The following is a 55,626-nucleotide window of genomic DNA, read 5'->3' as shown; positions in this document are numbered from 1 at the left end:
CCTGGAGCGAGGCGAAGGCGAGCTTGCCGGTGTTGCGGACGAACATCACGCGCCCGACGACGGTGACGACGTCCTGGGTCTCCTCGCCGGTCTCGAGGTGAGCGTAGCCCTCGACGACCTCGCGCAGGGAGTGGGTCCGGCCCACGCTCACGGGGTAGGGGGCGACACCCTGGGAGAGCAGCCGGTCGCGCTTGTCCCGGCGGACCCGCATCTGCTCGGGGAGGTCGACGTCGGGAGCGGGTGCAGCGGGGGTGTCGGTCACCCCCCGAGGATATCGAAGGGAGAACCGCCTCCCGTCGCCCGCCCGGTCGGGCTAGGCGCCGGCCCCGGGGCCGTGCGGGTGCGGGCGCGCAGTGACGGCGGAGGTCGACAGCCCGAAGCCGTCGGGCACGTCACCCGGGTCGTGCTCGACCTCGACGACCCGGTTGTCGGCGTCGACGAAGACGACCTGCGGCTCGAAGGTGCGCGCCTCCTCGTCGTCCATCGCCGCGTACGCGATGACGATGACGACGTCGCCGGGCGCGACGAGACGGGCGGCGGCGCCGTTGATGCACAGGATGCCGCTGCCGCGCTCGCCCTCGATGGCGTAGGTCGTCAGGCGGTTGCCGTTGTCGACGTCGACGACGTCGACCTGCTGGCCCGGCAGCAGGTCGGCCGCGTCCATGAGGTCGCGGTCGATCGTCAGGGAGCCGACGTAGTGCAGGTCGGCCTGGGTGACGGTGGCGCGGTGGATCTTGCTGTGGAGCATGAAGCGCTGCACGGGAGGTCCTTCGTCGTCGGGCGGGGGTCGTGGCGGTGGTGCGGGTCGGTCAGACGGCGGCGGCGGCGCTCGCGGTGTCGCTGAAGACCTGCCGCGCTCCCCCACCGGGACCGACGAGCACGGGGGTGTTGTCGATGAGCCGGGTCGTGCCGACGCGGGCAGCCACCGCCAGCAGCGCCTCGCCGTGGTACCACTCGGGCACGTCCTGCAGGGTCGTCGGGTGGACGAGCACGAGGTAGTCGACGAGCGCGAGCGGCTCGGCGACGAGGACCTCGCGCGCGGCGCGGCGTATGGCGGACGGGCCCTCCTCGGCGCGCTGAGCTCCTTCGTGCAGGGCACGCGACAGGGCGAGGGCGACCTCGCGGTCGGTGTCGGTGAGGTAGGTGTTGCGGCTGCTCAGGGCCAGTCCGTCGGCCTCACGGACCGTGGGCACCGAGACGACCCGCGCCGGGAAGTCGATGTCACGGACCATGCGGCGGATGAGGAGCAGCTGCTGGGCGTCCTTCTGCCCGAAGTAGAAGCTGTCACCGCCGGTGAGGTGCATGAGCTTGGCGACGACGGTGAGCATGCCGTCGAAGTGGCCGGGGCGGGCCTGGCCCTCGAGGACGTCGCCGAGGGGACCGGCGGAGATGCGCACACCGGGGTCGCCGTCGGGGTAGATGACGTCGGGGGTCGGGGCGAAGACGACGTCGACCCCCTCGGCACGGCAGATCTGCATGTCGTCGTCGAAGGTGCGCGGGTACTTCGACAGGTCTTCCTTCGGCCCGAACTGGAGGGGGTTCAAGAAGATCGTCACGACGACGTGCTCGGCCTCGCGCCGCGCCTCGCGGATGAGGGTCGCGTGCCCCTCGTGGAGGGCGCCCATCGTCATGACGACGGCGGTCTGCCCGGTGAGGGCGACCCGCGCGGTGCGCAGCTCGTCGCGGGTGCGGGCGACGACCGGTGCGGCGGTCATGGGTTCTCCTCGGGGTCGGGGGAGGTGACCGCGCGCTCGGTGCGGTCGAGGATCGGGCGGGCGAGGTCGGGGCGCAGCCGCCCGACCCGCTGGGCACGACGGGCGGTCGCGCTGGCGTGAGCGGCGTAGGCCGGCCGGATGTCGGGGGCGAGGTCGGCGAGCACCCGCAGGTGCGTCTCGACGGTGCCCACGTCGCCGCGGGCGACGGGGCCGGTGAGCGCGGAGTCGCCCGAGGCGAGGGCGCCGTCCAGGCTGGCCTGCAGGAGCGGGCGCAGCAGCCGCTCCCCGGCGGAGATGCCGGCCTCGGCGAGGATCTCGCGGGCCTGCGCGACGAGGGTGACGAGGTGGTTGCTGCCGTGCGCGAGAGCCGCGTGGTAGAGCGGCCGGGCCTCCTCGGGCACCCACACCGGCTCGCCACCCATCTCCATGACGAGGGCCTCGGCGACGGCGCGCAGCGGCTCAGGGGTGGTGATCCCGAAGCACGCCTCGTGCAGCCGCGCGAGGTCGAGCGAGGTGCCGGTGAAGGTCATCGCCGGGTGCAGGGCGAGGGGCACGACGCCCATCTGCGTCGCCGGGGCGAAGGGGGCGATGCCGTGCGCTCCCGAGGTATGGGCGGCGATCTGCCCGGGGCGCCAGACCCCGGTGGCCGCGAGACCGGTGACGAGACCGGCGAGGGCGTCGTCGGGCACGGCGAGCAGGACGAGGTCGCCCGCGGCGACGACCTCCTCGACGGGCAGGACCGGCACGTCGGGCAGGAGCAGCTCGGCGCGCTCGCGGCTGGCCTCGCTCACGGCGCTCACCGCGACGACGCGGTGCCCGGCGGAGGCGAGCGCGGCGCCGAGGACGGCGCCGACGCGCCCGGCGCCGACGACGCCGACCCGCAGCCAGGGGCGCGGGTGCTGCATCGGGTCGGGTGCCATCACGGGCAGACGGTACCCGCCGGGCCGGGCCTAGGCTGATCGCGCATGAGCACCTGGGCCCGCGCGTGGCACGACGCGCTGTACGGCGAGGACGGCTTCTACCGCCGCGCGGAGGGACCGTCCGGGCACTTCGAGACCGCGACCCACGGGCCGGTGGGGCGAGCCCTCGCGACGACCTTGCTCGGCCTGGCGCGTGACGCCGGCGCGCACGCGGTCGTCGACGTCGGCGCCGGCCGCGGCGAGCTGCTGCACGCCCTGCGCGAGGCGGGCCACGAGGGACCGCTCGTCGGGGTCGACGTCGTCGAGCGCCCGGCAGGCCTCGACCCGTCATCGGGGTGGGTCCGCTCCCCCGGTGGCGCCGCGCTGCCGAGCGCCCGTCACGTCGAGGAGTCCCTGGGGGCACCCCTCGACGGCGCACTGGTCGTCGCGCACGAGTGGCTCGACGTCGTGCCGTGCGTCGTCGCCCAGGTCGACGACGAGGGCCGCCTGCGCGAGGTGCACGTCGGTCCCGACGGCGCCGAGACCCTCGGCGAGGACGTCGGGGCGGACGACCTCGCCTGGGCGCAGCGGTGGTGGCCGGCCCGCGAGCCCGGTCAGCGCGTCGAGGTCGGACGAGCCCGTGACGACGCCTGGTCGGGGATGCTCGACGCTTGGCGGCCCCGAGCGGCGGTCGCCGTCGACTACGGCCACGTCCGCACCCAGCGCCCCGAGTCGGGCACCCTCTCGGGGTACCGCGACGGCGCGGTGACCGCTCCGACGCCGGACGGCTCCTGCGACGTCACCGCTCACGTGGCCGTCGACTCCCTGCGCCATGACGAGCTCGTCATGGGCGCCGACGCCGTGCGCCGGTGGGGGCCCTCGGCCGCCTCGCCGGAGCACGACATGGCGCGGCGGGACCCCGTCGGCTACCTCGACGCGCTCGCCCGGGCCAGCGCCGCCGGAGCCCTGCTCGGCCCGCCCTACGGCGACTTCTGGTGGGTCGTCGCGCGGGGCTGACTCCCCCTTCGCCCCCCCCCTCGCGCGGCGAGGTTCTGCCGGCTCAGGCCCCGGTCGAGGCGGGCGGCAGCTCGCGGGCGCCGTAGCGCTCCGCCCCGACGCCCGCGGCGACGACGCACGCGACCCCGACGACGGCGAGCGGGTGCGGCACCTGGTGCAGCACGACGAGCCCGATGACGACCGCGATGGCCGGCTCGACGCTCATGAGGGTGCCGAAGGCTGCCGTCGTCAGGCGACGCAGGGCGAGCATCTCGAGCGCGAAGGGGACGACCGGCACGAGGAGCGCCAGGCCGATCCCCACGACGGCGAGCTGCCAGGTGAGATGCTCGACCGTCGACGGCGCGGCGACGAGCGTCGAGACGAGCCCGGCGACGGGGAGCGCGATCGCCAGCCCGGTCACCCCGCCGACGAGGTCGCCGACCCGCTGGCTGAGGATGATGTAGGCCGCCCAGCAGCAGGCCGCGGCGAGCGCGAGGCCGACCCCGACGAGGTCGACGTCGCCGGCCCACGGCCGGGTGAGCAGCAGGACGCCGAGAGCGGCGACGAGTGCCCAGGCCCGGGCCGGTCCCCGACCCCGCACGACGGCCACGCCGAGCGGGCCGAGGAACTCCAGCGCGCTCGCCGTGCCCATCGGCAGCCGGGTGAGCGCCGCCATGAAGAGCATGGTGATGCCGGCGATGACCACCCCGAAGGTGATGCACGCGCGCCACGCCTCGCCGCTCAGGCCGCGCAGCCGCGGGCGCAGGACGAGGAGCATGATCGGGCCGGCCCACACCAGACGCAGCCAGGCCGCGCCGAGGGCCCCCACGTCGTGGGAGAGGTCGACGGCCAGGGCGACGCCGACCTGGACGCTGAGCATCGCGGCGAGCGCCATGAGCGCGCCCTGGCGGGACGAGGTCGCCGGCGTGGCGGGAGCCGGACGGGTCGCGGTGTCGGTCATGACTCGAAGTGAAGCGCGCACCGACCGTCCGCGTCCACGTGAGATGGCTGGACATGTCGTTCGCCGATCCGTGACGATCGGGTGATGGACCTGCGCCGGCTCGAGCTGCTCGTCGACCTCTCCCGCCTGGGCTCGATGCGCGCGGTGGCGCACGAGCACGCGACGACGACGTCGACCGTCTCGCAGCAGCTCGCCGCCCTCGCCCGCGACGTCGACGCGACGCTGCTCGAGCCCGACGGCCGGCGCGTGCGTCTCACGCCCGCAGGGCGCCGTCTCGCCGAGCGTGCGGTGCGCATCCTCGCCGAGGTCGAGTCGGCCCGCAGCGAGCTCGACCCGCACGCCGAGCCGACGGGCACGGTCCGGGTTGGCGGCTTCGGGTCGGCCCTGCGCCGCACGGCCCTGCCCGCCGTCGAGGCGCTGCGCGAGAGCGCACCGGGCCTGCGCTTCGAGCTCACGGAGTGCGAGCCGCCCGAGGCCTACGAGCTGCTGCTCCACGACGACCTCGACCTCGCCCTCACCTACGACTACCAGGTGGCCCCGGCGAGCGTGCCGACCCGGCTCGTCACCCACCCGCTGTGGCAGGCGCGGTGGGGCGTCGCCGTGCCCGCCGCGGACGCGCACCTCGGCCTGGCCGATCTCGGCGACCGGGCGTGGATCACCAACTCGCGCAACACCGCCGACGAGATCGCCGTCCGCTTCCTCGGCGGGCTCGCCGGGATCGCCCCGCGCGTCACCCATCGCATGGACAGCCTCGACCTCGTGTGCGACCTCGTGCGCGACGGCCACGGCGTCGGGCTGGTCCCGCAGTGGTACCCGCTGCCCGCCGGCGTCGCCCTCGTCACCCTCGACCCACCGGTGGAGATGACCGCGTACGCCGTGCACCAGGAGGGCCGGGACGTGTGGCTCCCCCTTCGCACCCTCCTCGACGCCGTCGGCGCCCCCGCACGAGCTGCTGCAGGCAGCACCTCGTAGCGCCGGCAGCACCTCGTGCTGCGGCCGGGCCGACGAGGTGCTGCCAGGTCAGGCGTCGGCGAGGACGAGGCGCTCGAAGCCCCGCAGCACGAAGGTCGGGCGACGCACCGCCTCGACGACCTCGAGGCGGGGGTGGCGCCGCAGCAGCGCGCGCACCGACTGCTGCAGCTCCAGCCGCGCGAGCGGCGCGCCGATGCAGAAGTGGATCCCCAGCCCGAAGGCGAGGTGCGGGTTGGGGTCGCGCCGCGGGTCGAAGCGGTCGGGCTCGGCGAAGACCTCCGGGTCGCGGTTGGCCGCGCCGAGCAGCACGTGCACGCGCTCCCCCTCGGCCACCGGCCGGCCGTCGATCTCGAGATCGGCCGTGGCCGTGCGCTCGAAGAGGTGCAGCGGGCTGTCGTGCCGCAGCAGCTCCTCGACGAGCAGGGCGAGAGCGGCGTCGTCCTCGACGTCGACGGCGGGCGAGCCCGCGGTGATCCACGAGTGGATCCCGTTGCTCAGGCCGTTGACGCTCGCCTCGTGGCCGGCGTTGAGCAGGAGCACGACGGTCGCGACGAGCTCGTGCCGGCTCAGCGCGTCACCGGCGTCGCGCGCCTGGACGAGATCGGTGAGCAGGTCCTCGCCGGGGTGGCGGGCCCGGTGCGCGGCGAGCTCGTCGACGTACGCGGCGAAGTCCGAGGACGCCCGCAGGGCCTCCGCGCGCGCCTGCTCGCTCGGGTCGACCTCGTACATCGCGACGATGGCCTGGCTCCACGGGCGCAGCAAGTGGCGGTCGGCGTGCGGCCAGTCGAGCAGCTCGGCGATGACCGTCACGGGCAGCGGCTCGGCGACGGCCTCGACGAGGTCGAAGGAGCCCGGGCCGGCCGCGTCGAGGAGCTCCTCGGCGATCGCCCGGATCCGCGGCTCGAGCCGGGCGACGTGCCCGCGCCCGAAGGCACCGGCGACGAGGCGGCGCAGCCGCGCGTGCTTAGGCGGCTCGCTGTCGAGGATCGAGTCGGCGTGCAGCCAGTTGAAGGTCGCCCAGTCCTGCTCCGGCTCACGGTCGCGGTAGACCCGACCCAGCCGGCGGTCGCGCAGCGCCGCGCTGACCTGCGCGTGGCCGCTCGCGACGTGCGCCTGCAGCCCGTCGTGCCAGACGAAGGGGTCATGCGCCCGCAGCGCCGCGAGGTGCGGGTACGGGTCGCGCAGGACCGCGGGGTCGGAGAGGTCGAGGAGCTTGCTCGGCGTCGCCATGGAGGGGAGCCTGCCACGGCCCCCGCCGCCGCTCGCGACGACCCTCACGACCGGGCGAAGGGGTACCGCCGAGGTATGGAGATCGGCCGGCACCCACCCCTTCGCGACAGCAGATTGCCATACCTCGGGGATAGGCCCCGGCGAAGGGGGCTGCCGAGGTATGGAGATCAGCCGGCACCCACCCCTTCGTGACAGCAGATCGCCATACCTCGGCGACGGACCCGGGCGAAGGGGGCGAAGGGGGATCGCTCAGCGCGTCGTCGACGGCACCGGCAGCACCGGGCCGGGCGGGGTGAGCACGCGGGTGAGGGTCTCGGCGATGATCACCTGACCGGCCCGTCCGGGGTGCAGGGCGTCGAGGTAGACCCCGCGCGGTGCGCCGACGACCGGGGGCATCGCGGCACCGGCGTCGACGTAGGCGACCCCGTCCTCCTCGGACATCGAGCGCAGCGCCTCTCGGTACCCCGACCACGAGCGGTCGAAGAAGGCCGGCGGTGGCGCGTGCCACGAGACGAGCAGGACCGGGCCCTCGTAGCCCATCCGGCGCGACGTCGCGACGATCGTGCGCAGGCTCTCGCGCAGCTCATCGGGCGTCTGGCCCGCGCGGGCGTCGTTGAAGCCGAGCGGGACGACGAGCAGGTCGGGGTTCATCGACAGCGAGTCGCGGATGTACTCGACGCGCTCGCTCACCGAGCGGGCGGAGATCCCCGAGTGCGACGCGTCGACGACGTGCACGCACCGGTCGCGGTCCCCGCGGAAGGGCGTGAGGTCGGTGACCGTGACGGTGCGGTCCGGGCTGAGGTTGCGCACGGTCCACGTGCGCTCGTCGAGGTCCTGGCTCTGCGAGTGCCACACTCGGCGCTCGTCGACCGGGTCCTGCGTGACGACGCGGCGTCCCGCGAGGGTCTCCTGGCCGTCCGCGGTGATCTCGAGATCACCTCCCGCCGGCCCGGTGCGGTAGCCGACGGCCACCTCGCTCGCGCTCACCCGCCAGGACACCGTGGCGCCCGGCCCGAGGACGAGCGCGCGCCCGCCGGGTCCGACGGTGCCGATCTCGCGCACCTGACCCGTCGTGCGGGCGTCGGGCAGGGTCGGCGCCGCGTACCACGCGGGCACGAGCGAGGTCGTGCCGTGGAAGCCGCTGGGCCCGGTCGGGCAGTCGCTCGTCGCGCCCTGCCCGCGCAGCGCGTCCTGGAGCCGCGACACCCAGCGCACGGAGAGGTCCTCGCCGAGCCCGTAGCCCTCGCTCACGGAGTCGCCCATGACGACGACGGTGGCCGGCACCCGGTCGGCCTCGGCGAGCGCGGTGTACCAGGGCTGCAGGACGGCGGCGTGGGCGACCGTCGCGCCCTCGCGACGCTCCGGCGGACCGGGGGCGGCGACGACGAGGGCCAGCCCGACGGCCGCGAGAGCCCCGGCGAGCAGGGCGCGGGCCGAGCTCACCGAGCCGCGGCGGGCCGGAGGTCCATGACCCGACGATAACCACGCGCCGCTCGTCGCGGCCCCCCGGCACCGGTGGCATGCTCGGCTGCATGCCCACCCCGCCGACCACCGAGCCCCGTGAGGTCACCCTCGGCGTCGGGTCCGCCGTGCACAGCACCGACATGGTGCTCAACATCGGCCCGCAGCACCCGGCGACCCACGGCGTGCTGCGCCTGCGCGTCGTGCTCGACGGCGAGCGGCTGCTGCACGCCGACCCGGTCGTCGGCTACATGCACCGCGGCGCGGAGAAGCTCTTCGAGGTCCGCGACTACCGCCAGATCACCGTGCTCGCCAACCGTCACGACTGGCTCTCCGCCTTCGGCAACGAGCTCGGCGTCGTCATGGGCGTCGAGGCGATGCTCGGCATGGAGGTGCCCGAGCGCGCGGTGTGGGCGCGGACCCTGCTCGCCGAGCTCAACCGCGTGCTCAACCACCTGATGTTCCTCGGCTCCTACCCGCTCGAGCTCGGCGCGATCACCCCGATCTTCTACGCCTTCACCGAGCGCGAGGAGATCCAGGCCGTCATGGAGGAGATCTCCGGCGGGCGCATGCACTACATGTTCAACCGCGTCGGCGGTCTCAAGGAGGACCTCCCGGCCGGCTGGCTCGACCGCGTCGAGGCGGCCGTCGCCGCCGTGCGCGGCCGGCTCCCGCAGCTCGAGGGGCTCCTCGTCGGCAACGAGATCCTCCAAGCCCGCACGAAGGGGGTCGGCGTCCTCTCCCCCGAGCTCGCCTGCGCGTACGGCGTCTCCGGACCCATCGCCCGGGCGAGCGGCGTCGACCTCGACCTGCGTCGCGACGCCCCGTACCTCGCCTACGGCGAGCTCTTCGCGCCCGGAGGTCCCGGCCGGGTCGTCACGCGCACCGACGGCGACTGCCTCGCCCGCCTCGAGGTGCTGCTCGAGCAGACCCACGTGAGCCTCGACCTCGCCCAGGCGTGCGCCGAGCGCCTGCGCGAGCTCCCCGCGGGGCCGGTCAACCAGCGCCTGCCCAAGGTGCTCAAGGTGCCCGAGGGCGAGCGGTACACCGCGACCGAGAACCCCCTGGGCATCAACGGCTACCACCTCGTCAGCCGCGGCGAGAAGACCCCGTGGCGGCTCAAGCTGCGCTCGGCGTCCTTCAACAACGTCCAGGTGCTCTCGCAGCTGCTGCCCGGAGAGCTCGTCGGCGACCTCGTCGCGATCCTCGGGTCGATGTTCTTCGTCGTCGGCGACGTCGACAAGTAGCCGACCGACCTCCTTCCGCCCCGGATGGTGCAGCCGGTAGGTTGTGCCCGACCGAGGGGGACGAGCAGGCGTCCGCTCGACTTCGCAGGGGAGCTCATCGCATGGCACGTCGCCACGTCCGCACGTCCGCCGGGGCCGCGGCCCTCGCCGGCATCGGCATCGCCGCCGTCGGCCTGGCCGCTCCGGCCCAGGCCGTCACCGTCACCCAGGACTACGAGTGCACCTACGAGGTGCTCAACCTGGGGCAGATCGCCGGCGACCCGGACGTGAGCGTGAGCTACACGGTCGACCTGCCGACGAGCGTCGAGGAGGGCGAGCAGATCACCTCCGACGTCACCGCGGTCGTGACGATCCCCGAGTCCCGCCGTGACTCGCTCTACTCCCTGCTCAACGTCCGTGCGGTCGACGCGCCGAGCGACCCGCTCAACGCGGCCGGCGTCTCCGTGAGCGACGGCACCGACAGCGTCGACGGCGACATCGCCTTCACCTCTCCGCTCACCGACGTGCCCGCGTCCGGCGAGCTCGTCGTCACCGCGACCGGCTCGGTCTCCGTGCCCGCCCCGAGCGCCGGCACCTACGACGTCGAGGCCACCGACCTCACCGCCTTCATCCGCGGGTACGCCGACGCCGACGGCCAGTCGTACACGACGAACGTCACCCTCCGGTGCACCAACGTCTCCGAGAGCACCTCCGTCGGCACGATCGAGGTCACCGAGGCGGACTCCGAGCCGACCCCGACGACCGACGAGCCCACCACGGACGAGCCCACCACCGACGAGCCCACCACCGACGAGCCGACGAGCGAGGACCCGGACCCGACGACGAGCGCCGACCCGACGGCGACCTCGGGCAGCCCGACGAGCGTGCAGACGCCGGCCCTGGTCCAGACCGACGCGACCCAGGGCGGGTCCGGCCAGAGCCCGGCGCTGCTCCTCGGCGGCGGGCTGCTCGCCGCGGTCGGCAGCCTCGGCCTGGCCCTCACCCGTCGCCGGGCCTCCGCGCGGCACTGAGGGCACCGGCCCTCTCGGCAGCACTGAGGGCACCCGCCCTCTCGGCAGCACCGAGGGCACCCGCCCTCTCGGCAGCACCGAGGGCACCCGCCCGAGACGAAGGGGGCGACCACCCGGACCACCGGTGGGTCGCCCCCTTCGTGCCGGTCGCCGCCCCTGCGATACTTGACCGGTCCGTCCCCGACGCGTGACCCGCGCCGACCCCAGGAGCCCGAAGCGTGGCCCGTACACCCCGCAGCCCGCAGCACGGCGAGACCCTCGCGATCCGCGTCCTCGCGAGCCTGCTCGGCGTCGGCACCCTCGGCGCGATCGCTCTCGGCGCGTGGTGGCTGACGAGCGACGACAGCGTCGCGCCGGGCACCTACGTCGCCCCGAGCGAGATCTCGACCTCGTCGAGCACGAGCGAGCCCTCCGCCACCTCGAGCCGCACGAGCCGTCGCTCGTCCTCGTCCTCGTCCGCGACGACCCCCGCGCGCCGCTCCACGTCGACGACGACCCCGCCGGCCCCGTCGGCCACCGCCGCCCCGGCCGGGGACCCGACCCGGGTCACCGTCACCTCGGGCGGGCGCACCCTCGTCGACGCGTCGCTGCAGGCGACCTACCTCGACGCCGACGACGTCCTCGCGCCCCCCTTCGGCACCGCGGGCTGGTACGCCGAGTCCGGGTGGCCCAAGCCCGGTCAGACCGGCGCGAGCATCCTCGTCGGCCACATCAACCACGGCAGCGAGCCCGACGTCTTCTGGAACCTCCCGCAGGTCAAGATCGGCGACCGCGTGACCGTCACCTACGGCAGCGGGCGCGAGGTGGCCTGGCGGATCACCCGCTCGTCGGCCGCGAGCAAGACCGAGGTGCCCCAGGACGACACGATCTGGGACCACGACAACCCGCGGCCGGTCCTGCGCCTCATCACGTGCGACCCGACGACCCCGCTGCAGGGCGGGCACTACGAGGGCAACTGGGTCGTCTGGGCCGACCCGGCCTGAGCGAAGGGGGACGCCTCAGCGGCGACCGGACGACCCCTCGGCGGGGTCGGAGCGGTCCTCGTCGCGGATGCGGCACCAGCCCTGGGCGACGTGCCCGGCGACCGCGACGAGCGCACCGGTCAGCGCGGCGGCGCCGAGGCGCAGCGCGAGCTCGGCGTGGCTGCCGAAGCCGAGGTCGGGCAGCAGGACGAGCGCGTGCCCGAGGTAGAGCCCGCAGACGACCGCGCCGGTGAGCGCACCGGCCTGGGCCAGGCCGAGGATCCGGGCGGCCCGCAGCGGGGCGACCGCGGTGCCCTCGCGGCGGTAGCGACGCATCGGCCAGGCGACGACGAGCAGCGCGAGGGCCATGACCACCAGGAGCGCGGCGGCCAGCCACGGCGTCTGGACGACCCGCTCCCCCGACGCGACCCACCAGCGGCTGAGCAGCCACGACACGACGGTGGTGACGAGCCCGGTGACGAGCGTCGTGCGCCAGCGCAGTCCCTCGATCATCATCATCGGCCGTCGACCGCCCGCACACCGGTCGTGTCGAGGGTGGTGACGAGCTCGGCGACGGCACGGACCTCGCCGTCGACGCGCAGCCGGGCGTCGGGGTCGGCGTCGAGCCACGGCACGAGGACGAAGGCCCGCTCGTGCGCGCGGGGGTGCGGCACGGTGAGGACCGGGGCGTCGAGGCGGGCCTCGTCGGCCCCGCCGGTCGTGCCGTAGGCGACGAGGTCGAGGTCGAGGGTGCGAGGCCCCCAGCGCACCTCACGGGTGCGGCCGTGGCCGGCCTCGATGCCGTGCAGGGCCGCCAGGAGAGCCCACGGCGTGAGCGAGGTCGTGCCGACCGCGACGGCGTTGACGTAGTCGGGCTGCTCGGGGCCCCCGACGGGGTCGGTCGCGTAGCTGCGGCTCACCGCGGTGAGGTCGACGTGCGCGCGCAGCGCGTCGACGGCGTCGTGGAGGGTCTGGGTGGAGTCGCCGAGGTTGCTGCCGAGGGCGACGACGACGGCGCTGCGCCGGGTGCGGCGCACCCGGACCCGCACGTCGCCGAAGGGGACGCCCACCGGCGCCTGCGGCTTGTGCACGACGACCTCGACGTCGCCGATCTCAGGGCGGAGCAGGACGTCGCCGGCGATGCGCTCGGCGAGCGCCTCGATGAGGTCGAGGGGCTCGCCCTCGATGCGGGCGACGACCGCTGCGGCGATCTCGGCGTAGCTCACGGTGTCGGCGAGGTCGTCGCTCGCTCCTGCGCGCGAGAGGTCGGTGCCCATGAGCACGTCGACGACGAACTCCTGCCCGTCGCGCCGCTCGAAGTCCAGGACGCCGTGGTACCCCTTCGCCCGGACCCCGAGCAGCTCGATGACGTCACGATCAGGCACGGTGGGCCTCCAGGGCGTCGACGACGTCGAGGGCGTCGAGCGAGGCGACGACGTCGTGCACGCGGACGGCCCACACGCCGGTGCGGGCGGCGAGGGCCGTCGTCACGGCGGTCGCCGTGTCGCGCTCGACGGGCGGGCGCTCGGCGCCGGCGGCGCGGCCGACCTTGCCGAGGAAGCCCTTGCGCGAGGTGCCGAGGAGCACCGGGCGGTCGAGCGCGACGACGCGCTCGAGGCCGGCGAGGAGCTCCCAGTTGTGCTCGGCGGTCTTCGCGAAGCCGATGCCGGGGTCGAGGACGAGCTGGTGCTCGCCGAGACCGGCCGCGAGGAGGACCTCGACGCGCTGCTCGAGCTCGGTGCACACCTCGCCGACGACGTCGTCGTAGCTCGCGGCCGCGTACATGTCGGTCGAGTGGCCCCGCCAGTGCATGACGACGAAGGGGATGTCGCTCCCGGCGACGACGGAGGCGATCTCGGGCTCGGCGAGCCCGCCGCTCACGTCGTTGATGACGGCAGCACCGGCCTCGACCGCGGCGGCCGCGACCCGCGTGCGCATGGTGTCGACCGAGACCGCGACGCCCTCGTCGGCGAGGCGGCGCACGACGGGCACGACGCGGCGCACCTCCTCCTCCTCGTCCGGGCGGTGCGCGCCGGGACGGGTGGACTCACCGCCCACGTCGACGAGCGTCGCGCCCTGCGCGACGAGCTCGAGCCCGTGCGCCACCGCGGCGTCCTCGTCGTACCACCGTCCCCCGTCGCTGAAGGAGTCCGGGGTGACGTTGACGATCCCCATGATCGCGGGGCGCTCGCCTCGCTGCAGGAGCACGGTCAGCGAGCCCCCATGAGCAGGGACATCGCCTCTGCACGGGTCGCGGGGTCGCGCAGCTGGCCGCGCACCGCCGAGGTGAGGGTGCGCGCGCCCGGCTTGCGCACGCCGCGCATCGACATGCACAGGTGCTCGGCCTCGACGACGACGATGACGCCGGTGACGTCGAGGCACTCGACGAGCGCGTCGGCGACCTGCGAGGTGAGGCGCTCCTGCACCTGGGGGCGGCGCGCGTAGACGTCGACGAGGCGGGCGAGCTTGGACAGCCCGGTCACCTGGCCGCTGCGCCCGGGGACGTAGCCGACGTGGGCGACCCCGTGGAAGGGCACGAGGTGGTGCTCGCACGTCGAGTACAGCGGGATGTCACGGACCATGACGAGCTCGTCGTGGTCGATGTCGAAGGTCGTCGCGAGGATCTCGGCCGGGTCCTGGTGCAGCCCGGCGAAGGTCTCCGCGTAGGCCCGGGCGACCCGGGCGGGGGTCTCGAGGAGCCCCTCGCGGTCGGGGTCCTCCCCGACCGCGATGAGGATCTCGCGCACCGCGGCCTCGATCCGCGGCAGGTCCATCGCCGCGGCGACCGGGCCGGTGCCCGCCCCGGCCTCGAGGGCCTCGGCCTCGTGCTGGCTCATCGTCACCTCAGTGACGGCCGTCGGGATCGACCTGGCCGCCGTCGGGCACCTCGCGGACCTCGGCCGCCGGGTGCTCCTCCGGGTAGGGGGTGGCCCCCTCCTCCGCCGCCTTGTCGATGGCGGCCGCCGTGCCCGGGTCGCCCGGCTGGGCGCCGACACCGGCCGGCGGGGCGCCGGTCGGGCTCGGAGCCGGTGCCGAGCCGTTCGAGCGAGCCGCGAGAGCGGCCTCCTCGGCGGGTGTGAGGACCGGGGGCTTGTCGGAGATCGTGCGGTTCTCCGCGGAGAGCCACGTGGGGCGACGGGGGCGCTTGCGCACGTCGGCGAAGACCGCCGCGATCTCCTTGGGGCCGAGCGACTCGTGCTCGAGCAGCTCGAGGACGAGACGGTCGAGGACGTCGCGGTTGTCGTTGATCGCGTGCCAGGCCTCGTCGTGAGCGGCCTCGATGAAGCGGCGCACCTCGTCGTCGACGACGCTCGCGATCTCCTCCGAGTAGTCGCGCTGGTGACCCATGTCGCGGCCGAGGAAGACCTCGCCCTGGCTCTGGCCGAGCTTGACCGCGCCGATGCGCTCGCTCATGCCGAACTCCGTGACCATCTTGCGGGCCATCGCGGTGGCCTTCTCGATGTCGTTGGCGGCGCCGGTCGTCGGGTCGTGGAAGATGATCTCCTCCGCGACGCGGCCACCGAGGGCGTACGCGAGCTGGTCGAGGATCTCGTTGCGCGACGTCGAGTACTTGTCGTCGGTCGGCAGCACCATCGTGTAGCCGAGCGCGCGACCGCGCGGCAGGATCGTCACCTTCGCGACGGGGTCGGTGTGGTTCATCGCCGCGGCGACGAGCGCGTGACCGCCCTCGTGGTACGCGGTGACCTTGCGCTCCTGGGCGCTCATGATCCGGGTGCGCTTCTGCGGGCCGGCGATGACCCGGTCGATCGCCTCGTCGAGGACGTGGTCGTCGATGAACTGACCGCCCCCACGAGCGGTGAGCAGCGCCGCCTCGTTGAGCACGTTGGCCAGGTCGGCGCCGGTCATGCCCGGGGTGCGCCGGGCGACGGCGAGCAGGTCGACGTCGGGGGCCATCGGCTTGCCCGCCGAGTGCACCTCGAGGATGCGGTGGCGCCCGATCATGTCGGGGTTCTCGACACCGATCTGGCGGTCGAAGCGGCCCGGGCGCAGCAGCGCCGGGTCGAGGATGTCGGGGCGGTTGGTCGCCGCGATGAGGATGACGTTGGTCTTGACGTCGAAGCCGTCCATCTCGACGAGCAGCTGGTTGAGCGTCTGCTCCCGCTCGTCGTGACCGCCGCCGAGGCCCGCACCGCGGTGGCGACCGACGGCGTCGATCTCGTCGACGAAGACGATGGCGGGGGCGTTGGTCTTGGCCTGCTCGAAGAGGTCGCGCACGCGCGAGGCGCCGACACCGACGAACATCTCGACGAAGTCCGAGCCGGAGATCGAGTAGAAGGGCACGCCCGCCTCGCCGGCGACGGCGCGCGCGAGGAGGGTCTTGCCGGTACCGGGCTGGCCGTAGAGCAGCACGCCCTTGGGGATCTTCGCGCCGACCGCGAGGAACTTGCTCGGCTCCTTGAGGAACTCGACGATCTCGTGCAGCTCCTCGACGGCCTCGTCGGCGCCGGCGACGTCGGAGAAGGTGACCTTCGGGGCCTCCTTGCTCGCGAGCTTGGCCTTGGACTTGCCGAACTGCATGACGCGGTTGCCGCCCTGGGCCTGGCTCATCATGAACCAGAAGAGGCCGACGAGCAGGAGCAGCGGGAGCAGCGAGAAGAGCAGCGAGCCCCAGATGCTCGGCTCCTCGATCGTGTCGTTGATCGTGCCGGGGACCTTCTCGTCGACGAGGGTCACCATGTGCTCGGCGCGCGCCTCGACGAACTCCGTCTCGACCTGCGTCGCGTCGGTGACCGCGTCGCCGTCGGAGTAGGTCTGCCCGTCCTTGAGGTCGAGCTGGAGGGTGTTGTCGCTCGTGAAGTGCGCCTCCTGCACCTTGCCCTCGTCGATGAGCTTCTCGGCGGCGGAGGTGTCGATGCGGGCGTAGTCACCCCCGCTGCCCAGCTGGAAGACGAGCATGAAGATGACGAGCAGTGCGAGCGCCCAGAAGAGCGGGGCGCGGAAGAGCTTCTTGGCGTTCATGCGGCTTCGGGTCTGCCCGATCTTCCTGGTCGACGACGGCCGCCCCTCGGGCGGCAGGATCAAGAGACGAAACTACCCGACCACGAGGTCAGGATCCGTCCCACCTCCAGGGCCAACGCGCGGGCCGACGGGGGTGTTCCCCACCCCCTCGCCGTCCCCCTTCGCCGGAGGTCAGCTGTAGACGTGCGGCGCGAGGGTGGCGACCTCGCGCAGGCCGCGGTAGCCCTCGGCGTAGTCGAGGCCGTAGCCGACGACGAACTCGTTGGGGATGTCGAAGCCGACCCAGCGGGTCTCGACCTCGACCTTCGCGGCGTCGGGCTTGCGCAGCAGCGTGAGGACCTCGACCGACGCGGGCGAGCGCGAGAGGAGGTTGGTGCGGATCCACGACAGCGTCAGGCCCGAGTCGATGATGTCCTCGACGATGAGCACGTGCTTTCCGGTGATGTCGGCGTCGAGGTCCTTGAGGATGCGCACGACGCCCGAGGACTTCGTGCCGGAGCCGTAGGAGCTCACCGCCATCCAGTCCATCGGCGCGGAGCCGGGCAGGTGACGCATGAAGTCGGCCATGACCATGACCGCCCCCTTGAGCACCCCGACGAGGAGGAGGTCCTCGCCCTCGTAGTGCTCCCAGACCTCCTGGGCCAGCTCGGCCAGGCGCTCCTGGATCTGCTCCTCGGTGCACAGCACCCGTACGAGATCGGCCTCGATGCTCTTGGCGTCCACGGGGCTATCAGACCAGACCTGCACCGGTGATGGACAGCCGGGCCTGCCGACCGGTGCCCACCCGGGTGACCTCGACCCCCGGCAGGTGCAGCGGGCCACGACCGCGCGGCGCGGTGACGAGGGCGTCGACCGCGGCGAGATGAGCGGCGGACAGGTCGCCCGGGCGGGCGCCACCGGCGAGCAGGAGCCGGCGCAGGACGCGGGCGCGCAGGGCCGTCGGCAGGACGGCCAGGTCGGCGGTGCGCGGCTCGGCGACGGCGGCGAAGGGGGCGGACGCCTCGTCGGCGAGGGCGTCGAGGTGGTCGGCGTCGGCGCGCAGGAGGTCGGCGGTGCGGGCGAGCGCCTCGGGCAGACCGGGCCCGAGGTCCTCGGCGAGGGTCGCGAGGACCGCTCGCGCCCGGGAGCGGGCGAAGGCGGGGTCGACGTTCGTCGGGTCGTGCCAGGGGTCGAGGCCGGCGGCGGCGCACGCCGCGCGGGTCGTCGCCCGGTCGACCTGCAGGAGCGGGCGGGCGAAGGGGACGCCCCCTCGGGTCGTCGTCACGGGCATGCCGGCGAGGGAGCGGGCGCCGGAGCCGCGCAGGAGCCCCAGGAGGACCTGCTCGGCCTGGTCGTCGCGGGTGTGGCCGAGGAGCACGAGGGCGGCGCCGAGGTCGCCGGCCGCGGCGGCGAGCGCGGCGTAGCGGGCCTCGCGGGCGTCGGCCTCGGGGCCGACACCGGTGCTGACGACGCGGACCCGGCGCACGACGACGACCTCGTGGGCGCGGCCGTCGGGGGTGCGCATCGCCCGGCACTGCTCGGCGGCACGCTCGGCGACCTCGGCCGACCCGGGCTGCAGGTCGTGGTCGACGACGACGACGCCGGTGCGGGTGGGTCCCCCTTCGTGCAGGAGGGCGTGGGCGAGGGCGAGGGAGTCCGCTCCCCCGCTGACGGCCGCGAGGACGAGGGGGTCCGGGGCTTCGGTAGCGTCGTGCCCGGCCACGCAGGTGCGCACCGCACGTCGGAGCGCTGCCTGCGCCGGATGTCCTGCTGCCACCGCCCCATGATGACCCGTCACAGTGAAGGCCTGCCGATGCGTGTCCGCTCCCCCTTCGTCCTCGCCCTCGCCGCCCTCGCTCTCGCGGGCTGCGGCACGGACGACCCGACCCCCGCCGCGACGGGCTCGTCGAGCAGCAGCTCGACGTCGTCGACCTCGGCGTCGAGCAGCTCGACACCCGCGGCCGAGGAGGACCACGACGACGAGCACGAGGGCGAGGACGGCCACGAGCACGAGGCCGAGGCCGAGGACGGCCACGAGCACGAGGCCGACGACCACCTCGACGTCGCGTGCGAGGCGGAGCTGTCGCAGATGCAGGGCGAAGAGGGCTCGGGGCAGGTGCTGTCGGCCTCGGTCGAGCCCGATCTCACGTGCACGCAGGCGGTGCCCGTGGTGACCGCCATCAACGCGCTGCACCCCGTCGGCAAGGCCCCCGCGACGCTCACGGCGCAGGGCTTCGAGTGCGAGGTCGAGCAGGACGACCCCGACGGGATGCAGGTCGAGGTCTTCCGCTGCACCGACGACCGCGGCGTCGTCGTCTGGGCCCGCACCGCCTGATCTCACCGCCTCAGCTTTCCCGCCCAGGGCGGGAAAGCTCGACCTCGGGAAAGAAATGTTCCTTCCCGAGGTCGAATGTTCCCGCCCTGGGCGGGAAAGTGGCGACAGGGGCGAAGGGGGTCAGCCGTGGACGCGGCGGACCCAGGCCCCGGGGTCGGTGATCTCGGCGGCGCGCGGGAGGGTGTCGGGCGAGGTCCAGATCGCGTTGAAGCCCTCGACGCCGACGCGCTCCTGCACCCCCCGCACGAAGGCTGCGCCGTCGCGGTACTGGCGCATCTTGGCCTCGAGCCCGAGCAGCCGGCGCAGGACGCGGTCCACCGACCCGGCGCCCTGCCGGCGCACGTCGAACTTACGGCGGATCTCCTCGACGCTCGGCACGTGCTCGGGACCCACGTCGTCCATGACGACGTCGGCGTGCCCCTCGAGCAGCGACATCACCGCGGTGAGCTCGGCCATCTCGGCTCGCTGCTCCGGGGTGGCGAAGACATCGGTCAGCCCCGCCCCGTCGCCGCGGAAGGCACGCGGCAGCTCCTTGGCGAGCTGCTCGAGGCGGGTGCGCACCGAGTCGACGTCGGGCACCATGTCGCTCGCCAGCGCCTGAGCGCGCTGGACGACGTGGTCGCGCAGCCACGGCACAGCCGTGAACTGCACACGGTGGGTCTCCTCGTGCAGGCACACCCAGAAGCGGAAGTCGGTCGGGTCGACGCCGAGCTCGCGCTCGGTGTGGACGAGGTTCGGGGCGACGAGCAGCAGCGAAGGCGTGCCGCCCGGCGCGAGGTCGTACTGGCCGAGGACCTTCGTGCTGAGGAAGGCGAGCAGCCCGCCGGCCTCGGCACCGGTGACCTTGCTGCCGATCGCCTGCGCGACCGGGCCCGGCGCCTGCTTCTGCCGGGCGCTGATCCGGGCGACGACGGGGTCGAGCATCGCCGACATCGAGTCGGCGTTGACCGCGATCCACGTGGGGCGGTCGACGACGACGGGCGGCGGGGCGTCACCGGGCGCGCGCAGCCGCGAGGTCTCGGCCACCGGTTCGACCGCCCGGGCGGCCAGCGAGCGGATCTGCTCGACGATCTCGACGGCCTCGGCCGCGGAGACGTCGGGCCCGGAGGGCGCGAGGCGGGCCCCCGTGCTCGTCGCGAAGCTCCAGTCGACGTACTGGGTCATCAGTGGCCCTTCCGTGGTGGGGACGTGGCGGTGCCGCGTCGGTCAGCGGCACCCGCACGTCGTGAGGGTGCCGACGATCTCGTCCAACACCGCGCGGGCCCCGAGAGTTCCCGTCGTGCTCGGCACCTGGTCGGCGAGCAGGACGTAGGTGAGCACGCGGCCGTCGGCGGTGGTCGTCGTCCCGGCGAGACCGGACACCCCGGTGAGGGTGCCGGTCTTGGCCCGCGCGACGCCGACGGCGGGCACGGCCTCGGGCTCGGTGAAGCGCTCGTGCAGCGTGCCGGTGAAGCCGGCGACGGGCAGACCGAGGAGCACGCCGCGCAGGCTCTTCGCGCTGCCGGTGATGCCCAGCTGCATGACCTCGCTGATCGTGTCGGCCGGCACCCGCTGACCGCGGCTCAGCCCGGAGGCGTCGAGCAGACGCGTGCCGGACATGTCGACGCCGGCGTCGATGAGGGTCGAGCGCACCCACCGCGCGACGTCCTTCGCGTCACCGCTGCGCGCGCCGTCGGCGAGCGCCGCCTGACGGGTGAGGTTCTCGGTGAGGGCGTTGTCGCTGCTCGACAGCGCCTCGGCGAGCACCTCGCCGAGGGGCGCGGACTCGACCGAGCCGAGCTCCGTGGCGCCCTCGGGCGCAGCCGTGCGCCAGGTCGACGCGCTGTCGTCGACGCGCACGTCGAGACCGGCGCGCGTCAGCTCGGCGCGCAGCGCGGAGAGGGCCGAGCGCTCGGGGTAGCGGGGCGAGGGCTGGTAGGGCTCGGGGCGCTCCCCCGCCAGCCCGATCATCGTCACGGCCTGGGTGAAGCCGTTCGTCACGTCGGTCGGGTCCCACGTCGAGGGCACCCGCGGCCCGGCCGCGTAGGTCGCGTCGAGGCGAAGGGTGAGCCGCTCCCCCTTCGCCTCCGGGCCGAGCGAGCGGGCGACCTGACGGGCGAGGTCGCGCATGCCGGCGCGGCCCTCGACCGCGGTCGGGTCGCCGGCCCCCTTCGCGATCATCGTGTCGCCCCCGGCGACGAGGACGACCTCGTCGGCCGAGGCGCCGGTGACGACGCGGGTCGTCATCGTGCTCGACAGGTCGCTCGTCTCGGCGACGGCGGCGCCGGCGAGGATCTTCTGCGTCGAGGCGGGCACCATCGGCGCGCTGCCCCGGTGGTCGTAGAGCACCTCGCCCGTGAGCGCGTCGCGGACGACGACGCCGGCGCGGCGGCCCAGCCAGGCGTCCTCGACGAGGGGGTCGAGCTCGCGGGCCAGGGCGCCCGTCGACGGGCGGGGGGCCTTCGTCGAGGCGGCGGGGGCGACCGCTCCCACCGGCTCGGGCTGCGGGCCAGGGGTGATCTGGGCCACGTCGGCGGCCACGTCACGGGTGAGGACACCGGGCACGACGTCGGCCACATCGGCTGCGCCGTAGGCGATCGCGCCGGCGACGACGACGCCGGCAGTCGCAGCGAGTCGGCGCACGTGGACTCCCCCTGGTGCCGGAGCGGTCGGTGATGGTGGAAACTGATCCCCGAGCCTAGGTCATCCACGTGAAGGGGCAGTTCATGGAGTTCGACGTCACCATCGAGATCCCGAAGGGTCATCGCAACAAGTACGAGGTCGACCACGAGACGGGTCGCATCCGTCTCGACCGCCTCCTCTTCACCGCGATGTCGTACCCGAGCGACTACGGGTACATCGAGGACAGCCTCGGCGAGGACGGCGACCCGCTCGACGCGCTCGTGCTCCTCGACGAGCCCACGTGGCCCGGCTGCCTCGTGCGCGCGCGGCCGATCGGCATGTTCCACATGCGCGACGAGGCCGGCGGCGACGACAAGATCCTGTGCATCCCCGCGGGCGACCCGCGCAAGGACCACATCAAGGAGCTCGAGGACATCTCCGAGTTCGACCGCCTCGAGATCCAGCACTTCTTCGAGACCTACAAGGACCTCGAGCCCGGCAAGTCCGTCGAGGGCGCCCACTGGGCCGGCCGCGTCGAGGCCGAGGCGACGATCGACGAGGCCATCCAGCGCGCGACCGACGCCGGTATGAGCACCGCCCGCTGGAAGGCGCCCTTCAGCGCCGCCGCCCAGAGCGTCGCCCGCTCCGAGGAGGACCACGCGGTCGCCTCGCGACGTGCGCGCGAGGAGCTCGCGACGAAGGACAAGCCGCTCTCCGACGACTGAGACGTCCGCCGTGGGTCACCACGGGACGACGAAGGGGTGCCGACCAGCTGGTCGGCACCCCTTCGTGCGTCTGCCGGCGGGCCGCCCTCAGGCGGCGAGGTACTCGCCCAGGCCCTGCTGACCGCCCCGCATCATCGCGTCGTGGTTGGCCCGGATGACCCGGACCCCGATCAAGGGCACGGCGGCGACGAGCTTGAAGAAGGGGTGCGCGATCGAGACCTCCTGCGTGTACGCCACGCGGCACCCGCCGGGGACCGCAGCGACGTGCCACTGGCTCCACCCGCGCAGGTCGCCCTGCACGCGCACGCGCAGCAGCCCGATCTCGGGCAGCTCGGCCTCGCGGGTGATCGTCATGCGCAGGCTGACGGGGATGCGCGAGCACACGCGCAGCTGCCCGTGCTCGGCGTCGACGCGCTCGACCTCCTTCACCTGGGGCCACCACCGGATGTAGGAGTCGACGTCGGCGAGGGCGCGCAGGACGTCGGCGGCGGGGTGGTCCATCTCCCAGGCGTCGGTGAAGGCCAGGCGGGAGATCATGAGGGCAAGGGTGCCTCACCGGAGGGGCGATCTGTACGTTGAGCGGGTGCGCTACTTCTCCCGTGACGGGCTGACCTTCGACCTCGACGACTCCGCCGGCGACGACGCCGGTGCCGTGACCGACGGCCAGGAGGTCGTGGTCCTCCTCCACGGCTGGCCGCAGGACCGTCGCGCCTGGCGGGGCATCACGCCGGCGCTCGCCGAGGCCGGCCTGCGCGTCCTCGCCCCTGACCTGCGCGGATACTCCCCTGGCGCTCGTCCTCCTCGAGCCTCCGACTACGTCATCGGCGAGTCCGTCGCCGACGTCATCGCCCTCGCCGACGCGGTGGGCGCGCAGCGCGTGCACGTCGTCGGTCACGACTGGGGCGGCGCGCTCGCGTGGACCGTCGCCTCGCGACACCCCGACCGCGTGGCCAGCCTCACGGTGCTCTCGACGCCGCACCCGACCGCGATGGCGTGGGCCTTCAAGCACGGCGACCAGGCCCGGCGCAGCGCCTACATGGCCTTCTTCGCGCTGCCCGTCCTGCCGGCCGCCCTCTTCCGCCGGCTCACCCGGCCCTTCCTCGTGCGCACCGGCCTGCCGCAGGACCTCGCCCAGCAGTACGCCGACCGGATGGCCCAGCCGGGCGCGGCGCAGGCGAGCCTCAACTGGTACCGCGCCGCGCTGCCCCTCAAGCACATGGTGGCCGAGCGGGTCCGCGGGTCGAAGAGCCCAGCTCGCCCCGAGCGCGTCCGCACCGCCGCCGACGTCGTCCCCACGACCTTCGTCTGGGGCACGCGCGACGCCGCGCTCGGGCGGGCCGCTGCAGAGCGCACCGGCGTCGTCGTGCGCCGGGCCGCGGAGAAGGCCGGCGTCGACCCCGGCGCGGCGTACCGCTTCGTCGAGGTGAGCGCCGGGCACTGGCTGCCCGAGAAGCGCCCGCAGGAGGTCACCGAGGCGATCCTGTCGCGGGTGCGCTCGGTCTCGTCCTGACCAGTCCTGACCACCCCTTGTCAGGTCCTGCCCGATCGAGCACCCTTCGGGCCATGAGCCTCATGCGCAGCAGCACGATCGACGGTGTCGTCCGACGCAGCGCCCGCGCCTTCGGCGACCGGGTGGCCCTCGTCTTCGGCGAGCGGGAGTGGACCTACCGCGAGCTCGAGGACGCGACGAGCCGGGCGGCCGCGGCGCTGCTCGCGCAGGGCCTGACGAAGGGGGACCGCGTCGCCGCCTTCGGGCGCAACAGCGACGCGTACCTGCTCGGCTTCCTCGCGTGCGCCCGCGCCGGGCTCGTCCACGTGCCGCTCAACTACAACCTCACCGGGTACGAGCTCGAGTACCTCGTGACGCAGTCCGGCAGCTCGCTCGTCCTCGCCGACCCCGACCTCGCGCCCCGGCTCGACGACCTCGAGGCGCCGGTGCCCTCGCTCCCCCTTCGCGACGCCGAGGGCTCGCTGCTCGACGCCGCGCGCACGGGTGAGGTGCCGGAGGTCGACGTCGAGGTCGCCGACGACGACCTCGCCCAGCTGCTCTACACCTCGGGCACGACGTCGCGGCCCAAGGGCGCGATGATGACGCACCGCTCCCTCGTCGCCGAGTACCTCAGCTGCGTCGTCGCGCTCGACCTCGCGCAGGACGACGAGCCGCTGCACGTCATGCCGCTCTTCCACTCGGCGCAGATGCACGTCTTCCTCCTGCCGTGGCTCGCGGTCGGCGCCCGGAGCACGCTGCTCGAGGTGCCCGACCCCGGCGAGATCCTCGCGCGCATCGAGCGCGACGGGCACCGGGCCTTCTTCGCCGCCCCGACGCTGTGGGTGGCGATGACGAACCACGCCGACTTCGCCGGGCGCGACCTGGCCTCGCTGCGCAAGGCCTACTACGGCGCGTCGATCATGCCCGGCCCGGTCGTCGAGCGGCTCCAGGCGAAGATGCCCGAGCTCGGTCTCTACAACTGCTTCGGGCAGTCCGAGATGGGACCGCTGTGCACGGTGCTGCGGCCCGAGGAGCACGCAGAGCGACCCGACTCGGCGGGGCGCCCTGTGCTGCTCACCGAGATGCGCGTCGTCGACGGCGAGGGGCGCGACGTGGCACCGGGCGAGATGGGCGAAGTCGTCTACCGCTCGCCGCAGCTGTGCCTGGGCTACTGGGACAAGCCGCAGGAGACGGCGGAGGCCTTCGTCGACGGGTGGTTCCACTCCGGCGACCTCGTGCGGGTCGACGAGCAGGGGTACATCACCGTCGTCGACCGGATCAAGGACGTCATCAACTCCGGCGGCGTCCTCATCGCCTCGCGCGAGGTCGAGGACGCCCTCTTCAGCCACCCCGCCGTCGCCGAGGCCGCCGTCATCGGCATCCCGGACGAGCGCTGGGTCGAGGCGGTGACCGCGGTCGTCGTGCTGCAGGACGAGGTGAGCACCGCCGACCTGCTCGAGCACGCCCGCACCCGGCTCGCGGGATTCAAGGTGCCGAAGTCCGTGCACGTCGTCGACGCCCTGCCGAAGAACACCTCCGGCAAGATCCTCAAGCGTCAGCTGCGCGACGAGCTGGCCTGAGGTGGTGCGAGCGATCGCGGCAGCGCTGGGCGCCGCGCTGCTCCCGCTTGCCGGCTGCGGGCTCGTCGGCGGGTGGGACCAGGTGTCCCTGACCGGCACGTACGAGTACGGGTACTCGGATCAGGACCGCACCCTGGCGGTCTCGGTGACGAAGGGGTGCCAAGACCTGCGCTTCGTCTCGCTGGACGTGCGCGAGAGCGACAGCGAGGTCGTCGTCGCGCCCGCTCTGGAGACGAGGACGGACGACGACGTCAACTGTGCAGCGGTCATCACGTACCTCACCGAGCACGTGCAGCTCGACGCGCCACTGGGTTCCCGGCGGGTGGTCGGCGCCGACGGCACCCCGTTGCAGAGGTGCGCCGAGGTGAGGCCCGTCGGTGTCAGCGCGGAATCTTGCCCCGACCCCGCCGGTTGACGCGTCGAGACCTCACGCATCGTCGAAGCGGCGCGGGCGCCCGGGTCCCTCCGGGACGCGGGCCATGCCGGAGATCGGGTCACCCCTGCGGACAGCCGACCGTCGCCGTGGCTACCCGGCAGTAACGGGACTCCCCGGGTCGTCGCCCGGCATATACGGGGGCAGCGCCTCCACGGGTCCCGTCGGTGCCGGCGGCCGCATCAGATCCGGACCTGAGCCCGCCGCTGGCCGTGCGCCACGGCGGCGGCGACGAGGCCGGCGGCGACCGGGACGAGCAGCCCGGCCCGCAGGCTGGTGAGGTCGGCCACGGACCCGATGGCCGGGGAGGTGACGAGGAAGCCGATCCGCATGAGCCACCCGAGGACGGCGATGCCGGTGCCCTCCGGCAGCCCCGGGACCCGTCCCGCGGCGGCGAAGGCTGCCGGCACGAGAGTCGCGCTGCCGAACCCGGCGACCGCGAAGCCGCCGAGCGCGACGACGTACGTCGGGGCGAGGACGACGAGCAACGAGCCCGCCGCCACGAGCAGACCGCCTGCGCGAGCCACGGCGATGCGGCCCCACCGGTCGGTCATCGGGTCTCCGAGGACGCGGCCGACGAACTGCGCGCCGAGGGCGGCGCTCAGCCCGAGCCCGGCGACCGCGGTCGGCGCAGCGACGACGTCACCGAGGTAGAGGACGGCCCAGTTGTTCGCGACGTCCTCGACGAGGGTTCCGCAGATGGCGAGCACGACGAAGGGGACGAGCAGGCGCCAGGCGTGCCGACGCACCGAGGAGGACCTGCCCGCCGCGGCATCGGCATCGGGGGCGGCCTCTGCAGCGCGCAGCTGCGAGCGCACGTGCTCCGGCACCACCGCGAGACGGCACGCGACGAGCGCCACGACCACCCAGACGGCCCCGTTGACGACCATCTGCGTCGAGATCGAGACCCCGGCGGCAGCCGCCGTCGCGCCGACGAGACCACCGGTCGTGGCTCCGACCGACCACAGGGCGTGGAAGGAGTTCATCGCCGACCGACCGCGCCACTGCTCGACGAGGACACCCTGGACGTTCTGGGCCGCGTCGACGAGGGCGTCGACCGCACCCGCGAGGAGCAGCATGGCCGCGAAGGACCACACCGAGCCGCTCGCCGCCGCCACCGCCAGCGCGACGGCGAGGAGCACCGAGCCGACCGCGTTGGCGCGCAGGACGCCGAGCCGGCGGATGACCCGCCCTCCGAGACCGGCGGCGACGAGCGCCCCCGTGGGGAAGGCGACGACGAACAGCCCGAACTGGCTGTTGGTCAGGTCGAACGCCGCCTTGATCTCGGGGTACCGGGGCAGGAGGGCGCTGAAGAGCACGCCGTTGGTGAGGAACATCAGCGAGACGCCGGTGCGGGCACGCGCCGGCGAGGCGGGACGGAGCAGGAGGCTGGGCACGGCCGTGACCGTAGGTGCTTGGATGATCGCGTGCAACGATCACAACGACACCGGATGATCATCCGAGCCGTCGAGTCCGGTGCGACCGTCTCGGTCGAGGCCCTGTGCGAGCTGACCGGCGCGTCCGCGATCACCGTCCGCCGCGACCTCGCCCAGCTCGCCGCGCAGGACGCGGTGCGGCGCGTGCGGGGCGGGGTCACCCGGGCGCACGCACGGGGTACGCCCATGCCCTTCGCCGTCCGGCTCGACGCCGACCGCGACCGCAAGGCCGCCCTGGCCGCCGCGGCTGCATCCCTCGTCGAGGACGGCTCGTCCCTCGTGCTCGACAACGGAACGACCTGCTACGCCGTCGCGACGCACCTCGCCGGGCGCCCTGTCACGGCGCTGGCCCTGTCGCTGCACGCGGCCGCGGCGATGGCGACGCTGCCCGGCGCCTCCGTCGTCGTGCCCGGCGGGCCGGTCGAGAACGACACGCTCGCCTTCACCGGCCACCCCGCGGTGCGCGCCCTCGAGGACACGCACGTCGACCTCTCGATCATCGGCACGTGCTCCGCGCGCCCGGGCTTCGGGCTGACCTCGACGACGTACGAGGACGCCGAGGTCAAGCGGGCCTGCCTGGCCGCGGGCGCGCGCCGGGTCCTCGTCATCACCCCCGACAAGCTCTCGCGGAGCTCGACCTTCCGCTTCGGCGAGATCGCCGACCTCACCGACCTCGTGACGACGACGGACGCCGACGGCGCGGCGCTCGCCCAGGTCCGCGCCGAAGGGGTGAGCGTCCACCTCGTCGAGACCGGCCCCGCCCCGCCGGCGCAGACGTGACGACGACCCCACCCCGACCGGACACCCAGACTGACAAAACCCTGCTGGCTGCCTCTTGATGTGCCAGGACCCCTTCGAAAGGCACCTGGCACGACGAAGGGCAGCCAGCAGGGTTTTGTACGACCCCGGGCAGCACGAAGGCCCCCGGCCGGAGCCGGGGGCCTTCGTCGTGCTGTCCTGCGTGGAGCCGCCTGTCGGAGTCGAACCGACGACCTATTCATTACGAGTGAATCGCTCTAGCCGACTGAGCTAAGGCGGCGGGTGCGCCATGGGATCGCCAGGACGCGAGTGCGAGTATACGGACGGCCCCCGGCCGCGCGAAATCAGGAGCAGGTGATGTCCTGCTCAGGGAGCTCGCCCGTGAGCCAGAAGTCGTCGACGGCCGAGTCCACGCACGAGTTCTGCCGCATGTACGCGGTGTGCCCGTCGCCCTCGTGGGTGACGAGACGGCTCTCGTCGAGCTGGTCGTGGAGCCGCTGCGCCCACGCGTAGGGCGTCGCCGGGTCACGAGTCGTGCCGATGACGAGGATCGGGGCGGCCCCCTTCGCCGAGATCGTGTGCGGCTCGACGACGGGCTCGTAGGGCCAGCTCGCGCACGGGCCGGACCCGCCGGCGATGACCTCTCCCCAGATCGGGGCGTCCTTTTTCGCCTGCTCGATCATCTGCTCGCGCTCGTCACCCTCGGGCTCGGGGTGGTCGAGGCAGTTGACCGCGTAGATGACCTCCATGATGTTGCCGGCGTACTGCCCGTCGGGGTTGCGGTCGGCGTACTGGAAGGCGAGCTGCATGAGGTCCTTGCCGTCGCCCCCCTGCACCGCGACGAGCGCGTCGGTCAGCGTGCTCCACGCGCCCTGGTCGTACATCGCCTGGGCGATGCCGAGGCTGGCCCAGCCCTCGGTGAGCTCGAGGTCACCGGCACCGGGGATCGGTGACTCGTCGAGGTCGTCGAGGATGCCCTGCATCGTCTCGATCACCTCGTCCTCGGTGCTGCCGAGGGCGCAGTCGTCCTCGGCGCACGAGCGGGCCCACGCCCGCGTCGCGGTGTCGAAGCCCTTCGCCTGACCGATGTTCATCTCCGCCGTCGTGAGGTCGGGGGCCACGACGCCGTCGAGGACGAAGCGGCCGACCTTCTCGGGGAAGAGCTCGGCGTAGGTCGCGCCGAGGTAGGTGCCGTACGACTTGCCGAGGTAGGTCAGCTGGCTCTCGCCGAGCGCGGCCCGCAGCACGTCCATGTCACGAGCCGCCTCAGGTGTCGACACGTGCGGGGCCACGGTCCCGGACTTCTGCTCGCAGCCCTGGCCCATGGCCTTCCCCGTGTCGACGAGAGCCTGCTCCTCGGCGGCGTCGTCGGGCGTCGGGTCCTGACCGAGGAAGTCGTCGAGCGCGCCGTCGTCGAGGCAGTCGACCGGTGCCGAGCGCCCCACGCCACGCGGGTCGAAGCCGACGACGTCGAAGCGGTCGCGCACGTCGCCGCTCACGACGTAGTCGGCATAGCTGGCGTACTCGGTGCCCGACCCGCCGGGACCGCCCGGGTTGACGACGAGGCTGCCCTGCTTCTTGCGCTTCGCCGCCACCTTGAGCACCGCGATCTTCAGCGTCTCGCCCTCGGGGTCCTCGTAGTCGACGGGCACCTCGAGCTCGGAGCACTCCCCCTCGGCGCCGCCCTCGCAGTCGCCCCACGACAGGTCCTGCTCGTAGTAGCGGGCGAGGGCCTCCTGCCCCTGCGGCGGCACGGTCGCGCTCGGGTCCGCCGCCGTGGGCTCGTCCTGGCCGGGCAGGAAGGAGCAGCCCGACAGGAGCAGCGCGGACGCGGCGCCCGTGGCGACGAGACGGGCGGGGAGGGGGCGGCTCATGCGAGCACGCTACCTAAGGCAGCGTGAGGTCGATCGCCATGGACTCGAGCGCGAGCAGGGGCGCGACGTTGGCCTCGATCCGCCGGCGGGCGACACCGATCGCGTCCATCGCGAGGAGGAGCCGCTCGGCGCTCAGCGCGCGCGCGACGTCCTCGACGACCTCGCGCGAGTCCTCGTTGACGAGCGCGACGGCCTCGCCGGTGCGCAGGACGAGCGCGTCGCGGTAGACCGAGAGGAGGTCGGTGAGCGAGCGGTCGATCATGTCGCGGGTGAAGCGGGTGGCTCGCGTCTTCTGCGACTTCTCCAGACCGGAGATCTGCGAGCGGACGTGCGGGGGCTGGGTGCGCGCCCCCGCCTCGGCGCCCAGGGTGGCGAGCAGCTTGGCCTTCTCCTCGGCGTGCCGGTCGACGAGCACCTTGTCGCGCTCCTCCTCGGCGATGCGCACGAGGTCGGCGGCCGCCGAGACGGCGTCGGCGACCCCGCGGATCCGGGTCGTCAGCGAGATCGTGTCGTACCGGCGGGTCCGGGTGCCCTCGTCGGTCGCGAGCCGGCGAGCCATGCCGATGTGGCTCTGGGCGGCTCGGGCCGCGTGGACCGCGGCCTGGCGCTCGACGCCGTCGCGGCGCACGAGCAGGTCGGCGACGTCCTCGACCGACGGGGTGCGCAGACGGACGTGCCGGGCGCGCGAGCGCACGGTGACGAGCACGTCGTCGGTCGCCGGTGCGCACAGCAGCCACACGGTGCGCGGCGTTGGCTCCTCGAGCGCCTTGAGCAGGGCGTTGCCGGACTGCTCGGTGAGCCGGTCGGCGTCCTCGACGAGGATGACCCGCCAGCGCCCGACCGACGGCGAGCGGCCGGCGAGCTGGACGAGCTCACGGGCCTGGGCGACACCGATCGACAACGCCTCGGTGGCGAGCACGTCGACGTCGGCGTGGGTGCCGTCGAGCGCCGTGCGGCACTCGCGGCACTCCCCGCACCCGCCCGCGGCGCACATGAGCGCCCCGGCGAATGCTCGGGCGGCGACGGATCGCCCCGACCCGGGCGGCCCGGTGAAGAGCCAGGCGTGCGTCATCGCCGCGTCGTCGGAGACGGCCCGGCGCAGGACCTCGAGCGCCGGCTCCTGCCCGACGACGTCGCGCCACACCCCGGGCGCAGCCCCGGTCGTCACGCTCACGCCGTCACCAGCCCGTCGGCCAGCCCGCGCTGCTCGAGCGCGGCGAGCACCTCGCCGTGGACGTCCTGCGGGTCCTGCCCGCCGTCGACGACGACGTAGCGCTCGGGCTCCCCCTGCGCGATGGCGAGGAAGTGCGCGCGCACCGCCTCGTGGAAGGCGTCGCCCTCGGACTCGAGCCGGTCGTGCACCTCGCCGCGTCGCGCCCGGCCCTGCTCGGCGGTGACGTCGACGACGACGGTGAGATCGGGCATGAGGTCGCCGACGGCCCACATCTGCACGGCGTGGACCTCGTCGTGGCGCAGCTCGCGCCCGGCCCCCTGGTAGGCGACGGAGGAGTCGGTGTAGCGGTCGGTGACGACGACCTCGCCCCGCTCGAGGGCCGGACGGACCACCTCGGCGACGTGCTGGGCCTTGTCGGCGGCGAAGATCAGCGCCTCGGCACGGGCGGCCATGGCCGAGCCGTGGAGCACGAGGTCGCGCAGCTGGGAGCCGAGCGCCGTGCCCCCGGGCTGGCGGGTCGTCACGACCTCGCGGCCGGCGGCGCGCAGCGCCTCGGCGAGCAGCCCGACCTGCGTCGACTTGCCGGCCCCGTCTCCCCCTTCGAAGGCGATGAAGAGGCCAGGTCGGGTGGGGTCGCTCACCCGGCCGAGCCTAGGCCACGGGGCCGACGGCCCACGGATACCGTGGCGCCATGCCCTTCGCCGACACCACCGCCCGCTCGCTCGACCTGCTCGCCCACGACGCCCAGCGCGACGGGCGCGTACCCGGGCTGGCCGCCGGGGTGGCGCGCGCCGGGCAGCTGCAGTGGTTCCGCGGCATCGGCACGACCGACCTCGAGCAGCCCGACGCGACGCCCGACGAGGACACGCAGTACCCCGTGGCGAGCAACAGCAAGACCTTCACCGCGGTCGCCGTCATGGCGCTGCGCGACGAGGGCCGGCTCGACCTCGACGACACGGTCGACGAGCACGTGCCCGGCAGCACCCACGAACGGGTGACGATCCGCCAGCTCCTCTCGCACACCTCGGGGATGCAGCGCGAGCCCGTCGGCGGCGTCTTCGACACGATGGTCATGCCGGAGCGCGACGAGCTCGTCGCGGGCTGGAGCCAGGCCGAGCGCGTCGGTCGCCCGCACGACCGCTGGCACTACTCGAACCTCGGCTACTCGCTGCTCGGCGAGATCGTCGCCCGGCTCGACGGCTGCGAGTGGCACGAGGCGATCCAGCGCCGCATCCTCGACCCCCTCGAGATGCGTCGCACCTCCACGCGCGGCAGCGGCCGCCGGGCGAAGGGGTACTACGTGCCGCCCTTCACCGACGTGCCGCTGCCCGAGCCCGACTTCGACGCGAAGGCCCTCGACCCCGCCGGTGGCCTGCGCTCGACGGCCGCCGACCTGGCCCGCTGGGGCGGCTTCGTCGCCGACCCCGTCGAGGAGGTGCTCTCCCCCGACACGATGGAGGAGATGTGCCAGCCGCAGACGATGGCCGACCCCCGCGGCTGGACCCTCGCGTGGGGCCTGGGCTGGATCCTCCAGCGCCACGAGGGGCGCACGTGGGTCGGTCACACGGGCGGGTGGCCGGGCTCGGTCACCGGGGTCTTCACCGAGCGCGAGAGCGCGACGACCGGCGTCGTCCTCATGAACAACACCGCACCGGTCTCTCCCTCGGTCGCCGCGATCGGCATGGGCACCCGGGCCATCGAGCTCGAGCCGGTGGCTCCGAAGGCGTGGGTGCCCGGCACGAGCGTGCCCGAGCAGCTCCTCCCGCTCCTCGGCCACTGGTTCTCCGAGGGCAGCGGCTTCGTCCTCTCTGTCCGCGAGGGGGCGCTCGAGGCGCAGGCCGTGGGTGCGCCGAAGGGCACCCCGCCCTCGGTCTTCGAGCCGGCCGGCGAGGACTCCTACCGGACCGTCTCGGGCCGTGAGCGCGGCGAGCGCCTGCACGTCCACCGCGACGCGTCGGGCGGCGTCAGCCACCTCACGTGGGCGACCTACCGCTTCACCCGCGAGCCCCTCGCCTTCGGGCAGTGGCTCTGACCGCTCGCCCGAGCGGGGCATGACGAAGGGGGCCGTCGCGGACGGCCCCCTTCGCGCACGTGGCTCAGGCGAGGCGCTCGCGCAGCTCGCGCGCCAGGACCTTGCCGGTGGCGTTGCGCGGCAGCTCGTCGACGAGCACGACGTCGCGCGGCACGCAGTGGCGGGCCCGCTCGGCGCGCACCATGGCCCTGACCTCGTCGGCGTCGATCGAGTGCCCGGGCCGCACGGCGACGAAGGCGGCCAGGCGCTGCCCGAAATCGGGGTCGGGCACCCCGACGACCGCGACCTCGCGCACCGCCGGGTGCTGGACGAGGAGCGACTCGACCTCGCTGGGGTAGACGTTCTCGCCGCCGCTGACGATCATGTCGTCGTCTCGCCCGGCGACGAAGTAGAGCCCGTCGCGCACCGAGCCCATGTCACCGGTGGAGACGAGGCCGTGGAGGCGCTCCTTGGTGCGGCCGTCGGTGTAGCCGTCGAAGACGAGCTCGTTGCCGGCGAAGATCCGCCCCGTCTCCCCCGGCGCCACCTCGCGGCCGTCGTCGTCGAGGACGAGGACCCGGGTGCCCAGCGGCGGGGTGCCGGCCGTGTCGGGGTCGCGGCGCAGGTCCTGCGGGGTCGCGATGCACACCCACGACGCCTCGGTCGACCCGTAGAGGTTGTAGAGGACGTCGCCGTACTCGTCCATGAAGGTCGTCGTGAAGCCGCTGGGGTACGCAGACCCCGACGTCGCGACGACCCGCAGCCGCCGACGCTCGCGAGCGCCGGGGTCGGGCGGCAGCTCCATCATCCGCTGGAGCATCACCGGCACGGCGAACATCGCGTCGATGTCGTGCTCCTCGAGGGCGGCGCGGGCCGCCTGCGGGTCGAAGCGGCGCTGGAGGACGATCGTCGCCCGCATCGCGACGGAGAGCTGCATCGCGGCGTAGCCCCACGTGTGGAAGAGCGGGGCGGAGACGAGGATGCGGTCGCGCGCCCGCAGCGGGATGCGCTCGATGATCGAGATGAGCGGGCCGAAGCCACCCGGGGTCTTGCGGGCCGCCCCCTTCGGCGTCCCGGTCGTGCCCGAGGTGAGGATGATCGTGCGACCGCCGCGCGCCGGCGGACGGAGGGGGCCCGGCTGCGGCGTGCGCTCGACGAGCGCCTCGAGCTCGGACTCGCCGATCCGCTCGACCTCGGCGCCGAGCCCGGTGACGCACTCGGCGAGGTCGTCGTCGTGCACCACCCCCCGCACGTCCTGCTGGCCGGCGACGAGCGCGAGCTGCTGCGGGGGCAGGCCGGTGTTGCCGAGGACGACGTCGACCCCGATGGCGGCGGTCGCGCACATGACCTCGATCGCGCCGACGTGGTTGCGCGCCAGGAGGAGCAGCCGGTCGCCGGGCCCGTAGCCGCGGTCGAGCAGCACCGCGGCGACGCGCTCGGAGCGGGCGAGCAGCTCGGCGTAGGTCACCGCCCCACGACCCTCGTCGACGACCGCGACGACCTTCGGGCTGCGCGCGGCGGCCTGGCGCAGCTCGCCGGCGAGCCCGAAGCCCCAGCGCCGCAGCGCCGCGAGCTGGCTCACCTGCTGGTGGGGCGGCCCCGGGGCGAGCATGCCGCGCCGGGCCATCGTGCTGACAACGGTCAGGGGGTTCATCGGTTCACCTTCGAGTCGACGACCCGGCCGACCTTACCGGCCGGTAGCCGGCTCGCCCCCCGCCCGTAGCGAGCATCACGCCTTCTTCGCGGTCGCCTTCGTGCGGGTCGACGTCTTCTTCGCGGCCGCCTTCTTCGTCGCCGCCTTCTTCGTCGTCGCCTTCTTGGCTGTCGTCTTCTTGGCCGCCGACTTCTTGCGGGTCGTCGGGCCCTTCGCCCGCTTCTCCGCGAGCAGCTCGAAGGCGCGCTCCTGGGTGATCGTCTCCGGCTCGTCGTCGCGGCGCAGCGTCGCGTTCGTCTCGCCGTCGGTGACGTACGGGCCGAAACGGCCCTCCTTGACGACGACCTTCTTGCCGCTCGCGGGGTCCTCGGCGAACTCGCGCAGCGGGGGCTTCGCGGCCGCCCGGCCACGCTGCTTGGGCTGGGCGTAGATCGCCTCGGCCTCCGCGAGCGTGATGTCGAAGAGCTGCTGCTCGCTCGTCAACGAACGGCTGTCCGTCCCCTTCTTGAGGTACGGGCCGTAGCGGCCGTTCTGCGCGGTGATCTCGACCTGCTGCTCCGAGGTCGAGCCGTCGTCACCGGTCACCGTCTCGGTGACCGTGCCGACGACGCGCGGCAGGGAGAGCAGGCGAAGGGCGGTCGGCAGCTCGATCGTCGCGATGTCCATGTCGGCGAAGAGCGAGGCGGTGCGCGGCTTGACCTTCGCCTTGCCCTTGAGCTCGGCCTCCTCGTCGGTGAGGACCTCGGTGACGTACGGGCCGTAGCGACCGGCCTTGGCGACGACGACGCGACCCGACTCGGGGTTCGTGCCGAGCTCGCGACCGTCGTCGGCGGACTGGGCGAGCAGCTCGCGACCCTTCTGCGGGGTCATCTCGTCGGGGGCGATGTCCTCGGGGACGTTCGCGCGCCGGGGCTTGTCCGTCTCGCCGTCGGGCAGGCTCGCGCCCTCGGCGACCTCACCGGTGCTCGGGTCGACGCCCTGCGGCGCGACCTCCTCGACGTACGGGCCGTAGCGACCGACGCGCACGACGACGCCGTCGCCGATCTCGATCGTGCTGATCCCCTTCGCGTCGATCTCGCCGAGGTCCTCGACCATCTGACGCAGGCCCTCGGCGTCGCCGTCGCCGTCGTAGAAGCGGGCGAGCCAGGCGACGCGGTCGGCCTGCCCGGCCGCGATCTGGTCGAGGTCCTCCTCCATGCGGGCGGTGAAGTCGTAGTCGACGAGACGGGGGAAGTGCACCTCCATGAGACGCGTCACGGCGAAGGCGAGCCACGTCGCGACGAGCGCGGAGCCGACCTTGCGCACGTAGCCGCGGTCCTGGATCGTCGCGACCGTCGCGGCGTACGTCGAGGGCCGGCCGATGCCGAGCTCTTCCATCCGCTTGACGAGGCTGGCCTCCGTGTAGCGCGGGGGCGGCGAGGTCTCGTGGCCGGCGGCGACGGCGTCGAGGACGTCGAGGGCGACGCCCTCGGACAGGCGCGGCAGACGACGCTCCTCGTCCTCCGCGGCGCCGCGGCTCTCGTCGCGACCCTCCTCGTAGGCGGCGAGGAAGCCCTTGAAGGTGATGACGGTGCCGGAGGCCGTGTACTCGGCGCTGCTGCCCGCGGGGCAGCCGGTGATGTCGGTGACGATCTTGATCGTCGCGGTCGACCCCTTCGCGTCGGCCATCTGCGAGGCGATGGTGCGCTTCCAGATGAGCTCGTAGAGGCGGAACTCGTCGCCGCGCAGCTCGCCCTGGACCTGGGCCGGGGTGCGGAAGCGGTCGCCGGCGGGGCGGATCGCCTCGTGCGCCTCCTGGGCGCCCTTGGCCTTCTTGCCGTAGACGCGGGGCGACTCGGGCACGTAGTCCGCGCCGTACATGTCACGCGCCTGGCCGCGGGCCGCGCTCACGGCCGACTGCGACAGGTTCGTGCTGTCGGTGCGCATGTAGGTGATGTAGCCGTTCTCGTAGAGCCGCTGGGCCACGCGCATCGCCTCGCGGCTGCCCAGGCGCAGCTTGCGCGAGGCCTCCTGCTGCAGCGTCGAGGTGGTGAAGGGGGCGTACGGGCGGCGGGTGTACGGCTTCTCGCTCACCGAGGCCACGCTCGCGCTGGCGGCGCTCGTCGCGCTAGCGACGGCCGTCGCGGCAGCCTCGTCGAGGTGGACGACGTCGCTGCGGCGCAGCGTGCCGTCGTCGGCGAAGTCGCGACCGCTCGCGACGCGCGAGCCGTCGACGGCCGAGAGCCGCGCGGAGAAGTCCTCGCGCGAGCTCGTCGGGGTGAAGCTGCCGGTGACGTCCCAGTAGCTCGCGGAGCGGAAGGCCATGCGCTCGCGCTCGCGCTCGACGACGACGCGGGTCGCGACGCTCTGCACGCGGCCGGCGGACAGGCCCTGCTTGATCTTGCGCCACAGCACGGGGCTGATGTCGAAGCCGTAGAGACGGTCGAGGATGCGCCGCCCCTCCTGGGCGTCGACGAGGTCCATGTCGATGTCGCGGGTCGACTGCACCGCGCGCTGGATGGCCTCCTTGGTGATCTCGTGGAAGACCATCCGCTTGACGGGGACCTTGGGCTTGAGCGCCTCGAGCAGGTGCCACGCGATGGCCTCGCCCTCGCGGTCCTCGTCCGTGGCGAGGTAGAGGGTCTCGGCGTCCTTGAGCAGACGCTTGAGCTCGGTGACCTTCTTCTTCTTGTCCGCGTCGATGACGTAGTACGGCTCGAAGGAGCGGTCCTCGACGTTGACGCCGAAGCGGCCGAAGGGGCCCTTCTTCATGTCGGCGGGCAGCTCGCGCGGCTGCGGGATGTCGCGGATGTGACCGACCGAGGCCTCGACGACGTAGTCGGGGCCGAGGTAGCCGGCGATGGTCTTGGCCTTGGCCGGCGACTCGACGATGACGAGGTTGGGGGCGCTCATGGGGGACTCCTTGCCTCGCGCCCCGTGCCGCGGATTCGTCGCGGCTCTCGGCGGGGTGCGCGATCCGAACCGTAGCCCACGGCGGGGACGGGCCCGCAGCCGAGGTCACGGCGCGGGACAGGGTTGTTGCTTTAACTTGATGGGTCAACTATCCTGGCCGTCATGACCGCTCCCGTCCTCTACCTCAGCCACGGCGCCCCTCCCCTGGCCGACGACGCCCGCTGGACCCAGCAGCTCGCCGACTGGTCCTCGAGCTTCACGAAGCCGACGAGCATCCTCATGATCTCGGCGCACTGGGAGGACGTGCCGGTGACGGTGAGCCCGACCCAGCGCCAGGTGCCGCTCACCTACGACTTCTACGGCTTCCCGCAGCACTACTACGAGGTCGAGTACGCGCCCCCGCTCGCCCCTGCTCTCGCCGACGAGGTGACCGGCCTGCTCGGCGGCCGGGGCCTGCAGGTGCGCCGCGACGAGACGCGCGGACTCGACCACGGCGCGTACGTGCCGCTCGTGGAGATGTACCCCGACGCGGACGTCCCCGTGCTGCAGATGTCGATGCCGACCCTCGACCCGGCGACCCTCTTCGAGATCGGGCGCACGCTCGCCCCCCTTCGCGACCAGGGCACGCTCGTCGTCGGCTCGGGCTTCACGACGCACAACCTGCGGTGGTTCAACCCCCGGGCCGGCGCCGACGCGCCCCCGCCGGCCGCCTCCGCCGAGTTCGACCACTGGGCCCAGGAGGCGGTCGAGGCGCAGGACGTCGACGCCCTCGTCAACATGCTCGACGTCGCCCCCGCCGCCCACGAGGCGCACCCGCGCACCGAGCACTGGGCGCCGCTCTACCTCGCCCTCGGCGCGGCGCACGCCTCCGGCGCGACGGACGTCGAGAGCACGGTCGACGGCTTCTGGTACGGCCTGAGCAAGCGGTCCTTCACCTTCAGCTGAGCCGCCGCGGGCATGACGAAGGGGGACCCCGTCCGGGGTCCCCCTTCGCGCTGCCGGTCCGGCGGCCGGCTAGTGGCCGCGCTGCTTGCGCCGCGGCGCGGGCCGGGTCGGGTCGTCCCCGGCCGGCTCGACGTGCTCCGGCACGACGATCGGGCGCAGCCGCGCCCAGGTGATGAAGGCGATGCCGATCACGAGGAGGGCGAGCCCGGTCCAGAGGTTGGCGTTGATGCCACCCGTCTTCTCGAGCTCCTTGTCCCCGAAGATCCCCATGAGGGTGAGGATGAGGCCGTACAGCCCGAGCAGGGAGCCGATGAAGGTCCGGATGTCGAAGGCGCCGGCGGTCTTGCGGCCTGCGGTGTCTGCCATGACGGTCAGCGCTCCTTAGAAGGCGAAGTTGAGGACGACGACGATGACCAGCGCGATCCCGGCGAGCGGGACGGTGCGCTGGTAGAAGGGACGACCGGCCTCGTGCGGGTCGACGAGGTCCTCCTTCGGCGTCTCCGAGTAGACCAGGCCCTTGAGCTCGCTGGCGGGCTTGGGCTTGGTCACCATCGTCACCGCGACGCTGACGACGATGTCGACGACGAAGGCGGTGCTCGCGGCGGCGAAGGCCAGGCCCTGCCCCGGCAGCTCGAAGAGCGCGAGCATGTCGGGGTTGCCGCAGACCCACAGCGTGACGGCCGAGAGGGTGCCCGCGACGAGACCGGTCCAGCCGGCCGTCGGGGTCATCCGCTTCCAGAACATGCCGAGGATGAAGGTCGCGAAGAGCGGTGCGTTGAAGAACCCGAAGAGCGTCTGCAGGTAGTCCATGATGTTGGAGAAGCCACCCGCGATGGACGCCGTGAAGATCGCGATGATCGTCGCCGCGACGGTGGCCAGACGGCCGATCCGCAGGTAGTAGTCGTCGCTGCGGTCCTTGCGGACGTAGCGCTCCCAGATGTCGTAGCTGAAGACGGTGTTGAAGGCCGAGATGTTGGCCGCCATGCCGGCCATGAAGGCCGCGAGCAGACCCGCGATCGCCAGGCCGAGCAGACCGTTGGGCAGCACGTCGCGCATGAGGAGCAGGAGCGCGTCGTTGTACTTGACGTCGCCGCTCGCCCCACCGGTGGGAGTGCCGCCGTTCTTGAGGTCGATCATCTCGGTGACGAGCACCGCCGAGACCATGCCCGGGATGATGACGATGAAGGGGATGAACATCTTCGGGAAGGCGCCGATGATCGGCGTCTTGCGGGCCGAGGAGATCGAGTCCGAGGCGAGCGCGCGCTGCACCTCGACGAAGTTCGTCGTCCAGTAGCCGAAGGAGAGCACGAAGCCCAGGCCGAAGACGATGCCGATGACCGACAGGATCGGCGAGTCGAAGCCGGACAGCGCCTGGCCGGGCCACGAGTCGAGCTGCTGGCTCGCGGAGGCGACACCGGCGTCGGACGGCGCGTTCTGCGCGGCCGCCGTGATCTTGTCGTTGAGCCCGCCCCAGCCGCCGACGCGGTGCAGACCGATGAGGGTCAGCGGCAGCAGCGCGGCGACGATGACGAAGAACTGAAGGACCTCGTTGTAGATCGCCGCCGACAGCCCGCCGAGGGTGATGTAGGACAGGACGATCGCGGCCGCGACGATGAGCGCCACCCACAGCGGCCAGCCGAGCAGGGCCTGGACGATCGAGCCGAGCAGGTAGAGGTTGACGCCCGCGATGAGCAGCTGGGCCAGCGCGAAGGAGAAGGCGTTGACGACGTGCGCACCGGTGCCGAAGCGGCGGTACATGAACTCGGGGACCGATCGGACCTTCGAGCCGTAGTAGAAGGGCATCATCACCACGCCGAGGAAGAGCATGGCGGGGACCGCGCCGACCCAGAAGTAATGGAAGGTAGGCATGCCGATCTCGGCGCCGTTGGCCGACATGCCCATGATCTCGACGGCACCGAGGTTGGCCGAGATGAAGGCCAGGCCGGTGACCCAGGCCGGCAGCGAGCGGCCGGAGAGGAAGAAGTCGACGGAGTCGCTCACCGAGCGACGGGCCATGATGCCGACGCCGAGGACGAAGGCGAAGTACAGGGCGACGAGCAGGTAGTCGACGGCGTTCGCGTCGATGAGGGTGTCTGCAGCCGGCGGCATGAGCGCCGGCAGTGACGTCAGTGGCGGCGTCATGGGTCTCCTTCCAGGTCGCGTCCCCGGGGGGACGGCCCTGGCAACCTACGCCCATGTCCCGGCCCCGGCGACCGGGGAGTCCTCCCCAGTTACCGCGGGCCGGATCGTGGCTATCCTCGCCGCAGACCGGCCGCCGTGGTCGGTGACGAGACAGGGGTATGACAGCGATGACCAAGACGATGATGACCGCCGGCCTCGGTGCCGTGCTCGCCCTCGGCCTCAGCGCCTGCGGCAGCAGCGACGGCCCGGAGGACGCGGTCGAGGAGTTCGCGAACGCCGCGGCGGACAAGGACTACGCGAAGGTCTGCGAGATGCTCGACCCCGAGTTCGTCAAGACCGTCGAGTCGGCCGGCGAGGGCGGCTGCGCCGAGACGATGAAGAAGTCGGTCGAGGAGGGCGGCGGCGGCGAGGAGCTCGTCGCCGACCCCGACAAGCTCGACATCGGCGACGCCACCGTCTCCGAGGACGGCAACAGCGCGACGGTCAAGACGACCTACGACGGCAAGGACAGCGACGTCAAGCTCATCAAGGTCGACGACGCCTGGAAGATCACGCTCGGCATGTGACCGACCGGTGGGCGTCGGCACCGCGGGTCACACCGCGGAGCCGGCGCCCACTGCTGCGTCCGGGTCGACCGCCCCGGAGAACTGCGCCGCGTACAGCGCGGCGAAGGCGCCGTCGGCGGCGAGCAGCTCGGCGTGCGAGCCCTGCTCGACGATGCGTCCCTCCTCCATGACGAGGATGAGGTCCGCGTCGCGGATCGTCGAGAGCCGGTGGGCGATGACGAAGCTCGTCCGGTCGCTGCGCAAGGCGGCCATCGCCTGCTGCACGAGCAGCTCGGTGCGCGTGTCGACCGAGCTCGTCGCCTCGTCGAGGATGAGCAGCGAGGGCTGGGCGAGGAAGGCCCGCGCGATGGTGACGAGCTGACGCTCCCCCGCGCTGAGGTTGCCGGCCTCGGCGTCGAGGACCGTGTCGTAGCCGTCGGGCAGCGCGTGCACGAAGCGGTCGACGAAGGTGGCCCGGGCCGCCTCGAGGACCTCCTCGTCGCTCGCCCCCGGGCGCCCGTAGGCGATGTTCTCGCGGATGGTCCCGGCGAAGAGCCAGGTGTCCTGGAGCACCATCCCGATCCGGCTGCGCAGGCCCGTGCGCGTCAGCTCGGTGATGTCGACGCCGTCGAGGGTGATCCGCCCGCCGTCGAGCTCGTAGAAGCGCAGGACGAGGTTGACGAGGGTCGTCTTGCCCGCGCCCGTGGGGCCGACGATGGCGACGGTCTGCCCCGGCTCGACGACGAGGTCGAGGTGCTCGATGAGCGGGGTGCCCGGGGTGTAGGAGAAGGACACGTCCTCGAAGGCGACCCGGCCGTGCGGGTCCTCGATGCTCGTCGGCGTCCGCGCCTCGGGCTCCTGCTCGGGCGCGTCGAGCACCGCGAAGACGCGCTCGGCGGACGCGACCCCGCTCTGCATGAGGTTGGCCATCGAGGCGACCTGGGTGAGCGGCTGGGTGAACTGGCGCGAGTACTGGATGAAGGCCTGCACGTCGCCCAGGCTCATCGTGCCGCTGGCCACCCGCAGCCCGCCGACGACGGCGATCGCGACGTAGTTGAGGTTCCCGATGAACATCATCGTCGGCATGATGACGCCGCTGATGAAGGAGGCCCGGAAGCTCGCGTGGTGCAGCTCGTCGTTCTTCACGGCGAAGTCGCGTGCCGACTGCTCCTGACGACCGAAGACCTTGACGAGCTCGTGCCCGGTGAAGGTCTCCTCGACGACGGCGTTGACCTCGCCCGTGCTCTTCCACTGCTGGACGAAGTGCCGCTGGCTGCGCTTGCCGATGGCGGCGGTGACGAGCATCGTCACCGGGATCGTCACGAGCGCGATGAGCGCGAGCAGCGGCGAGATCCACAGCATCATCGACACGACGGCGACGACGGTGAGGAGCGAGGTGAGCAGCTGGCTGAGGGTCTGCTGCAGGCTCTGCGCGACGTTGTCGATGTCGTTGGTCACCCGGCTCAGCAGCTCGCCGCGGGGCTGGCCGTCGAAGTACGGCAGCGGCAGCCGGTGCAGCTTGTCCTCGACGTCCTCGCGCAGCCGGTAGATGGTGCGGTTGACCGCCCCGGTGAGCAGCCGGCCCTGGACGAGCTGGAGCGCGGCCGCGACGACGTAGATCGCGAGGACGCCGAGCAGCACCCGGCCGAGCGCTCCCGTGTCGACGCCCTGCCCGGGCAAGACGTGGTCCATCGCGGCGAGCACGTCGGCGACGCGGTCCTCGCCACGGGCCCGGAGCTGCTCGACGGCCTGCTCCTGGCTGACCCCGGCCGGGATCTGCCGCCCGAAGGACCCGGCGAAGACGAGGTCGGTCGCGCGGCCGAGGACCTTCGGCCCGATCGCGTTGAGCACGACGCTGCCCACGGCGAGGAGGACGGTGGTCCACACGACGAGCCGCTCGGGACGCAGCAGCCCCAGGATCCTCCGGGCGCCCGCGACGAAGTCCTGCGAGGTGTCGGTCGGGACGCCGATCGCGGCGTGCGGGGGGCCGCCGCGGTGGGCCGACCCCGGTCCGCGCCGCTCCTTGGCCGCCCGCTCCTCCGCGGTGCCGAGCTCGCTCATGCTGCCTCCTGCGTCGCCTGCTGGCTCGAGACGATCTCGACGTACGTCGGGCACGACGCGAGCAGCTCGTCGTGCGTGCCCTGCCCGACGACGACCCCTGCGTCGAGGACGACGATCGAGTCGGCGTCGACGATGCTCGACACGCGCTGCGCGACGACGAGGACGGTCGCCTCCCGGGTGACCGGGCGAAGGGCCGCGCGCAGGCGGGCGTCGGTCGCGACGTCGAGGGCCGAGAAGGAGTCGTCGAAGAGGTAGACCGACGGGCGGCGCACGAGCGCGCGGGCGATGGCCAGGCGCTGGCGCTGGCCGCCGCTGACGTTCGTGCCGCCCTGGGCGATCGGGGCGTCGAGGCCCTCGGGCAGCGCCCGGACGAAGTCCTCCGCCTGGGCGACGCGCAGCGCCTGCCACAGGTCGTCGTCGGTGGCGTCGGGGTCGCCGTGCCGCAGGTTGCTCGCCACGGTGCCGGTGAAGAGGTAGGGGCGCTGGGGCACGAGGCCGAGCCGGCTCCACAGGTCCTCGGGGTCGGCGTCGCGCACGTCGACCCCGCCGACGAGCACCTGGCCCCCGGTGACGTCGTGCAGCCGGGGCACCAGGCCGACGAGGGTCGTCTTGCCGGCGCCGGTCGAGCCGACGACCGCGGTCGTCGTGCCGGGTCGGGCGACGACGCTGATCTCGCGCAGCACGGGCTCCTGCGCCCCCGGGTAGGCGAAGCTCACGCCGCGCAGCTCGACCCCGACCGGCCCGGCGGGCAGCGCCACCGGCTCGTCCGGGGCGCGCACCGTGGGCTCGGTCTCGAGGACCTCGGTGATGCGCCCGGCCGAGACCGCGGCGCGCGGCACCATCATCGCCATGAAGGTCGCCATCATCACCGACATGAGGATCTGGATGAGGTAGGCCATGAAGGCGGTGAGCGCCCCGACCTGCATCTGACCGCTGTCGACCCGCATGGCGCCGAACCAGATGACGGCGACCGTCGAGGCGTTGAAGATCACCATGACGAGGGGGAAGGCGAGCGCCATGAGCCGCCCGACCGCGAGCGCCGTGCCCGTGTACGTCTCGTTGGCCCGGGCGAAGCGATCGCGCTCGACGTCCTCGCGCACGAAGGCCCGCACGACCCGCACGCCGGTGATCTGCTCGCGCAGGATGCGGTTGACCGAGTCGACCGCCCGCTGCATCGCCTGGAAGTGCGGGATCATCCTCGCGATGATGACGCCGATGGCCACGGCGAGCGCCGGCACGGCGACCGCGACGAGCCAGGACAGCCCGGCGTCCTCGCGCAGCGCCATGATGATGCCGCCGACCATCGTCAGCGGTGCCGTGACCATCATCGCCAGCGCCATGTAGACGACCTGCTGCACCTGGGTGACGTCGTTGGTGCTGCGGCTGATGAGCGTCGGCGCCCCGAAGCGCGAGAGCTCCTGGGCGGAGAAGGCGCCGACCCGGTCGAAGACCGAGGCCCGCACGTCGCGCCCGAGCGAGGCCGCGGTCTGCGCGCCGATGCGGGTGGCCCCGATCGTCGCGACGACCTGGACGAGCGAGACGACGAGCATCGCCGTGCCGGCGGCGAGGATGAAGCCGGTGTCGCCGACGGCGACGCCCTCGTCGATGATCCTGCCGTTGAGGCTCGGCAGGTAGAGCGAGGCGAGGGTGCCGGCGAGCTGCAGGCCGAGGAGGAGCACGAGCACGGCGGCGTAGGGCCGCAGGTGGGTGCGCACGAGGCGGACGAGCGTCACGAGGACCTCCGGGTGCCGTCGAGGACGACGTCGACGATCTCGGCCGCGTCGAGGCGCCGGGCCGACATCAGCGGGTGGACGCTCGACAGCGCGAGCAGCTGGAGCAGCCCGACGACCTCGTCGACGGGCTTGCGCAGGGCGCGGGCGTCGTCGCCGACGAGGGCGGTGAAGGCCGCGTCGAGCGCCGGGTCGCCCGGCCCGCGGTGCCGGGCCTTGTCCACCGGCGGCACGACACCGGCGTGGTGGAGGACGGAGATGAGCGCGACGACCTGCTCGACGTGGCGCTGCACGACGGCCACGCCGGCGACGAGCCGGTCGTCGAGCGGCAGCGACGGGTCGACCTCGCCGAGCTCGGCGACCGCGGCCGCCGGGTCGAGCACGGCTGTCGCGCAGGCCTGGACGAGCTCGTCCTTGCTGCCGAAGGCGCGGAAGAGCGTGCCCTCGGCGATGCCGGCGGCCTCGGCGACCTGCCGGGTCGTCAGACCCGGGCCGTGCTCGCGCAGCAGGGGGATGGCGACGTCGACGATGGCCGCCCGCCGGTCGTCAGGGCTCATCGCGGGGGCACGGGGGGTCACCCGGTCGACGGTAGATGAGTGAGTGCTCACTCACAAGGGTCGAGCCCACGGCGGTCAGCGCACGAGCAGCCCGTCCGCCACCGCCTCGCGCACGAAGGGCACGACCTCCGCGCGCACCGCGTCGGGGTCGAGGTCGAGCAGCCCGGCGATCGCCCCCGCGGCGACCCCGGCGGTGAGCTCGCCGTCGCACACCGACACGAGCGCCGCTGTCACCGTGCTCAGCTGCATGACCCGCCCCAGACCGCCGCCCTGGCGCAGGACGATGACCGTCGGGTCCGCCTCGCCCGGCCGGGTGTGCCGCTCCTCGGTGACATCGGGCGGGCGGCTCCACGCGACGTCGAGGACGGCGGCGTCGTCGTGCTCGGCGAGCCAGGTCCGGGCCCGCATCCCGGCGAGCACCGACGCACCCATGGGCGTCGCGACGGGTCCGCGGTGGTCGACGAGGTCGCGGAAGGTCGGGCGCTCCCCCACCGGCCGCTGGAGGGTGATGACGCCGAAGCCGACCCGCTCGACCCCCCGGGCCGCGAAGTCCTCGAGCCAGGCCAGGCTCATCCCTTCGTGCTCGGGCGTGCCCGCACGCTGCCCGCCGTCGCGCGACCACGTCGCGGCGTACTCGGCGGGGTCCTGCTCCTCGCGCTGGACGACCCAGGCGTCGACGGGGTGTCCGGCCGCCTCTGCGGCGTCGAGCCAGCCACCGACGACGTCGCGCCAGTCCTGCCCCTCGCGCACCTCCCAGTTGCCGAGCAGCTGGGCCAGGCCCCCCGGCTCGAGGTGCGCGCCGAGGTCGCGCACCAGCGAGGCGACGACCTCGTCGCCGACCGCCCCGCCGTCGCGGTACTCGTAGAGCGGCACGTCGGCACGTCGGGGGGTGATGACGAAGGGCGGGTTGCTCACGACGAGGTCGAAGCGCTCCCCCGCCACCGGCTCGAGCATCGAGCCCGCCCGCAGGTCGAGGTCGAGCCCGGCGAGCGCGGCGTTGACCGCGGCGTACCCGAGGGCCCGCTGCGACAGGTCGGTCGCGACGACCTCGCCCACGTGGGTCGACAGGTGGAGCGACTGCACCCCGCACCCGGTGCCGAGGTCGAGGGCACGACGCACCTCCGGCCGAGGGGTCCACGCGGCCAGGGTCGTCGACGCACCACCGATGCCGAGGACGTGGTCGACGGGCAGCGAGGTCCCCAGCGCGGTCTCGCCGTGGTCGGACAGGACGTACCAGGTGCGGCTCTCGTCGCCGTAGGGGCGCACCTCGGCGGTCGAGCGCAGCGAGGTCCCGTCCTCCCGGGCCAGACCGAGCTCGACGAGACCGGCGGCGGTGAGGGTCGGCAGCAGCTCGTCGACCTCGGCGGGGTCGACCGGGTCGCCGAGGGTGAAGAGGCGCACGAAGGTCGCGAGCGAGCCGTCGACCTCGCGCAGCCGCCACCGGGCGGGCAGCGGGTCCTCGCGGTGCAGCGCGCCGGAGGCGACCGGCCCGAGCAGCTCCTCGAGGGCGTCGACGTCGACGCCCGCCTGGTCGAGGTCGGCGCGCAGCCGGCCGAGCAGCTCGGGGTCGAGGGCGGGCGCGGGGTGGTCGGGGGTCATCGGCGCGGCGGACGTCACGACGACCCAGCCTACGGGCGGGGCGGGCGCTCCCCCTTCGCCGCGGGACCGGGCGAAGGGGGGACCCGCTCAGGCCTGGGTGGGAGCGGCGTAGACCTCGCGGCCGTCGTCGTCCGGGGCGTCGTCGCCGGCGATGGCCAGGTCGCGCCGCTTGGTGATCATCAGCGCGACGACGATGATCGCCAGCGCGACCCCGGCGATGAGCAGGCGCGCCCACGTCATCGGCTCCTCGCGCACGGTGAGCACGACGATCGCGGGGGCGATGAGCACCGAGACGAGGTTCATCACCTTGATGAGGGGGTTGATCGCCGGTCCGGCGGTGTCCTTGAAGGGGTCGCCGACGGTGTCGCCGATGACGGCGGCTGCGTGGGCGTCGGAGCCCTTGCCGCCGTGGTGCCCGTCCTCGACGATCTTCTTCGCGTTGTCCCACGCCCCGCCGGAGTTGGCGAGGAAGACCGCCATGAGCGCGCCGCACGCGATGGCGCCGGCGAGGAAGCCGGCGAGCGCCCCGATGCCCAGGCCGAAGCCGACGACGACGGGGGTGAGGGCGGCGAGCAGGCCGGGGGTCGCGAGCTCGCGCAGCGAGTCCTTGGTGCAGATGTCGACGACCCGCGCGTACTCGGGCTTCTCCGTGCCCGCCATGATGCCGGGGTGCTCGCGGAACTGACGGCGCACCTCGAAGACGATGGCACCGGCGGCGCGGGTCACCGCGTTGATGGCCAGGCCGGAGAAGAGGAAGACGACCGCCGCGCCGAGGAGCAGCCCGACGAGCGTGTGGGGGCTGACGATCTCGGAGGCGGCACTGACGTTGAAGTCGTCGATGCTCTGCTGGATGCCGGGGATGGCGCCGGCGTCGATGGACCCCTGGGAGATCTCGTCGCCGAGCGCGGTCGCGGTGGTCTCCAGCTGTGCGCTCCAGGCGTCGGTGTAGGACCCGAAGAGAGCCGTGGCGGCGAAGACCGCGGTGGCGATGGCGATGCCCTTGGTGATCGCCTTCGTCGTGTTGCCGACGGCGTCGAGCTCGGTGAGCACCTGGGCGCCCTCCGCGTCGACGTCCCCCGACATCTCCGCGATGCCCTGGGCGTTGTCCGAGACCGGGCCGAAGGTGTCCATCGCGACGATCACGCCGACCGTCGTGAGGATGCCGCAGCCGGCGAGCGCGATGAAGAAGAGCGAGAGCGTCACCGACCCGCCGCCGAGGAGGAAGACGAGGTAGATGGCGATGGCCATCGTGGTGACCTTGTAGACCGCCGACTCGAGGCCGAGCCCGATGCCGGACAGGACGACCGTCGCGGCGCCGGTGAGCGTCGTACGGGCGACGTCCTTCGTCGGACGCTTGTCGGTGCCGGTGTAGTAGCCGGTGAGCCACAGGATGACGGCGGCCAGGACGATGCCGAGGAGCACCGCGAGGAGCGCGGCGAGCCGGGGGTCTCCGGACATCGCGGCGATGTCCTGGTTGCGGCTCCCGAGCTCGGCGTAGCTGCTCGGCAGGTAGACGAAGGCGACGACCGCGGTGAGCACGGCGGAGATCGCGGCGGTGATGTAGAAGCTGCGGTTGATCGCCGCGAGGGCGTCGCCCCCGGGTGCCGCCCTGGTGATGAAGACGCCGAGCAGCGCGGTGAGGGCGCCGACGGCGGGGATGAGCAGCGGGAAGACGAGCCCGCTCTCGCCGAAGGCCGCCGAGCCGAGGATGAGGGCGGCGACGAGCATGACGGCGTAGGACTCGAAGAGATCCGCGGCCATGCCCGCGCAGTCGCCGACGTTGTCGCCCACGTTGTCGGCGATCGTCGCGGCGTTGCGCGGGTCGTCCTCGGGGATGCCGGCCTCGACCTTGCCGACGAGGTCGGCGCCGACGTCGGCGGCCTTGGTGAAGATGCCGCCACCGACGCGCATGAACATCGCGAGGAGCGCGGCGCCGAAGCCGAAGCCCTCGAGGACCTTCGGGGCGTCGCCCTGGTAGGCCATGACGACGACGGCCGCGCCGAGCAGGCCGAGCCCGACGGTGAACATGCCGACGACGCCGCCGGTGCGGAAGGCGATCCGCATGCCCTCGTCGCGCCCGGATGTCCGGGCGGCCTCGGCGACGCGGACGTTGGCCTTCACCGCCAGGGACATCCCGAGGTAGCCGATCGCGGCGGAGAAGCCGGCGCCGAGGAGGAAGAAGCCGGAGCGGCCCCAGCGCACCCCCGCGGAGTCCGCGGGCAGGGCGAGGAGGAGCACGAAGACGATGACGACGAAGACGCCGAGGGTGCGGAACTGCCGGCGCAGGTAGGCGTGGGCGCCCTCCTCGACGGCGGCGCCGATCTCGCGCATCCGCTCGGTGCCGGGGTCGGCGGAGAGCACCTGGGAGCGGAAGACCAGCCCCATCGCGATGCACACGACGCCGATGAGGGCGACGCCGGCGGTCAGGTAGAGGTTGCCGCTCGACAGGTCGAGCGTGTCAGCTGCTACGGCGTAGGGGTAGACCGCCATCCCATCCTCCTCGATGGTTCGCGCGCACGAGCGCCCACCGGCTGAGGTGGGCGAGTGGCCGTCACCCTACTCCGAGGTCACCCCGTCGTCTCGGCGGCGGCGCGAGCCGCGTCGGCGGGGTCGCGGTAGAGCACGAAGACCTTGTCGAGACCGGTGATCTCGAAGACTCGGCGCACCCGCTCGGCGGTCGCGGCGATGGTCAGCGTGCCGCCCTCGCGGCGCAGGGTCTTCAGCCGGCCGACGACGACGCCGAGACCGGTCGAGTCCATGAAGCTCACGCCGGTCATGTCGATGGCGACGCTGCGGCTGCCGCCGAGGATGACCTGCTGGACCGCGTCGCGCAGCTGGGACGCCGTGGACACGTCGATCTCGCCGGTGCAGTGCACGACGACCGCTCCATTGCTGTTGCTGGTGCTGATCGTCAGAGCCACTGGTACCGCCTCCTGGCCAGGGCGCCCGGGCGGGCGCCTCACGTACGGACGTCTCCGCAGGTCGCGCGGGGTGTCGGTCCCGCCCTGCTCGTCCGCGCTTACCGTAGACCACCGTGAGCGGCAGCACCGAGCCCAGAGCGCAGACGGGCGGCCCCTGTCCAGGGCGAAGGGGGACCGCGCCCGGTCCCGCCGACGCCGGCGCGGCCCGGGAGGACGGGCGTCTGCGCGCCCTGGAGAGCCGGCTGCCGGGACGGGTCCGCCATGCGGAGCACCTGCCGGCCCGGGCGGCCCAGCACGCACCGATGCCGGGGTGGGTCGCGCCGGCCGTGCGCGGGGCGCTCGCGGGCGCCGGGGTCGAGCAGCTGTGGTCGCACCAGGAGCAGGTCGCCCAGCTCGCGCACGCCGGTCACGACGTCGTCGTCTCGACGGGCACGGCCTCGGGCAAGTCGCTCGGCTACCTGCTGCCGGCGCTCACCGCCGCGATCGAGGGACCGCCGAGCGGGCGGCACTCGATCCGCGGGGGGACGACCCTCTACCTCGCGCCGACGAAGGCGCTCGCCGCCGACCAGCTGGCCCGGGTCGAGGCGATGGCGGTGCCCGGTGTGCGGGCGGCGACCTACGACGGCGACACCCCGACCGACGAGCGGCGCTGGATCAGGGAGCACGCCCAGATCGTGCTCACCAACCCCGACCTCGTGCACCACTCGATGCTGCCCGGGCACCGCGGGTGGGCGCCCTTCTTCCGGTCCCTGTCCTACGTCGTCGTCGACGAGTGCCACGCCTACCGCGGGGTCTTCGGCACCCATGTCTCGCTCGTCCTGCGGCGCCTGCTGCGCGTGGCCGAGCGCTACGGGGCGCACCCGAGCGTCGTCCTCGCCTCGGCGACCGTCGCCGAGCCCGCCCGGCACGCGCACGCCCTCGTCGGTCGCGAGGTCGTCGCCGTGACCCACGACGGCTCCCCGCGCGCCGGCCGCACCTGCGTCCTGTGGGAGCCGCCGGAGCAGGCCGACGGGTCGCGCCGCTCGCTCACCGCGGAGGCGGCCGACGTCGTCGCGGCCCTCGTCGGCGACGACGTTCAGACCCTCGCCTTCGCCCGCTCGCGGGCCGGCGTGGAGTCGCTCGCCGCGCAGGTCAGCGACCGTCTCGAGCTCGCCCGTCCCGATCTCGCCGGGCGGGTGGCGGCCTACCGCGGCGGGTACCTGCCGGAGGAGCGCCGCGAGCTCGAGCAGCGGATGCGCTCGCGCGACCTCATGGCGGTCGCCGCGACGAACGCGCTCGAGCTCGGCGTCGACATCACCGGCCTCGACGCCGTCGTCGTCGCCGGCTGGCCGGGGCGCCGGGCCTCGTGGTGGCAGCAGGCCGGACGAGCAGGACGCGACGGGGGCGGCGCCGGGCGCGACGCGCTCGTCGTCTCGGTCGCCGCCGACGACCCCCTGGACAGCTGGGTGCTCCAGCACCCCGAGTACGTCTTCGGCGACCCGGTCGAGGCGATCGTCATGGACCCGGGCAACGTCCACGTGCTCGCGCCGCACGTGGCCGCGGCCGCGGCCGAGGTGCCGGTCACCCTCGAGGACGAGCGGTGGTTCGGGCCCGGCCTCGCGGGGGTGCTCGAGGTGCTCACCGCCCGCAAGGTGCTGCGTCGCCGACCCGCGGGCTGGTTCTGGGCCCGGGAGGACCGCCCGGGCGACCACCTCTCGCTGCGCGGTGCCGGCCCGGTCGTCAGCGTCGTCGAGGGGCGCACGGGCCGGGTCGTCGGCACGGTGGACGCAGCCGCCGCGCACACCTCCGTGCACACCGGCGCGGTGCACGTGCACCAAGGGCAGACCTACGTCGTCACCGATCTCGACCTCGACGGCTCGACCGCCACCGTGGTGCGGGGCGACCCGGGGTGGTCGACGACGGCGCAGTCCCGATCCTCCTTCGACATCGTCCGCGAGGAGTCCTCGGCGACCTTCGGCCGTATGCGGCTGTGCCGCGGGGTCGTGCGGGTGCGCCGCCAGGTCACCTCCTTCGTGCGGCGGCTCCCCGGCGGCGAGATCATCGGCACCCACCAGCTCGAGCTGCCCGAGCAGGTCCTCACGACACGTGGCGTGTGGTGGACGATGACGCCCGACCTGCTCGCCGAGGCCGGGGTCGACGAGGCCGACGTGCCCGGTGCCGCCCACGCGGCGGAGCACGCCGCCATCGCGACCCTGCCCCTGCTCGCGACGTGCGACCGGTGGGACATCGGCGGGGTCTCGACCGACGTCCACCCCGACACGGGGCTGCCGACGGTGCTCGTCTACGACGGGTACCCCGGCGGCGCGGGCTTCGCGCACCGGGCGCACGACATGGCGCCGACGTGGTGGCGTACCACCCTCGAGCTGGTGCGTGACTGCCCCTGCGAGCGGGGCTGCCCGCGGTGCGTGCAGTCGCCCAAGTGCGGCAACGGCAACGAGCCCCTGGACAAGGATGCTGCGGTCGCGCTCCTGGGCGCGATCCTTGCCGAGCGGGGCTAGTGTGCTCGACGCACCGCCCGCACGACGGCCCCCGGTCCCGGGAGGCCGACGCCTCCCCCGAACGGAGCTCTCGTCATGGTCGTCCTGGGTCTGATCATCCTCGTCGTCGCGATCCTCGTCGGTGTCGTCCTCGTCATGGGCACGGGCTCGCCCGACGTCGCCGGCCAGAAGGTCGACATCTCGCTGCTCGACACCGTCACCGTCTCGCTCAACCCGCTCGCGCTCGTCGTCGCCGGCATGGCCGTGATGTTCCTCGCCTGGCTCGGTCTGGTCCTCATGCGCTCGGCCCTCGCCCGCAAGGCGCGGCTGCGGCGCGAGCGCAAGGACCTCGAGCGCGAGGCCCAGCAGCGTCGCGCCGAGGACGAGGCCGCCCGGGTGCGCGAGCGCGAGGAGCTCGACCGTCAGCACGAGCGCGAGCTGCACGACCAGCACCTGGCGACCGAGACGGCGCGCGAGCGTGCCGCGGTCGCCGAGGAGGACGCCCGCCGCGGCCGCCCCGACGGCGGGCTCCCGCCCCGCGCCTGAGCCCGGGCGCACGACGTCGTCACCGCTGCCCCGGCGCCGGACCGGCACGGGCCCGTCCCGGCATCGCGCGGGGCGTGACCCCCGAGACGTGGAGAGGGACGGCGACGACGACCTCGACGTCCACCACGCCGTCGGACCCCACCACGCACGACCGCAGCGTCGCGCCGTTGACGCGCGCGAGGTCTGCGGCCACCCCGCAGGCCGTCGCCGACGACGCCCCGTCGACCGCCTCGCCCGCGGCCGCGAGCGCGCTGAGGTCGGCCGCCCCGCGTGCGCGGTGGGCCGCCGCGAGCGCGCCGGCGAGGACGAGGGTCGCGGTGAGCACGACGAGCACCGCGGCGACCACGCCGAGGACGAGGACGCTCCCCGAGCCCCGCTCCCCCGCACCGCGGCGCGCCTGCATCAGGTGACCTCCTCGACCCGCGCCGTCGACGTGCACCGCGGCCCGGAGCCCACCCCGATGCCGCGCAGGGCGGACGGCGGCGGGACGCTCACGGCGACGACGACCCGGTCGCCCGACCGGCTGGCGGTCACGCTCGACCCCCGTGGCAGCGCCCGCCGGGCGTCGGAGACGGCCCGCTGCTCGCTCTCGCCGCGGGCGAGCTCGCGCGCGCCGACGCGGGCTGCATCCTGGCAGCGCACCGAGTCGGCGCCGAGGGCGATGCCGGACAGCGCGAGCGAGAGGACGAGGACGACGGCCGGGACGGCGACCGCGATCTCCGCGGTGACCGTCCCGGCGGCGCCCCGCCACCGCTCAGCGCAGGCCCAGCGCCTCGGTGATGACACCGGCGAGCCCGGACTTCACCGCGCCGGACTTCACCACGGCGAGCAGGACGAGGGCGAAGGTCACCGCCGCCAGGGTCCCCACCGCGTACTCCGCGGTGGTCATGCCGGCCTCGCAGGCCAGCCGTCCGCGCCGCACGGCGCGGGTCAGTGTCGCTCTCATGTCTCCTCCATCGGGTCGCGCGGCACCTGGTGCGCCGCGGCACCTCCAGCGAAGTCGGTGAGCCGCGGCGACGCCGCCCCCCGTCGTGCTCCTGTGGACCGGAGCCCGCGAAGAGCACGGGGTGTGGACGGCTCGCGCCGATGCCGGCACCCGGTCGAGGTGATCGCGCGTGCCCTGGCTCGCCCGGATACCTCGACCCGCGCGGGACCCGCGGAGGACCCGCGAGGCGAGGGGTGGGCGCCGGCTCAGCGCAGGCTCTGCCCGAGCAGGACGACGAGCATCGGCACGACGGCCATGGCGACGAAGGCGGGCAGGAAGAGCAGACCGAGCGGCACGACGAGCAGCACGCCGGCGCGCGCAGCTGCGGCCTCGAGCCGGAGGGCCTCGGCCTCGCGGATCCGCGCGGCTGCCCCCGCGAGCACCTCGCTCGCGGGGGCGCCGCACTCCGAGGAGACGACGAGCGCCGTGGCGACCGGGGCCCAGCCCGGGCTCGCGTAGGACCACGCGGCGCGCATCTCCCGCCCCCACCGCAGCGCGGCTCCCACCCGTCTGAGGTCGAGCGCCACGGCCGGGTCGCTGACGTCGGCGACGGCGTCGAGCGCCTCGGTGATGCCACGACCGGCGACGAGCGAGAGCGCGAGGAGGTCGGTCGCGTCGGCGACCTGGGAGAGCAGAGGTGCCGGGGCCTCGTCGGCCGGGCGAAGGGTGCCGGGCACGGCGCGCGCCCGGGGCGGCCACACGAGGGCCGCGGCGAGCACGAGGGCTACGAGCGCGGGTGTCACGTCGATCTCGGTCTCGTCGCCCGGCGCAGGACGGCCCGGCTCGTGGCCCAGCCCAGCACGGTGAGCACCACGCCTGTCGCGAGGCTGACGAGGGCCGCGGGCGAGCCGAGCAGCGCCGCCGGCGAGACACCCAGGGCCAGCCCCGCCAGCAGGCCGACGACGGGCAGCAGGGTGAGCAGCCCCATCGTCGCCCGGGCACCGGCGCTCGCGGCGTCGAGCCGTCGCCGGGCCGACAGGGCCGCTCGTGCCGAGCACGCCGCCTGCTCCAGCGCAGGGGCGAGCGGCACGCCGCACCGCTGGCTCAGCCGCCAGGCCGAGGCGCACGGTGCCAGCGCCGGGTGCTCACCGGCCCACCTCGCCCACGTCTGCTCGCCGGTCCGGCCCGCGGCCAGCTCACGGCCCAGCTCGTCGAGCAGGACCCGAGCGGCGTCCGGGACGTCCGGGGCGACGACCTCGACGACCCGGGCGGGCGCTCCCCCGCTGCGCAGGCCCATCGCGAGGAGCTCGGCGAGCGCTGCGGCCTCCTCGAGGCCGAGCTCGTCGCGTCGGCGCACCCGCCGCAGGCCCGCCGCCGACCACGTCCGCCCGCCCGGCGTCGCCCGGCCCGGCCAGGTCAGCGCCGCGAGGACGAGCAGGACGACGACGGCCGGGGTCATCGGCCGACGAGGTCGCCCATGGCGACCACCTCCTCGACCCGGCGTCCCCGCGGGCCCCGGCGCAGGTGGACGACGAGGTCGACGGCGAGGGCGACCTGGGCGCGCGTCACCTCGGGTGCCATGCCGGCGAGGGTCCCGAGCGCCTCGAGGCGGGCGGGCACGTCGGCCGCGGCGTTCGCGTGGACGGTCCCGCAGCCGCCCTCGTGGCCCGTGTTGAGCGCCATGAGGAGCTCGCGCACCTCGGGGCCACGCACCTCGCCGACGACGAGCCGGTCGGGCCGCATCCGCAGCGCCTGGCGCACGAGCTCGTCGAGACTGACCCGCCCCACGCCCTCGGTGTTGGC

The 55,626-nt window shown here is 73.7% G+C and carries 53 protein-coding genes and 1 tRNA gene (2 of these 54 running past the window's edge); 16 read left to right on the top strand and 38 right to left on the bottom strand.

Annotation, left to right across the window (positions count from 1 at the left end; genetic code table 11):
- The 4 genes from lysS to ABIB53_RS06145 form a co-directional block, all read right to left on the bottom strand.
- Nucleotides 1-211 carry the 5' portion of a lysine--tRNA ligase gene (lysS, locus tag ABIB53_RS06160; protein WP_354587935.1) on the bottom strand. Its footprint begins 1,241 nt before the window's first position, so only the first 211 of its 1,452 coding nucleotides appear in the window; its start codon is at nt 209-211; its stop codon lies beyond the left edge, outside the window.
- Nucleotides 212-313: 102 nt separating this feature from the next.
- Nucleotides 314-760, bottom strand: coding sequence for an aspartate 1-decarboxylase (gene panD, locus ABIB53_RS06155; protein ID WP_123091303.1), 447 nt, complete (start codon nt 758-760; stop codon nt 314-316).
- 49 nt (nt 761-809) lie between these two features.
- Complete coding sequence (panC, locus tag ABIB53_RS06150) at nt 810-1,715, bottom strand: pantoate--beta-alanine ligase (protein WP_068273034.1); 906 nt, start codon at nt 1,713-1,715, stop codon at nt 810-812.
- The gene (locus ABIB53_RS06145) at nt 1,712-2,635 is read right to left on the bottom strand and encodes a Rossmann-like and DUF2520 domain-containing protein (RefSeq protein ID WP_224766777.1); all 924 of its coding nucleotides are present in this window, start codon (nt 2,633-2,635) and stop codon (nt 1,712-1,714) included. The genes panC and ABIB53_RS06145 overlap by 4 nt, the downstream gene beginning before the upstream one ends.
- Nucleotides 2,636-2,680: 45 nt before the next feature.
- Between ABIB53_RS06145 and ABIB53_RS06140 the strand changes: the two genes are divergently transcribed.
- Nucleotides 2,681-3,631 (top strand): SAM-dependent methyltransferase, encoded by a 951-nt coding sequence (locus ABIB53_RS06140; RefSeq protein ID WP_191563167.1) that lies wholly within the window; start codon nt 2,681-2,683, stop codon nt 3,629-3,631.
- Between the two features lie 43 nt (nt 3,632-3,674).
- Here ABIB53_RS06140 and ABIB53_RS06135 read toward each other — a convergent pair whose 3' ends face one another.
- Entirely contained in the window at nt 3,675-4,571 is an 897-nt protein-coding gene (locus tag ABIB53_RS06135) for an EamA family transporter (RefSeq protein WP_354587532.1), read from the bottom strand.
- Nucleotides 4,572-4,655: 84 nt separating this feature from the next.
- On the opposite strand from ABIB53_RS06135, the gene ABIB53_RS06130 reads away from it, so the two are divergent.
- Entirely contained in the window at nt 4,656-5,543 is an 888-nt protein-coding gene (locus tag ABIB53_RS06130; RefSeq protein WP_201465515.1) for a LysR family transcriptional regulator, read from the top strand.
- A 48-nt stretch (nt 5,544-5,591) separates the two neighbouring features.
- Here the strand turns inward: ABIB53_RS06130 and ABIB53_RS06125 are convergent, their stop codons facing one another.
- Both ABIB53_RS06125 and ABIB53_RS06120 read right to left on the bottom strand, forming a co-directional pair.
- Nucleotides 5,592-6,773 carry a cytochrome P450 gene (locus ABIB53_RS06125; RefSeq protein WP_354587530.1) on the bottom strand — a complete coding sequence of 394 codons (1,182 nt, stop codon included), beginning with the start codon at nt 6,771-6,773 and terminating at the stop codon, nt 5,592-5,594.
- Nucleotides 6,774-7,022: 249 nt separating this feature from the next.
- Nucleotides 7,023-8,216 (bottom strand): SGNH/GDSL hydrolase family protein, encoded by a 1,194-nt coding sequence (locus ABIB53_RS06120; RefSeq protein WP_251720700.1) that lies wholly within the window; start codon nt 8,214-8,216, stop codon nt 7,023-7,025.
- 89 nt (nt 8,217-8,305) lie between these two features.
- Here ABIB53_RS06120 and ABIB53_RS06115 point away from each other — a divergent pair, with 89 nt between their 5' ends.
- The 3 genes from ABIB53_RS06115 to ABIB53_RS06105 all read left to right on the top strand — a co-directional run bounded on the left by ABIB53_RS06115 (nt 8,306) and on the right by ABIB53_RS06105 (nt 11,474).
- Entirely contained in the window at nt 8,306-9,481 is a 1,176-nt protein-coding gene (locus ABIB53_RS06115; protein ID WP_354587528.1) for an NADH-quinone oxidoreductase subunit D, read from the top strand.
- 101 nt (nt 9,482-9,582) lie between these two features.
- Nucleotides 9,583-10,491 (top strand): DUF6801 domain-containing protein, encoded by a 909-nt coding sequence (locus tag ABIB53_RS06110; RefSeq protein ID WP_354587527.1) that lies wholly within the window; start codon nt 9,583-9,585, stop codon nt 10,489-10,491.
- A 218-nt stretch (nt 10,492-10,709) separates the two neighbouring features.
- Entirely contained in the window at nt 10,710-11,474 is a 765-nt protein-coding gene (locus tag ABIB53_RS06105) for a class F sortase (RefSeq protein WP_201465509.1), read from the top strand.
- 15 nt (nt 11,475-11,489) lie between these two features.
- On the opposite strand, the gene ABIB53_RS06100 is transcribed toward ABIB53_RS06105, so the two are convergent.
- The 7 genes from ABIB53_RS06100 to tilS form a co-directional block, all read right to left on the bottom strand.
- Nucleotides 11,490-11,972, bottom strand: coding sequence for a DUF3180 domain-containing protein (locus tag ABIB53_RS06100; RefSeq protein WP_201465508.1), 483 nt, complete (start codon nt 11,970-11,972; stop codon nt 11,490-11,492).
- Nucleotides 11,969-12,838 (bottom strand): 2-amino-4-hydroxy-6-hydroxymethyldihydropteridine diphosphokinase, encoded by an 870-nt coding sequence (gene folK / locus ABIB53_RS06095; protein WP_354587526.1) that lies wholly within the window; start codon nt 12,836-12,838, stop codon nt 11,969-11,971. Before folK ends, ABIB53_RS06100 begins: the two co-directional genes overlap by 4 nt.
- Complete coding sequence (gene folP / locus ABIB53_RS06090; protein ID WP_502914631.1) at nt 12,831-13,628, bottom strand: dihydropteroate synthase; 798 nt, start codon at nt 13,626-13,628, stop codon at nt 12,831-12,833. Before folP ends, folK begins: the two co-directional genes overlap by 8 nt.
- 35 nt (nt 13,629-13,663) lie before the next feature.
- Nucleotides 13,664-14,227: a GTP cyclohydrolase I FolE gene (gene folE / locus ABIB53_RS06085; RefSeq protein WP_224767024.1), complete on the bottom strand. Its 564-nt coding sequence runs from the start codon at nt 14,225-14,227 to the stop codon at nt 13,664-13,666.
- Between the two features lie 70 nt (nt 14,228-14,297).
- Complete coding sequence (gene ftsH, locus ABIB53_RS06080) at nt 14,298-16,433, bottom strand: ATP-dependent zinc metalloprotease FtsH (RefSeq protein WP_354587524.1); 2,136 nt, start codon at nt 16,431-16,433, stop codon at nt 14,298-14,300.
- Nucleotides 16,434-16,604: 171 nt separating this feature from the next.
- Nucleotides 16,605-17,156 (bottom strand): hypoxanthine phosphoribosyltransferase, encoded by a 552-nt coding sequence (gene hpt / locus ABIB53_RS06075; protein WP_068273010.1) that lies wholly within the window; start codon nt 17,154-17,156, stop codon nt 16,605-16,607.
- A 7-nt stretch (nt 17,157-17,163) separates the two neighbouring features.
- Nucleotides 17,164-18,189, bottom strand: coding sequence for a tRNA lysidine(34) synthetase TilS (gene tilS / locus ABIB53_RS06070; RefSeq protein WP_354587523.1), 1,026 nt, complete (start codon nt 18,187-18,189; stop codon nt 17,164-17,166).
- 36 nt (nt 18,190-18,225) lie between these two features.
- Between tilS and ABIB53_RS06065 the strand changes: the two genes are divergently transcribed.
- The gene (locus ABIB53_RS06065; protein ID WP_354587522.1) at nt 18,226-18,747 is read left to right on the top strand and encodes a hypothetical protein; all 522 of its coding nucleotides are present in this window, start codon (nt 18,226-18,228) and stop codon (nt 18,745-18,747) included.
- Nucleotides 18,748-18,867: 120 nt separating this feature from the next.
- On the opposite strand, the gene ABIB53_RS06060 is transcribed toward ABIB53_RS06065, so the two are convergent.
- Both ABIB53_RS06060 and dacB read right to left on the bottom strand, forming a co-directional pair.
- Nucleotides 18,868-19,911: an Rv3626c family coenzyme F420 biosynthesis-associated protein gene (locus ABIB53_RS06060; protein ID WP_068273002.1), complete on the bottom strand. Its 1,044-nt coding sequence runs from the start codon at nt 19,909-19,911 to the stop codon at nt 18,868-18,870.
- 42 nt (nt 19,912-19,953) lie between these two features.
- A complete protein-coding gene (gene dacB, locus ABIB53_RS06055; protein WP_354587521.1) occupies nt 19,954-21,369 on the bottom strand; it encodes a D-alanyl-D-alanine carboxypeptidase/D-alanyl-D-alanine endopeptidase in 1,416 nt (471 codons plus the stop codon).
- A gap of 83 nt (nt 21,370-21,452) precedes the next feature.
- On the opposite strand from dacB, the gene ABIB53_RS06050 reads away from it, so the two are divergent.
- A complete protein-coding gene (locus tag ABIB53_RS06050) occupies nt 21,453-22,073 on the top strand; it encodes an inorganic diphosphatase (RefSeq protein WP_354587520.1) in 621 nt (206 codons plus the stop codon).
- A gap of 87 nt (nt 22,074-22,160) precedes the next feature.
- Here ABIB53_RS06050 and ABIB53_RS06045 read toward each other — a convergent pair whose 3' ends face one another.
- Nucleotides 22,161-22,610 (bottom strand): SRPBCC family protein, encoded by a 450-nt coding sequence (locus ABIB53_RS06045; RefSeq protein WP_354587519.1) that lies wholly within the window; start codon nt 22,608-22,610, stop codon nt 22,161-22,163.
- Nucleotides 22,611-22,656: 46 nt separating this feature from the next.
- Between ABIB53_RS06045 and ABIB53_RS06040 the strand changes: the two genes are divergently transcribed.
- From ABIB53_RS06040 to ABIB53_RS06030, 3 genes are read left to right on the top strand one after another with little or no spacing between them, the layout of a single operon-like run.
- Nucleotides 22,657-23,583 (top strand): alpha/beta fold hydrolase, encoded by a 927-nt coding sequence (locus ABIB53_RS06040; protein ID WP_354587518.1) that lies wholly within the window; start codon nt 22,657-22,659, stop codon nt 23,581-23,583.
- 53 nt (nt 23,584-23,636) lie between these two features.
- Nucleotides 23,637-25,142, top strand: a complete 1,506-nt coding sequence (locus ABIB53_RS06035; RefSeq protein ID WP_354587517.1) for a fatty acyl-CoA synthetase — start codon at nt 23,637-23,639, stop codon at nt 25,140-25,142.
- 4 nt (nt 25,143-25,146) lie between these two features.
- The gene (locus ABIB53_RS06030) at nt 25,147-25,557 is read left to right on the top strand and encodes a hypothetical protein (protein ID WP_148041543.1); all 411 of its coding nucleotides are present in this window, start codon (nt 25,147-25,149) and stop codon (nt 25,555-25,557) included.
- A gap of 200 nt (nt 25,558-25,757) precedes the next feature.
- Here the strand turns inward: ABIB53_RS06030 and ABIB53_RS06025 are convergent, their stop codons facing one another.
- Nucleotides 25,758-26,972 (bottom strand): MFS transporter, encoded by a 1,215-nt coding sequence (locus ABIB53_RS06025; protein WP_354587515.1) that lies wholly within the window; start codon nt 26,970-26,972, stop codon nt 25,758-25,760.
- A gap of 54 nt (nt 26,973-27,026) precedes the next feature.
- Between ABIB53_RS06025 and ABIB53_RS06020 the strand changes: the two genes are divergently transcribed.
- Nucleotides 27,027-27,791, top strand: a complete 765-nt coding sequence (locus ABIB53_RS06020; protein ID WP_354587514.1) for a DeoR/GlpR family DNA-binding transcription regulator — start codon at nt 27,027-27,029, stop codon at nt 27,789-27,791.
- A 182-nt stretch (nt 27,792-27,973) separates the two neighbouring features.
- On the opposite strand, the gene ABIB53_RS06015 is transcribed toward ABIB53_RS06020, so the two are convergent.
- From ABIB53_RS06015 to tmk, 4 genes are all read right to left on the bottom strand, one after another.
- Nucleotides 27,974-28,050, bottom strand: a tRNA-Thr gene (locus ABIB53_RS06015).
- A 64-nt stretch (nt 28,051-28,114) separates the two neighbouring features.
- Complete coding sequence (locus ABIB53_RS06010; protein WP_354587513.1) at nt 28,115-29,644, bottom strand: alpha/beta hydrolase; 1,530 nt, start codon at nt 29,642-29,644, stop codon at nt 28,115-28,117.
- Nucleotides 29,645-29,657: 13 nt separating this feature from the next.
- Nucleotides 29,658-30,818, bottom strand: a complete 1,161-nt coding sequence (locus tag ABIB53_RS06005; protein ID WP_354587512.1) for a DNA polymerase III subunit delta' — start codon at nt 30,816-30,818, stop codon at nt 29,658-29,660.
- Nucleotides 30,815-31,459, bottom strand: coding sequence for a dTMP kinase (gene tmk, locus ABIB53_RS06000; RefSeq protein WP_354587511.1), 645 nt, complete (start codon nt 31,457-31,459; stop codon nt 30,815-30,817). Before tmk ends, ABIB53_RS06005 begins: the two co-directional genes overlap by 4 nt.
- A 50-nt stretch (nt 31,460-31,509) precedes the next feature.
- Between tmk and ABIB53_RS05995 the strand changes: the two genes are divergently transcribed.
- Nucleotides 31,510-32,850 carry a serine hydrolase domain-containing protein gene (locus ABIB53_RS05995; protein WP_354587510.1) on the top strand — a complete coding sequence of 447 codons (1,341 nt, stop codon included), beginning with the start codon at nt 31,510-31,512 and terminating at the stop codon, nt 32,848-32,850.
- 64 nt (nt 32,851-32,914) lie between these two features.
- Here ABIB53_RS05995 and ABIB53_RS05990 read toward each other — a convergent pair whose 3' ends face one another.
- Complete coding sequence (locus ABIB53_RS05990; RefSeq protein WP_354587509.1) at nt 32,915-34,483, bottom strand: AMP-binding protein; 1,569 nt, start codon at nt 34,481-34,483, stop codon at nt 32,915-32,917.
- Between the two features lie 75 nt (nt 34,484-34,558).
- Nucleotides 34,559-37,375 carry a type I DNA topoisomerase gene (gene topA, locus ABIB53_RS05985; protein ID WP_354587508.1) on the bottom strand — a complete coding sequence of 939 codons (2,817 nt, stop codon included), beginning with the start codon at nt 37,373-37,375 and terminating at the stop codon, nt 34,559-34,561.
- A gap of 162 nt (nt 37,376-37,537) precedes the next feature.
- On the opposite strand from topA, the gene ABIB53_RS05980 reads away from it, so the two are divergent.
- Entirely contained in the window at nt 37,538-38,320 is a 783-nt protein-coding gene (locus ABIB53_RS05980) for a dioxygenase family protein (protein ID WP_201465474.1), read from the top strand.
- 69 nt (nt 38,321-38,389) lie between these two features.
- Here the strand turns inward: ABIB53_RS05980 and ABIB53_RS05975 are convergent, their stop codons facing one another.
- Together ABIB53_RS05975 and ABIB53_RS05970 are read right to left on the bottom strand one after the other, a co-directional pair.
- The gene (locus tag ABIB53_RS05975; protein ID WP_123091330.1) at nt 38,390-38,686 is read right to left on the bottom strand and encodes a hypothetical protein; all 297 of its coding nucleotides are present in this window, start codon (nt 38,684-38,686) and stop codon (nt 38,390-38,392) included.
- 15 nt (nt 38,687-38,701) lie between these two features.
- Nucleotides 38,702-40,462, bottom strand: a complete 1,761-nt coding sequence (locus tag ABIB53_RS05970) for a sodium:solute symporter family protein (protein WP_354587506.1) — start codon at nt 40,460-40,462, stop codon at nt 38,702-38,704.
- Nucleotides 40,463-40,620: 158 nt separating this feature from the next.
- On the opposite strand from ABIB53_RS05970, the gene ABIB53_RS05965 reads away from it, so the two are divergent.
- On the top strand, nt 40,621-41,028 hold the full coding sequence (locus ABIB53_RS05965) for a DUF4878 domain-containing protein (protein ID WP_201465468.1): 408 nt from the start codon (nt 40,621-40,623) through the stop codon (nt 41,026-41,028).
- Nucleotides 41,029-41,055: 27 nt separating this feature from the next.
- On the opposite strand, the gene ABIB53_RS05960 is transcribed toward ABIB53_RS05965, so the two are convergent.
- The 6 genes from ABIB53_RS05960 to ABIB53_RS05935 all read right to left on the bottom strand — a co-directional run bounded on the left by ABIB53_RS05960 (nt 41,056) and on the right by ABIB53_RS05935 (nt 49,875).
- A complete protein-coding gene (locus ABIB53_RS05960) occupies nt 41,056-43,068 on the bottom strand; it encodes an ABC transporter ATP-binding protein (RefSeq protein WP_354587505.1) in 2,013 nt (670 codons plus the stop codon).
- Nucleotides 43,065-44,801: an ABC transporter ATP-binding protein gene (locus tag ABIB53_RS05955; RefSeq protein ID WP_354587504.1), complete on the bottom strand. Its 1,737-nt coding sequence runs from the start codon at nt 44,799-44,801 to the stop codon at nt 43,065-43,067. Before ABIB53_RS05955 ends, ABIB53_RS05960 begins: the two co-directional genes overlap by 4 nt.
- Complete coding sequence (locus ABIB53_RS05950) at nt 44,798-45,376, bottom strand: TetR/AcrR family transcriptional regulator (protein ID WP_083968504.1); 579 nt, start codon at nt 45,374-45,376, stop codon at nt 44,798-44,800. Before ABIB53_RS05950 ends, ABIB53_RS05955 begins: the two co-directional genes overlap by 4 nt.
- A gap of 54 nt (nt 45,377-45,430) precedes the next feature.
- The gene (locus ABIB53_RS05945; RefSeq protein WP_354587503.1) at nt 45,431-46,972 is read right to left on the bottom strand and encodes a DUF7059 domain-containing protein; all 1,542 of its coding nucleotides are present in this window, start codon (nt 46,970-46,972) and stop codon (nt 45,431-45,433) included.
- A gap of 69 nt (nt 46,973-47,041) precedes the next feature.
- Nucleotides 47,042-49,444 carry a sodium-translocating pyrophosphatase gene (locus ABIB53_RS05940; protein ID WP_354587502.1) on the bottom strand — a complete coding sequence of 801 codons (2,403 nt, stop codon included), beginning with the start codon at nt 49,442-49,444 and terminating at the stop codon, nt 47,042-47,044.
- Between the two features lie 77 nt (nt 49,445-49,521).
- Nucleotides 49,522-49,875 (bottom strand): STAS domain-containing protein, encoded by a 354-nt coding sequence (locus ABIB53_RS05935; RefSeq protein ID WP_068272960.1) that lies wholly within the window; start codon nt 49,873-49,875, stop codon nt 49,522-49,524.
- A gap of 221 nt (nt 49,876-50,096) precedes the next feature.
- On the opposite strand from ABIB53_RS05935, the gene ABIB53_RS05930 reads away from it, so the two are divergent.
- Together ABIB53_RS05930 and ABIB53_RS05925 are read left to right on the top strand one after the other, a co-directional pair.
- The gene (locus ABIB53_RS05930) at nt 50,097-52,373 is read left to right on the top strand and encodes a DEAD/DEAH box helicase (protein ID WP_502914630.1); all 2,277 of its coding nucleotides are present in this window, start codon (nt 50,097-50,099) and stop codon (nt 52,371-52,373) included.
- 75 nt (nt 52,374-52,448) lie between these two features.
- Nucleotides 52,449-52,898 (top strand): hypothetical protein, encoded by a 450-nt coding sequence (locus ABIB53_RS05925; RefSeq protein WP_191563073.1) that lies wholly within the window; start codon nt 52,449-52,451, stop codon nt 52,896-52,898.
- A gap of 19 nt (nt 52,899-52,917) precedes the next feature.
- Here the strand turns inward: ABIB53_RS05925 and ABIB53_RS05920 are convergent, their stop codons facing one another.
- The 6 genes from ABIB53_RS05920 to ABIB53_RS05895 all read right to left on the bottom strand — a co-directional run.
- Nucleotides 52,918-53,301: an Rv3654c family TadE-like protein gene (locus ABIB53_RS05920; RefSeq protein WP_354587500.1), complete on the bottom strand. Its 384-nt coding sequence runs from the start codon at nt 53,299-53,301 to the stop codon at nt 52,918-52,920.
- On the bottom strand, nt 53,301-53,684 hold the full coding sequence (locus ABIB53_RS05915) for a TadE family type IV pilus minor pilin (protein WP_354587499.1): 384 nt from the start codon (nt 53,682-53,684) through the stop codon (nt 53,301-53,303). Before ABIB53_RS05915 ends, ABIB53_RS05920 begins: the two co-directional genes overlap by 1 nt.
- The gene (locus tag ABIB53_RS05910; protein ID WP_068272951.1) at nt 53,653-53,844 is read right to left on the bottom strand and encodes a DUF4244 domain-containing protein; all 192 of its coding nucleotides are present in this window, start codon (nt 53,842-53,844) and stop codon (nt 53,653-53,655) included. Before ABIB53_RS05910 ends, ABIB53_RS05915 begins: the two co-directional genes overlap by 32 nt.
- Before the next feature lie 245 nt (nt 53,845-54,089).
- Entirely contained in the window at nt 54,090-54,626 is a 537-nt protein-coding gene (locus ABIB53_RS05905) for a type II secretion system F family protein (RefSeq protein WP_354587498.1), read from the bottom strand.
- Nucleotides 54,623-55,282, bottom strand: coding sequence for a type II secretion system F family protein (locus ABIB53_RS05900; protein WP_354587497.1), 660 nt, complete (start codon nt 55,280-55,282; stop codon nt 54,623-54,625). The genes ABIB53_RS05905 and ABIB53_RS05900 overlap by 4 nt, the downstream gene beginning before the upstream one ends.
- On the bottom strand, nt 55,279-55,626 hold the end of the coding sequence (locus ABIB53_RS05895; RefSeq protein ID WP_354587496.1) for a TadA family conjugal transfer-associated ATPase. The gene runs 711 nt beyond the window's last position; only the last 348 of its 1,059 coding nucleotides appear in the window; its start codon lies off the right edge, out of view; its stop codon occupies nt 55,279-55,281. Before ABIB53_RS05895 ends, ABIB53_RS05900 begins: the two co-directional genes overlap by 4 nt.

The sequence above is a fragment of the Janibacter sp. UYMM211 genome (assembly GCF_040547045.1).
GTDB classification, from domain to species: Bacteria; Actinomycetota; Actinomycetes; order Actinomycetales; family Dermatophilaceae; genus Marihabitans; species Marihabitans melonis.
The sequence above is the reverse complement of the archived record's forward strand: the minus strand, read 5'-3'. Positions and strand labels throughout refer to the sequence as shown.

Bases quoted from the DNA above. Each gene is read 5' to 3' on its own strand.
- ABIB53_RS06045 (WP_354587519.1), bottom strand. From the start codon at position 22,610: ATGATCTCCCGCCTGGCCTTCACCGACGCCTGGGAGATGGACCACCCC.
- ABIB53_RS05920 (WP_354587500.1), bottom strand. From the start codon at position 53,301: ATGCAGGCGCGCCGCGGTGCGGGGGAGCGGGGCTCGGGGAGCGTCCTC.
- ABIB53_RS05900 (WP_354587497.1), bottom strand. From the start codon at position 55,282: ATGACCCCGGCCGTCGTCGTCCTGCTCGTCCTCGCGGCGCTGACCTGG.
- ABIB53_RS06140 (WP_191563167.1), top strand. From the start codon at position 2,681: ATGAGCACCTGGGCCCGCGCGTGGCACGACGCGCTGTACGGCGAGGAC.
- ABIB53_RS05970 (WP_354587506.1), bottom strand. From the start codon at position 40,462: ATGACGCCGCCACTGACGTCACTGCCGGCGCTCATGCCGCCGGCTGCA.
- topA (WP_354587508.1), bottom strand. From the start codon at position 37,375: ATGAGCGCCCCCAACCTCGTCATCGTCGAGTCGCCGGCCAAGGCCAAG.
- ABIB53_RS05980 (WP_201465474.1), top strand. From the start codon at position 37,538: ATGACCGCTCCCGTCCTCTACCTCAGCCACGGCGCCCCTCCCCTGGCC.
- ABIB53_RS06135 (WP_354587532.1), bottom strand. From the start codon at position 4,571: ATGACCGACACCGCGACCCGTCCGGCTCCCGCCACGCCGGCGACCTCG.
- ABIB53_RS05940 (WP_354587502.1), bottom strand. From the start codon at position 49,444: ATGGCGGTCTACCCCTACGCCGTAGCAGCTGACACGCTCGACCTGTCG.
- ABIB53_RS05990 (WP_354587509.1), bottom strand. From the start codon at position 34,483: ATGAACCCCCTGACCGTTGTCAGCACGATGGCCCGGCGCGGCATGCTC.
- ftsH (WP_354587524.1), bottom strand. From the start codon at position 16,433: ATGAACGCCAAGAAGCTCTTCCGCGCCCCGCTCTTCTGGGCGCTCGCA.
- ABIB53_RS05910 (WP_068272951.1), bottom strand. From the start codon at position 53,844: ATGAGAGCGACACTGACCCGCGCCGTGCGGCGCGGACGGCTGGCCTGC.
- ABIB53_RS06100 (WP_201465508.1), bottom strand. From the start codon at position 11,972: ATGATGATGATCGAGGGACTGCGCTGGCGCACGACGCTCGTCACCGGG.
- ABIB53_RS06130 (WP_201465515.1), top strand. From the start codon at position 4,656: ATGGACCTGCGCCGGCTCGAGCTGCTCGTCGACCTCTCCCGCCTGGGC.
- folP (WP_502914631.1), bottom strand. From the start codon at position 13,628: ATGGGGATCGTCAACGTCACCCCGGACTCCTTCAGCGACGGGGGACGG.
- ABIB53_RS05975 (WP_123091330.1), bottom strand. From the start codon at position 38,686: ATGGCAGACACCGCAGGCCGCAAGACCGCCGGCGCCTTCGACATCCGG.
- ABIB53_RS06145 (WP_224766777.1), bottom strand. From the start codon at position 2,635: ATGGCACCCGACCCGATGCAGCACCCGCGCCCCTGGCTGCGGGTCGGC.
- ABIB53_RS05995 (WP_354587510.1), top strand. From the start codon at position 31,510: ATGCCCTTCGCCGACACCACCGCCCGCTCGCTCGACCTGCTCGCCCAC.
- ABIB53_RS05925 (WP_191563073.1), top strand. From the start codon at position 52,449: ATGGTCGTCCTGGGTCTGATCATCCTCGTCGTCGCGATCCTCGTCGGT.
- ABIB53_RS06050 (WP_354587520.1), top strand. From the start codon at position 21,453: ATGGAGTTCGACGTCACCATCGAGATCCCGAAGGGTCATCGCAACAAG.
- ABIB53_RS06020 (WP_354587514.1), top strand. From the start codon at position 27,027: ATGATCATCCGAGCCGTCGAGTCCGGTGCGACCGTCTCGGTCGAGGCC.
- folE (WP_224767024.1), bottom strand. From the start codon at position 14,227: ATGGACCTGCCGCGGATCGAGGCCGCGGTGCGCGAGATCCTCATCGCG.
- ABIB53_RS06035 (WP_354587517.1), top strand. From the start codon at position 23,637: ATGAGCCTCATGCGCAGCAGCACGATCGACGGTGTCGTCCGACGCAGC.
- ABIB53_RS06110 (WP_354587527.1), top strand. From the start codon at position 9,583: ATGGCACGTCGCCACGTCCGCACGTCCGCCGGGGCCGCGGCCCTCGCC.
- ABIB53_RS06125 (WP_354587530.1), bottom strand. From the start codon at position 6,773: ATGGCGACGCCGAGCAAGCTCCTCGACCTCTCCGACCCCGCGGTCCTG.
- panC (WP_068273034.1), bottom strand. From the start codon at position 1,715: ATGACCGCCGCACCGGTCGTCGCCCGCACCCGCGACGAGCTGCGCACC.
- ABIB53_RS06065 (WP_354587522.1), top strand. From the start codon at position 18,226: ATGCGTGTCCGCTCCCCCTTCGTCCTCGCCCTCGCCGCCCTCGCTCTC.
- ABIB53_RS06060 (WP_068273002.1), bottom strand. From the start codon at position 19,911: ATGACCCAGTACGTCGACTGGAGCTTCGCGACGAGCACGGGGGCCCGC.
- ABIB53_RS05965 (WP_201465468.1), top strand. From the start codon at position 40,621: ATGACAGCGATGACCAAGACGATGATGACCGCCGGCCTCGGTGCCGTG.
- ABIB53_RS05960 (WP_354587505.1), bottom strand. From the start codon at position 43,068: ATGAGCGAGCTCGGCACCGCGGAGGAGCGGGCGGCCAAGGAGCGGCGC.
- ABIB53_RS06010 (WP_354587513.1), bottom strand. From the start codon at position 29,644: ATGAGCCGCCCCCTCCCCGCCCGTCTCGTCGCCACGGGCGCCGCGTCC.
- ABIB53_RS06115 (WP_354587528.1), top strand. From the start codon at position 8,306: ATGCCCACCCCGCCGACCACCGAGCCCCGTGAGGTCACCCTCGGCGTC.